Below are 56136 nucleotides of genomic sequence, written 5' to 3'. Positions count from 1 at the left end.
AGCGCACCCCAAGTTCGCGGGCGATCTGCTTCACATCGATGGCGCGGCCCTTGTAGGTGAAGCTCGAATTCCGCGCGATCACGAAGAACCAGCGGTAGCGCGACAGCGCGGTGATGATGTCCTCGGTGAGGCCGTCGGCAAAGAACTCCTGCTCGGGGTCGCCCGACATGTTCACGAAGGGCAAGACGGCGATCGAGGGCTTGTCCGGCAGTCCGGGCTGCGTATCCGAGCCGGCGCGAGCCGCCCCGTCGTCGCGGCGCCACTCGACATGGCAGAGCTGCACCGGGCGGGGGATGTTCTTCAGCCGCCGCTCGCCCGCCGGCGCGAGTGGAAAATTCAGCTTGCCCTCGACCTGGTCGCGCAATGCCGCCGAGATGCAGATGCCCGCGGGTTCGGCAATCTCCTGCAATCGTGCCGCGACGTTGACGCCGTCGCCCAGAAGGTCGCCGCCATCGACCACCACGTCGCCGAGATTGAGCCCGATGCGGAACTCGACGCGCCGCTCGCGCGGGAGGTCGGCATTGCGCCGGTGCATCGCGCGCTGGATCGCGACAGCCGCGCGCACCCCCAGCACCGCGCTCGTGAACTCGGCGACAAGGCTGTCACCGGCCGACCCGAAGATGCGCCCGCTATGCTCGCCGACCAGCTCCGCGATCGTCGCGCGGCAGGTGGCGAGGGTCGCAAGCGTCCCTTCCTCGTCCTGCGACACGAGACGGCTGAAACCAGCGACATCGGCCGCGAGGATCACGGCGAGCTTGCGTTCCACGGGTCAAGCGCCCCCGGCGCGAATTGACCGATGGATCAGGGTAGTCCGGCCGGCGGGTGGCGCAAAGCCCGTTGTTAGGCCACCTCGAGCACGACCTTGTTCGCCTCGCCCCGCGACACGGCCTCGAAGCCCTGCGCGAAGTCCTCGAAGGCAAGCCGGTGCGAGATGACCGGGCTCACGTCGAGGCCGGACTCGAGCATCGCCAGCATCTTGTGCCACGTCTCGTACATCTTGCGGCCGTAGATGCCCTCGAAGGTCAGGCCCTTGAAGATCGCGGTGTTGAGGTCGATCGCCGGGCGCTTTGCAAAGAGCCCCAGCAACGCGACCTTGCCGCCGGTGATCATGGCCCCGATCATCGCGTCGAGCGCGGCCTCGGCGCCCGACATCTCGAGCCCGACATCAAAGCCTTCGCGCATGCCAAGCGCACGCATCACGTCGCGCAGATCCTCGCGGTCGGCGCGCACGCCGCGGGTCGCGCCCATCTGCTCGGCCAGCCGCAGGCGGGCGTCGTTGATGTCGGTGACGACCACGTGGTGCGCGCCGACATGCCGGCATACGGCCGCGGCCATGCAGCCGATCGGCCCGGCACCGGTTATCAGCACGTCCTCGCCCACCAGATCGAAGGCCAGCGCAGTGTGCACCGCGTTGCCCAGCGGGTCGAGGATCGCCGCGATCTCGTCGGGAATGCTGTCGGGCAGCGGGCGCAGGTTGGCTTCGGGGATCACGACCCACTCGGCGAATGCGCCCTGCCGGTTCACGCCGATGCCCTTGGTCTGGGCGCAGATATGGGCGCGCCCGGAAAGGCAGTTGCGGCAATGGCCGCAGGGGATGTGTCCCTCGCCCGACACCCGCGCGCCGATGGTCGCATTCGCGCCGGGCCCGTTCGCCTCGACGACGCCCATGTATTCGTGGCCCACGACCATCGGAACGGGCACCGTCTTGCGCGCCCAGTCGTCCCATTTCCAGATATGCATGTCGGTGCCGCAGATCGAGGCGCGTTTGACGCGGATCAGCACGTCGCCCGGGCCCGGCACCGGCTTCTCGACGTCGCGCAGGACCAGGCCCGGCGCGTCCTCGGCCTTCACGAGGGCTTTCATGCGATCACTCCCAGCCTGCGGCCGACGGCCGTGAAGCCCGCGATGGCGCGGTCGATGTCCGCGGCGCTATGGGCCGCCGACATCTGCGTGCGGATGCGCGCGAGCCCGCGCGGCACCACGGGGAACGAGAAGGCGGTGACGAAGATCCCTTCCTTCATCATCTCGGCCGCGAAATCCTGCGCGAGCCGCGCATCCCCCAGCATCACGGGGATGATGGGATGCTCGCCGGGGATAAGATCGAAGCCCGCCTTTTCCATTCCGGCGCGGAAGCGTTGGGCATTCACGGCCAGCCGCTCGCGCAGCGTCGCGTCCTCCTCGACCATGGTCAGCGCCTCGAGGGTCGCGGCGACGATGGCCGGCGGCAGGGCATTCGAGAACAGATACGGCCGCGCCCTCTGGCGCAGCATCTCGACCAGCGGGCGCGGTCCCGCGATATAGCCCCCCGCGGCGCCGCCCAGCGCCTTGCCGAAGGTGCCCGAGAGAAGCTGCACCCGCTCGCGCACGCCCCAGTGATCGGGCGTTCCGGCGCCATGGGGGCCGACGAAGCCCACGGCGTGGCTGTCATCGACCATCACCATCGCGCCGTGCTTCTCGGCGAGATCGCAGATCGCGGGAAGGTTGGCGATGATCCCGTCCATCGAGAACACGCCATCGGTGACGATCAACCTGTGCCGCGCATCGGCGGCCTCGACCAGCCGGGCCTCGAGCTCGGCCATGTCATTGTTCGCATAGCGCAGGCGGCGCGCCTTGCACAGCCGCACGCCATCGATGATCGAGGCATGGTTGAGCGCGTCCGAGATGATCGCGTCCTCGGGCCCCAGAAGCGCTTCGAAGACGCCCGCATTGGCGTCGAAGCACGACGCGAACAGGATCGCGTCCTCGGTGCCCAGGAACCCCGCCAGCCGTTTCTCGAGCCGGTGATGCAGGTCCTGGGTGCCGCAGATGAACCGCACCGAGGCCATGCCCAGACCGTGGCTGTCGATCGCGGCCTTGGCGGCGGCCTTCAGCCGCGGATGATCGGCCAACCCGAGATAGTTGTTGGCGCAGAAATTGAGGTAGTCGGCATCGCCCACGCGCACATGTGACGACTGGGCCGAGACGATCTCGCGCTCGCGCTTTGTCAGCCCCTCCGCCTCGATGCGGCCGAGGGCTTCCGAAGTGTGTGTTATGAGGTCATCAGGCATCGCTTTCCCCTATATCGTATGACTTCCAATATAGCGCACAATTGCGGCTGTCTAGCCGATTCCCGACCCGCTCTGCCCACTCATGTCGACGACTAGAAGGGCGCGCGCCGCGCCGTCTCCGGGATTGCGGATCGCGTGTGGTCGGTCAGCACGATAGCGCAAGGTGTCGCCTGTCTCGGCCCGCATGACGACGCCTCCCGCCTCGACCTCGAGACAGCCGGTCAGGCAGGTCAGGTGCTCGACCGTGCCCGCGAGGTGAGGCTGCGAGACCTGGGCGCCACCGGGCTCGGCGGTGAAATCGTACCACTCGATCGCCAATGCAGTATGCAGCGGGTTGAGCGCGCGCAACCGGCATTTTCCGTCAGCGCTCCCCATGCTCGGGGTCGCATAGCCCGGCGTGCACACGATCGCGCTCTCGACCGCACGGCTCCCTTCGACGCTGGCAAGGTCGATCCCCAGTGCCCGCGTGATGTTCCAGACGGTGGTGAAGGTCGGGTTCACGGCGCCGCGCTCGATCTGGCTCAGCATGCTCTTCGACACGCCGCAAAGCGCGGAAAGCCCCTCGAGCGTCAATCCCTGCCGCTTGCGTGCGCGGCGCACCAGTTCCGCCAGCGCGGGGGGCGGCGTAAGGTCGTTTGGCATCTATCGGCCTCCATATCCCGAACGAAGTGCAGTATATTGGAAAAATGGCCGCAGGCAATCACGGGAGTCCGGCGCCCAGCATCCAGTCGCGAACCCTCAGAGCGGTGCTGTCGGCCTCGGAGCGCGCGGGCCACACGACGTGAAAGCCCGCACCCGTCGCCAGGCTATGGCGCGAGACGCAGACGAGGAGCCCCGCGCGCAGCATCGGCTCGACAAGGTGGCGCCAGCCCAGCGCGATCCCCTGCCCCGCAAGCACCGCCTGCACCACCAGCACGTAGTCGTTGATCAGGAGCCCGCTGGAGCGCGACGGAGGCGCCACCCCGATTCCTCGGAACCAGTCGTCCCAGTCCGGGCACGGGCGGAAGGGTTCCTCGAGATGGATCAGCCGGTGCCGCGCGATCTCGGCGTCGCTGGGTGGCGTGCCGTGCGCGTCCAGATAGGCGGGGGCGGCGATGGCCACGATCTCCTCCTCGGCCAGCAGCGCGCTCTCGCATCCGGGCCAGTCGCCGGGCTGGCCGCCTCGCAGTGCCAGCGGCAGGCGCTCGGCAAGGATGTCGAGATCACGGTCCGAGGTCTGGATCCGCAGATCGACGCCCGGCATTGCCTCGCGAAACCGCGGCAGGCGCGGCAGCATCCAGAAGCTGGCGAAGGCCGTCGACGCCGAGAGCGTCACATGCCGGTCGGTGCCGAGTGCCGCCAGTTCCGCGATCCCCTTGCGGATATGGCCAAGCCCCAGCGCTACGTCCGCATGCAGCCGCCGCCCGGCCTCGGTCAGCGCCACGGCGCGATGGCGGCGGGTGAAGAGCGGCACGCCGTGATGTTCCTCGAGGGCGCGCACCGCAAGGCTGACAGCGGCCTGGGTCATGCCAAGCTCGGCCGCCGCACGGGTGAAGCTCAGATGCCGCGCCGCCGCCTCGAAGACGACGAGCGGGCGCGCGACAGGCAGGATCTGGCGCAGCGGTTGCATAAGCCGAGCTTATCTGACGTCCGAGAATTTTCCAGCGTCACGGCAGGCCGCACGCGACGTAGGCTGGCCCGATGACTGGAGCGGAGAACCCACGCCGCAACGTGAGGACTGCGCCCGACCGGAGACCGAGAGATGACCCCCACGCCCGACACCGCAGAACGATCTGGCCGCGGCGCCTCGGCCCGCGCCCGCCGGCGCGACAGCCGCGCCGCGGGGCCGGCCGGGCCGGCCTACATCACCCGCGCGATCCCGACCTACGACGTCGCGCCCGAGGAATCGCTGGTGATGATCGAGGACACGGCCGCGCGGATCCTCGAGGAGGTCGGAATCGAGTTCCGGGGCGGCGACGCCCCCGCGATCGAGCACTGGCGCGCCGCCGGCGCCGAGGTCTCGGGCGAGCGCATCCGCTTCCCCCGCGGCCTGGTCGCCGAGGTGCTGAAGACGGCGCCCCGCGAGTTCACGCAACACGCCCGCAACCCGGCCCGGTCCGTGGTGATCGGCGGGCGCAACACGGTGATGGCCCCGTCTTATGGCTCGCCGTTCGTGATGGATGCCGACCGCGGCCGGCGCTACGGCACCATCGAGGATTTCCGGAACTTCGTGAAGCTCGCCTATTCTTCGCCCTGGCTGCACCACTCCGGCGGCACGGTCTGCGAACCGACCGACGTGCCGGTGAACAAGCGGCACCTCGACATGGTGCTGGCGCATCTGACGCTGTCGGACCGCGCCTTCCTCGGCTCGGTCACGGCCGAGGAGCGGGTCGTGGACTCGGTCGAGATGGCCCGGATCGTCTTCGGCGCGGCGTTCGCCGAGCAGAACTGCGTGGTGATGGGCAACTTCAACGTCAACTCGCCGCTGGTCTGGGACGCGACCATGACCACCGGGATCCGCGCCTATGCCCGAGCGAACCAGGGGACGGTGATCGTGCCCTTCATCCTGGGCGGCGCGATGGGGCCGGTGACGATGGCCGGCGCGATCGCCCAAGCCCATGCCGAGACGCTGGTGGGCTGCGCGCTCACCCAGCTCGAGCGGCCGGGTGCGCCGACGATCTACGGCAACTTCCTGTCCTCGATGTCGCTGCGCTCGGGCTCGCCGACCTTCGGGACGCCCGAGCCCGCCATCGGATCGATGATCGTGGGGCAGCTGGCGCGCCGCGCGGGGCTGCCGCTGCGCTGCGCGGGCAACTTCTCGAACTCGAAGCTGCCGGACGCGCAGGCGATGGGCGAGAGCGTGATGTCGATGCTCTCGGCCATCCATTGCGGTGCGAATTTCCTGTTGCACTCGGCCGGCTTCCTCGATGGACTGCTGTCGATGTCCTACGAGAAGTTCATCCTCGACGCCGACTTGTGCGGGGCGCTGCACAGCTACATGGCCGGCGTGGTGGTGAACGAGGACACCCTGGCCATGGACGCCTTCCAAGAGGTCGAGCCCGGCGGGCATTTCCTGGGATGCGACCACACGATGCGCCACTATCAGACCGCCTTCTGGGACAGCCAGACCGCCGACAACGAACCCTGGGAGACCTGGTCCGAGAACGGATCGGAAGACGCGATGACCCGCGCGAACCGTCGCTGGAAGCAGGTGCTGGCCGAGTACGAGGCGCCGCCGATGGACGAGGCGATCCGCGAGGCGCTGGAGGACTTCGTGGCCAGACGCAAGTCGGAAATGCCCGATGCCTGGTACTGACCGGACGGCGATGCACAGCGCAGCCACGGCCGCGTTGCGCCGTCTTTCACGCGTGAAATCTTCGCAAGATACTGAAATCGATAAACTTTCAGAGTCATCCGCGTTTCGCGACCAACCGGCCGCGTGAGCGAAAGAGGCAGACCCACGATGCGTGACGACCCCCTTCTGAGCCCCTACCAGCTGCGTCACCTGACGCTGCGCAACCGCATCATGTCGACGGCGCACGAGCCCGCCTATTCCGAGGACGGGATGCCGAAGGACCGATACCGGCTCTACCACGTCGAGAAGGCGAAGGGGGGCATCGCGCTCACGATGACCGCGGGCTCGGCCGTGGTGTCGCCCGACAGCCCGCAGGCCTTCGGCAACCTGCACGCCTATGACGACGCGATCGTGGGCTGGCTGAAGCGCCTTGCGGACGACTGCCACGCGCACGGCTCGGCGGTGATGATCCAGATCACGCATCTGGGCCGGCGCACGGGCTGGAACAAGGGCGACTGGCTGCCGGTGCTGGCCCCCTCGCCGGTCCGCGAACCCGCTCACCGCGCCTTCCCCAAGGAGGCCGAGCACTGGGACATCGACCGCATCGTCGCGGATTATGCCGACGCGGCCGAGCGGATGAAGGAAGCCGGGCTCGATGGCATCGAGCTGGAGGCCTATGGCCACCTGATGGACGGCTTCTGGTCGCCTGCCACCAACCAGCGCGAGGACGAATACGGCGGCGGCCTGGCGAACCGCCTGCGCTTTACCGACCGGGTGCTCGAGGCCATCCGCGACCGTGTCGGGCCCGATTTCCTGGTGGGCGTGCGCATGGTGGCGGACGAGGACTGGGACAAGGGCCTGAGCCGCGAGGAAGGCGTCGAGATCGCCCGGCGCATCGTGGCCACCGGACGGGTCGATTTCCTCAACCTGATCCGGGGCCATATCGAGACCGACGCGGCGCTGTCGAACGTCATCCCGATTCAGGGCATGCGCTCGGCGCCGCATCTCGATTTCGCGGGCGAGGTGCGCGCTGCGGTCAAGTTCCCGGTCTTCCACGCCGCGCGCATCCCCGACGTGGCCACCGCGCGCCACGCCATCGCCGAGGGCAAGCTCGACATGGTCGGCATGACACGGGCGCACATCGCCGATCCGCACATCGCGCGCAAGGTGGCCGCCGGGCTCGAGCACCGGATCCGGCCCTGCGTCGGAGCGACCTACTGCCTCGACCGCATCTACGAGGGTGGCGAGGCGCTGTGCATCCACAACGCCGCAACCGGCCGCGAGGAGACGATGCCCCACGAGATCGCGAAGGCCGAGGCCTCGCGGCGCGTGATCGTGGTGGGCGCCGGCCCGGCGGGGTTGGAGGCCGCGCGCGTCGCAGGCGAACGCGGGCACAAGGTGACGCTGATCGAGGCCGCGTCGCAGGCCGGCGGACAGATCCGGCTCGCCGCCAAGAACCCTCGGCGCTCCGAGCTGATCGGCATCGTCGACTGGCGGCTGGAGGAACTGGAGCGGCTGGGCGTCGAGACGCGCTTCAACACCTTCGGCGACGCGGACGAGATCATGGCCGAGGCGCCGGACGTGGTGATCCTGGCAACCGGGGGCCTGCCCAACACCGCCTGCGTCGAGTTCGGCGAGGAGCTGGTGACCTCGTCCTGGGACATCCTGTCGGGCGAGGCGAAGCCCGGGGCCGAGGTCCTGGTCTATGACGACAATGGCGGGCATCCGGGCATGTCGGCGGCCGAGATCGCCGCGCGGGCGGGCGCCGCGGTCGAGGTTGTCAGCCCCGAGCGTTTCTTTGCGCCCGAGATGGGCGGCCTCAACCACGTCCCATATGCGCGCGTCTTTGCCGAGAAGGGCGTGCGCGTGACCATCAACAGCCGCGTGAAGGGCGTCGCGCGCGAGGGCAACAAGCTGAAGGTGACGCTGGGGTCGGACTATGCCGACACCACCGACACGCGGCTGGTGGACCAGGTGGTGGTCGAGCACGGCACCCTGCCGGACTCCGAGCTTTACGAGGCGCTGAAGCCCCATTCGGTGAATGGCGGCGCGATCGACTATGCCGCGCTGATCGCCGGGCGCCCGCAGACGCTGGCGACCAATGCGGACGGGCGCTTCCGGCTGATCCGGATCGGCGACGCCGTGGCCTCGCGCAACATCCATGCCGCCATCTATGACGGGCTGAGATACGCGAAGGACCTGTGAATGACCGCCTTTCCGCGCCTGATGTCGCCCGTTAGCCTGCGCGGGCATACCCTTAGGAACAGGATCGTTTTCGGCGCACATACCGCAAACATGGCGGTCGAGGGCCTGCCGACCGAGCGCCACGCCGCCTATTACCGCGAGCGTGCCATCGGCGGCGCAGCGATGGTGGTGGTCGAGCCGATGCCCGTGCATCCGGCCGCGGTGCTCACGCGGGGCAACTTCCGGCATACATCGGACGAGGTGGTTCCGCATTTCCGCCGCGTGACCGAGGCGATCAAGGACCACGGCGCCGTCGCGATCCAGCAGCTCTACCACGTCGGCCAGCACGGGGATTCCGACAACTCCTACCACCCGCACTGGTCGCCCTCGGGGATGCCGTCCTACCACGACTCGGACGGCAGCCACGCCATGACCGAGGCCGAGATCGAGGAGACGATCGACGGCTTCGTGCAGGCGGCGCGGCGCTGCCGCGAGGCGGGCTTCGACGGGGTCGAGGTCTGGGCGGCTTATCACGGGCTGGTCGACCAGTTCTGGACGCCCTGGTCGAACCGGCGCGACGACAAGTGGGGCGGTAGCCTCGAAAACCGCACAAGGTTCTCGCGCGAAATCATTCAGCGCATTCGAAAAACCTGTGGCGACAACTTCGTCATCGGCCTGGCCGTCAACGACGAGCTGGACTTCGAGGTCGCCCTGAGCCGCGAGAGCATCGCCGAGATCGTCGAGCGCCACGACCGCGAAGCGATGGTGGACTACGTGACCTGCGGGACCGGCAGCTATTTCGACTTCTACAAGCTGATGCCGACCTTCCTTTACGGCGAGAAGCTGGGGACGCCGCTGGCCGCCACGCTGAAAGGGGTGGTGAAGCATGCCCTCGTCACCGCCGAGAGCCATATCCGCACCCCGCAGAACGGCGAGGACGTGCTCAGGGCGGACGAGGCCGATCTCGTCTCGATCGTGCGCGGGCAGATCGCCGACCCGCACCTGGCAACCAAGGCCGCCGAAGGCCGTCCCGAGGACGTGCGCGGCTGCCTGTCGTGCAACCAGATGTGCTGGGGCCGGCGCTCGCGCGACTACTGGATCTCGTGCGTGGTGAACCCCTCGGTCGGCCGCGAGTGGGAATGGGGCGGCGACCGGTTCACCCCCGCCGAACGTCCGAGACGCGTGCTGGTGGTGGGCGGCGGTGTCGCGGGGCTCGAGGCCACGCGGGTCGCGGCCGAGCGCGGGCACCGCGTGGTTCTGGCCGAGGCCGCCGATCGGCTGGGCGGGCAGTTCCGCCTGGCCGGGCTGCAGCCGCGGCGCGCGCAGATCCTCGACCTGATCGAGTGGTATGAGCGCCAGCTCACCCGGCTGCAGGTCGAGCTGCGGCTCAACACCTATGTCGAGGCCGATGACATAGAGGGGTTTTCACCCGATGTGGTGATCGTGGCCACGGGCGCCCTGCCCGACGGCGACGGCTTCCAGAAGGCGATGCCGCATCTCGCCCGCCTGCCGGGGATCGAACGCGGCCGGGTCTGGTCGGCCGAGGACGTGATGGGCAGGGTCGCGCGGCCCGGCAAGCGCGTGATCGTGCTGGACGAGGGCGGCAACTGGCGCGGCGCCGGCACGGCCTGGCACCTGGCCGAGGCCGGGCACGAGGTCACCATCGTCACCCCCGACCCGCTGGTCGGCAAGGAACTGCAGCGCACCGCCGCCGACTATCCGCTGCGCCAGCGACTGGCCAGGCTTGGGGTCCGCTTCGTCTGCGAAAGCGGCATCCTCGAATGGGCCGCGGCCGGCGCGCGGGTCGCGAGCTTCCTGACCGGCGAGGCGCAGCTGATCGAGGCGGACGACCTGGTGATGGCGGTGCCGAACCGGGCCGAGGACGGGCTCTACCGCGCGCTCGACGGGCGCGGCATCGAGTTGCGGCTGATCGGCGACGCGGCAGCGCCCCGGCAAGCCCCCTACGCGATTCATGACGGGCGCAAAGCGGCATTGGAGATCTGAGATGAGCGAGACACTGAGCCTGGACGCGGCACGCGCGCTGCTGACCCGCGCGGCGATCGGCGCCGGCGCGCGCGAAACGGTCGCGCGCTCGATCGCCAACGCAGCGGTGGCGGCCGAGGCCGAGGGGCTGCCGACGGTCGGGGTCTCGCACTTCCTCGATTATCTCTCGAGCCTCGAAGCCGGGCGGATCGACGGACAGGCCGAGCCCGACATCAGCCGCGCCTCGCCTGTCGTGCTGCGCTCGGACGCGGGCGGCGGGGTGGCCCATCTGGGCTTCGACCGCGTCTTCGAGGAACTGATCGAGGTCGCGCGCTCGTTCGGCGTGGCGGTGTTCGCGCAGAAGGCGGCCTATACCTGCGGGCAACTGGGCTATTTCGCCAATCGCCTGGCCGAGCGGGGGCTGGTGGCGCTGGCTGCGACCAACGGGCCCGCGCTGCTGGCGGCCTCGGGCACCACGGCCTCGGTGTTCTGCACCAACCCGATCGCGCTGGCGGCGCCGCGTGGTGACGGCACGCTGCTGATCGACCAGTCGTCGAGCCAGACCGCTTTCGTGAACATCCGCCGCGCCGCCGAGGCGGGCGAGCCGATCCCCGAGGGCTGGGCGCTCGACGCCGAAGGCAACCCGACCACAGATCCTGTCGCGGCGATGGCCGGGGCGCTGCTGCCCTATGGCGGCGCGCGCGGTGGCAACATGGCGCTGATGGTCGAGCTGCTTGCGGCGGGGCTGACGGGGGCAAACTGGTCTCTCGACGCGCCCTCGATCATCGAGGGCAACGCCAGCCCGATGACGGGGCTGCTGGTCGTCGCCATCGCGCCCGAGGCAACGGGCGGCGCGGGGATGGCACAGCGCCTCGATGCGTGGGCCGCGCGGGTCGAGGCGATGGGCGGGCATATCCCGGGCCAGCGCCGGCAGGCGGTGCTGGCGAAGGCCGAGGCCGAGGGCATCACCATCGGCGCGGAGGTGCTGGAGCGCATCCGCAGCTATACGGCCGAGAGCACCTGAAAGCGCTGCGGCGCCCCGGCGCCGTGCTCAGACGCCCAGCCAGCGGTCGGTGACAGCGGCCGTGAGCCCGGCCGGTGCGCCGGTCCAGACATCCTCGCCCTTCTCGAGGATCACGCAGCGGTCGGCCAGCGCGCGCAGCTCGTGCAGGCTCTTGTCGACGATCAGGATCGCCTGCCCCTCGGCCTTGAGGGCGGCGACCGCGCGCCAGATCTCGGCCCGCACGACGGGGGCGAGCCCCTCGGTCGCCTCGTCGAGGATGAGGAGGCGCGGATTGGTGATCAGCGCGCGCCCGATCGCCAGCATCTGCTGCTCGCCGCCCGAGAGGGTGGCGGCGCGTTGAGCGGCGCGCTCGGCAAGGCGCGGGAACAACGCGCTGACGCGCGCCATGTCCCACGGCCCCGGCCGCGCGGCCGCCATCAGGTTCTCGGCCACCGTGAGGGTAGCGAAGCAGCGGCGGCCCTCCGGCACCAGCCCCAGCCCGAGGCGCGCGACGCGGTGCGGCGCAAGGCCCGCGAGATCGCGGCCCTCGAAGCTCACGCGCCCGTCGCGCGGCGGGGTAAGCCGGCAGATCGCGCGGATGGTGGTGGACTTGCCCATGCCGTTGCGGCCCATCAGCGCCACGACCTCGCCCGCACCCACGGCGAGCGAGACGCCGAAGAGCGCCTGGGCCGCGCCGTAGAAGGCGGTAATGCGCTCGACCGCCAGCATCACGCCTCCTCGCCCAGATAGGCTTCGCGCACCTCGCGCGAGGCGCGGATCTCGTCGGGCGTGCCGGTCAGGATCACCCGGCCATAGACCAGCACACTGATGCGGTCGGCCAGCCGGAAGACGGCGTCCATGTCGTGCTCGACCAGCAGGATCGGCGCCTCGTGCCGCAGGCCGTCGAGCAGCGCGGTCAGCCGCGCCGTCCCGTCGGCGCCGAGCCCCGCCATCGGCTCGTCGAGCAGAAAGACGCGCGGCGCGAGCGCGAGCGCGCAGGCCATTTCGGCAAGGCGCCGCTCGCCATGGCTGAGCTCGGCCACCGGGATGTCGGCGCGCGCCTCGAGCCCCACGCGGGCAAGCGCGGCTTCGGCGGCCGCCGCCAGCCTGGAATCGCGCGAGGCCGAACCCCAGAGCCGGTAGGTCCCCCCTGCCCGGCCCTGCGCCGCGAGGCGCACGTTGACCCGGGCCGAGACCTCCATCGCCAGCGACGAGACCTGGAAGCTGCGGGCAAGCCCCGCCCGCGCCCGCGCCGCGACCGAAAGGCCGGTGATCTGGCGCCCGCCCAGCCAGACCTCGCCCGCATCGGGCACGACGCTGCCCGCGATCTGGCCGATCAGCGTGGACTTGCCGGCACCGTTGGGTCCGATCAGCGCGTGGATCTCGCCCGGCCTGAGATCGAGCGAGACGTCGTCGGTGGCCTTGAGCGCGCCGAAGGATTTCGACAGGCCGCGCAGCGCAAGGATCGGCTCAGCCATGCCGCGCCCTCCCCGCAAGCATGCCGATCAGCCCGCCCCGCGCGAACAGCACGACCCCGAGCAGCACGAGCCCGAGGAACAGCTGCCAGCGGTCGGTCAGCCCGCCGAGCCAGGTCTCGAACGCCACGAACAGCATCGCGCCCGCCAGCGGCCCGCAAAGCCGCCCGACGCCGCCCAGGATCACCAGCACCATGATCTCGCCCGAGCGGTGCCAGCTAAGCATCGAAGGCCCGGTAAAGCCGTTGAGATCGGCGAACAGCGCCCCCGCCAGCGCCACGATCATGCCCGAGAGCACGAACCCCGCAAGCCGCACCGGGTATGGCGAGATGCCCGAGGCGGCAAGCCGCGCCTCGTTCATCCGCGCCATTGCCAGCGCCTGCCCGAAGCGCGATCGCGAGACCTGCCAGACCAGCGCCACGCCCGCGAGCAGGCAGGCGAAGGCGAGGGCGAAGAACTGCATCGCGTCGCCGGTATCCAGCCCCGGGAACTGGTTGCGCAGGTAGATCGGCAGCCCGTCCTCGCCGCCATAGGCCTTCCACGAGACGCCGAGGTAGTAGACCATCTGGGCGAAGGCGAGCGTGATCATGATGAAGTGCACGCCCTGGGTGCGCAGCGACACCGCGCCGATCGCCGCCGCGGCCAGCCCCGCCGCCGCGATCCCGGCAAGCCAGATCAGCGGCATCTGGTCGGTGCCTTCGACCGTCAGCGGCCAGCCGAGGACCGGCGTGCCGGCAAACACGTGGTGCGCCGCGATCCCCGCGGCATAGCCGCCAATGCCGAAGAAAGCCGCGTGGCCCAGGCTGACCATGCCGCCCACCCCCAGCGCCAGGTTCAGCCCGATCCCGGCGAGCGCGAGGATCGTGGCCTTGGTCACGAGGGTGACGAAATAGGTCTCGCCCGCCGCCTGCGCGCCAAGCGCGACGAGAGGCAGGAGCGCGATCAGCGCGAGATTGACCAGCCCCTCACGCATCGGCGGGGAACAGGCCCTTGGGCTTGAGCGCGAGGATCAGCGCCATCACCAGGTAGATCAGCATCGAGGCGAGGGCGGAGCCTGTCGCCGTCGCCTCGGCCGGCGGCATGAAGAGCCCGAACCCCGCCGGAAGGAAGACCCGGCCCATGGTGTCGATCACGCCCACCAGCACCGCGCCCGCCAGTGCCCCGCGGATCGAGCCGATGCCCCCGATCACGATCACGACGAAGGCGAGGATCAGGACGGGCTCGCCCATCCCGACCTGGACCGACTGCAGCGCGCCCACCAGCGCGCCGGCAAGCCCCGCAAGCCCCGCGCCCAGCGCGAAGACCAGCGTGTAGAGTCTGCGGATATCCACGCCCAGCGCCGCGATCATCTCGCGATCGGCCTCGCCCGCCCGGATCTGCATGCCGATGCGCGTGCGGTTGATGAGCCACCAAAGGCCGCCCGCCAGCCCCAGCCCGATGGCGATGATCGCCAGCCGGTAGAGCGGATACTCGGCACCGCCCGGCAGGGCGAGCGTGCCCGACAGCGCCGGCGGGATGTCGAGCCAGAGCGGCCGGTCGCCAAACACCAGCCGCGCGCCCTCCGAGAATATCAGGATCAGCGCGAAAGTCGCCAGCACCTGGTCGAGATGATCGCGCGCATAGAGCCGCCGGATCACCGACACCTCGACCAGCGCGCCCACCGCCGCCGCGGCCAGCGCGCCCGCCAAGAGGCCGGCCCAGAACGATCCAGTCCAGCCCGCAACGGTGGCGCAGACGAAGGCGCCCGTCATGTAGAGCGAGCCATGCGCGAGGTTGATCAGGCCCATGACGCCGAAGACCAGCGTCAGCCCCGCCGCCATCAGGAACAGCGTGAGGCCCAGCTGCACGCCGTTCAGAAGCTGTTCGAGGAAGAGCGCGAGGGTCATGCGCCGCGCATAGCGCGGCGCGGACCAAGTGTCGAGAGCGGCGGGCGAATTCAGCCGTTGCGGTAGGTGTAGGCATAGCCGTTGAGTGCCGGCGCCCCGCCCAGATGCGCGTAGAGCACCTTCGAGCCCGCCGGGATCGTACCCTTGGCGACCAGGTCGATCAGGCCCTGCATGGATTTGCCCTCGTAGACCGGGTCGGTGATCATCGCCTCGGTCCGCGCGGCGAGGCGGATGGCCTCGTTGGTCTCGCGGCTGGGCACGCCATAGGCGGGATAGGCGTAGTCCGGGATGATAACGATGTCGTTGTCGGTGATCGCGTCCTTGAGGCCGATCAGCGAGGCGGTGTTGCGCGCGATCGAAGCGACCTGCGCGCGGCACTGCTCGGGCGTGCCCGAGGCATCGATGCCGATCACGCGGCTCGCCCGCCCGTCGGGCTTGAAGCCCACGATCATCCCCGCCTGGGTCGAGCCGGTCACGACGCAGACGATGATGTAGTCGAAGCGCAGGCCCATCTCGGCCTCCTGCGCGCGGACCTCCTCGGCGAAGCGGACATAACCGAGCCCGCCCAGCGGGTGGACCGAGGCGCCGGCGGGGATGCCGTAGGGCTTGCCGCCCGCGTCGCGCACCGACTGGATCGCGTCCTCCCAACTGCGGCGGATGCCGATGTCGAAGCCGTCCTCGACGATGCGGCTCTCGGCCCCCATCAGGCGCGTCAGCAGGATGTTGCCGACACGGTCGTAGACGGCGTCCTCGTGCGGAACCCAGGCCTCCTGCACCACGACGCATTTCATGCCGATCTTGGCGGCGGTCGCCGCGACCATCCGGGTGTGGTTCGACTGCACGCCGCCGATCGAGACCAGCGTGTCGGCGCCCTGGGCGATCGCGTCGGGGACGATGTATTCGAGCTTCCTGAGCTTGTTACCGCCAAGCGCGAGGCCCGAGTTGCAGTCGTCGCGCTTGGCGTAGATCTCGACTTTTCCGCCCAGCGCCTCCGAGAGTCGCCCGAGCCGTTCGATCGGCGTGGGGTGAGGGAAAGTCAGGGGGTATCGCTCGAATTTCTTAAGCATGGGATGCGCCTCCTCGCGCGGATCGGAGCCTGTGTTCCGGCGACGAGGCTAGCGGAGAGGGGCTGATAGGTGCTTCGAAACTTTATGGATATAGGCGTATGGATCGGTGAAGTTATGCGATGTATATGACTGTTTCTCTCGTTGATTAGGTCTGTAATGAACGATTCCACCACAGCAGCGTTGGACCGAATCGACCTCAGGCTGCTGCGGCTGCTGCAGGCCGACGGTCGGCTCTCGAACGCCGATCTCGCGCGGCGGGTGAACCTGAGCCCCGCGACCTGCCATCGCCGGGTGCAGCGCCTGTTCGACGAGGGGCTGATCGAGGGCGTGCATGCCCGCGTCGCGCCCGAGCCGGTGAACCGCGCGGCGCTGGTGATCGTCGGCGTGGTGCTCGACCGCTCGACGCCCGAGAGCTTCGCGGCCTTCGAGGCGGCGGTGTCCGGGCTCGGCTTCATCCTCGATTGCCACCTGGTCGCCGGTGACTTCGACTACTTCCTGAAGATCAGGGTGCGCGACATGGCCGATTTCAACCGGCTGCACGGAACCGAGCTGATCGCCCTGCCCGGCGTGCGCCAGACGCGCACCTTCTTCGTGATGAAGGAAGTCGTGGACAACGCGCCCCTGCAGTTCTGAGGGGGTCGCCCCGCCGGGCTCAGCCGGACGGAACTCCGGCCTCGCGCAGCGCGTCGAGATCCCGCGCAAGCCGTTCCTGGTCGCGGCGGAACTGCGTCCGGCTCCAGGCCTCGACGGTGAAGCCCGGCCGGGCGTCCAGTAACCGCCGCGCGCAGGCGCGGGCCTCCTCGGCCCGCCCGCTCTGCTGGTGGATGATCACCAGGTCGACGAGGCCGAAACCCGGGCTCCTGGCCTCGTATTGCTCGAAGGCCGCGATCGCCTCCTCGATGCGCCCGGCATGGTGGCAGGCATTGCCAAGCTGGCCGAAATAGACGGGCGGATGATGCGGGCTGAGCGACATCGCGCGGCGGCTGAGGGCGATCGCCTCGTCGGGAAAGCCGCATGGCGTCAGCACGAAGCTTGCCACGTCGGCCGTGTCGGCCGAGCCCGGGGCGAGCGCGACGGCCCGGCGCGCAGCGGTCACCGCTTCGTCGAACCTCCCCTCGAAGAGCCCCGCGAGCGACAGCGCCATGTGCGCGTCGGCATTCTTCTGGTCGAGATCAAGCGCGCGCTCGGCATAGGCCCGCGCCTTGCCGAGGGCGACGGGGCGCTCCTCCCACCAGCCGAAGCGGGCATCGAGCGCGTGCATGAAGCCCAGCATCGCGTTGAGCGCGGCCGAGTCGGGGTCGAGCGCGAGCGCACGCTCCCAGTACTCTCGCGCCGGTCCCATGCCCTCCCGCGTCACGGCGCTGCGCAGGTGCGCGAGCCCCTTCGCCCAGAGCGTCCAGGCCGCGACGTTCGAGGTCGTGACATAACGCAGCCGGGCCTGCTCGCCGTCGGTCAGGCACACCTGCATCTCGGTGGCGACGACCAGGGTGATCTCGTCCTGGATCGCGAAGATGTCGTCCATCGTCCGGTCGTAGCGCTCGGCCCAGAGCGTGCTGCCGTCGGCCGCGTCGACAAGCTGGGCCGAGATGCGCAAGCGGTTCCCGCTCTTGCGCACGCTGCCATGCAGGACATGGCGCACACCCAGCTCGCGCGCGGCGTCGCGCGGATCGAGCTGCCGGTCGCGCAGCGCGAAGCTCGACGCCCGCGCGACCACCCGCAGGCCGTCGAGCTTGGACAGCATGGTGATGATGTCCTCGGTGAGGCCGTCGCAGAAGATCGCCTGGTCGGGGTCGGCACCGACCGGCTCGAAGGGCAGCACCGCGATCGAGGGCTTGTCGGCGCCGATCGCGGGGCCGCGCCCGGCGCCGTCCGCAGCGAGTGACCCGGCATCGTCGTCCGGAAGCCATCTGAAGACACGGACGGGCCGCGCGATGTTCTTGAGCCGCTGCACCCCGCCATCGCGCCAGCGGATGTCGCGGTTCTCGCCCAGCAGGCGATGCGCGTCCTCTGCCAGCGCGATGCCCCCCGGCTCGGCGATCGCCTCGAGCCGCGCGGCAATGTTCACGCCATCGCCCAGAAGGTCCTCGCCGTCGCGCACCACGTCGCCGACGTTGACGCCGACGCGAAACCTGAGCGCCCCGCCCGCGGCGACCCGGTCGGCCATGGCACGTTGCAGGCACAGGGCGAAGCGCACGGCGCCCACCCCGCTTGGAAACTCGATGAGCAGGCTGTCGCCCGCAGTGTTCGCGACGCGCCCGCCATGATCGGCCAGAAGCGGCGCGACCACGTCGCGGCGAACGGCACGCAACGCGGCAAGCGTGCCTTCCTCGTCCGTCCCGACAAGGCGCGAATAGCCCACCACGTCCGCGGCGACGATGGCGGCGAGGCTACGCTGGAAACGTTCGGACATGAGCGAGACTATACCGGCCCGCGGTCACGGCCGGTAGCGCACGGCCGCGCCGCCACGCGACGCGGCCGTGCGGGTGTCCGGCGCATCGGGCCGGGCACCCGTTCCCTGATGGCCGCTTACATCTTGCACTCGGCCGCGTAGGCATCGGCGTGGTCCTCGAGCGCGATGCCGACCAGCTTGTTCGTCGGCTTGCCCTCGGGACCCGCCACCACCTCGCGGACATAGATGTCCTGGATCGGGTGGTGGTTGGGGCCGAACTTGAAATCGCCACGCACCGAGGTGAACTCGGCCGCCTCGAGCGCCGCGCGGAAGGCGTCCTTGTCGCCGGGCGCGGCCTTGTCGAGCGCCGAGAGGATCAGGTTCGCCGTGTCGAAGCCCTGGCTGGCATAGAGCGTGGGCGTGCGGCCGAACTCGGCGCGGAAGCTCTCGACGAAGGCCTTGTTGGCGTCGTTGTCGAGATCATAGGCCCACTGCGAGGTGTTCTTGACCCCGATCGCCGCATCGCCCAGCGCCTGGACGATGATCTCGTCGAACGAGAAGGCGGGGCCGAAGACCGGGATGCCGACATTGGCGGCGGCGTACTGCTTCATGAAGGCGATGCCCATGCCGCCCGGCAGGAAGAAGAACACGGAATCGGCGCCGCTGGCGCGGATCTGCGCGATCTCGGCGGCGTAGTCGGTCTGGCCAAGCTGGGTGTAGATCTCGCCCGCCAGCCCCTCCTCGCCGTAGAAACGCTTGAAGCCGTTCAGCGCATCGGTCCCGGCCGGGTAGTTCGGCGCGAGGATGAAAGGCTTCTGCAGGCCGGCCTGCTTCATGTAGCCGCCCATCGCCTCGTGCAGGTTGTCGTTCTGCCAGGCGACGTTGAAGTAGTTGGGATTGCACAGCTTGCCCGCCAGCGCGCTGGGGCCGGCATTCGGGCTGATGTAGAACACGTCACGCACCGCGCCTGGCACCACCGCCATCGCGAGGTTCGAGAAGATGATGCCGGTCAGGATGTCGACCTTCTCGGACTGGATCAGCTCGTCGGACAGGCTCTTGGCGACATCCGGCTTGTTGGCGTCGTCGCGCACGATCAGCTCGACATCCGAGCGACCCGACTGTTTCAGCGCCAGCTCGAAGCCGTCGCGCACGTCGATGCCGAGATGCGAGCCGCCGCCCGACAGCGTGGTGATCATGCCGATCCTGGTCTCGGCCGATGCCGAGGCCGAGATCAGCGCCATGGCCGCGACCCCGGCCGTCAGAAGCTTCTTCATGTGCGTGCGCCCTCCCGTTCCACTACGCCGGCGCCGTTCGGCGGCGCCCGTCGCCGATCTTCATGCCACGGGATTTGCAGGACGGCCACACCCGTTTTGCGGGCCGGCACCGAGGGGCGAGGCCGCGGGGCAACGCGCGCGTGGGAGCGGCGCGGCGTGCGTGCGACCCCACCCAGTCGCCCGGCGGCGGACGCGCGTGTCCCAGAAATGGCGTGAAGGACGCCACGGGCCGCGCTAGCGTGGCGCACATTCCGTGCCCCGGGGGTTTATTGTGCCGATGTTCCTGACCCTGCCCTGCGCCCGTTCCGCGGCGCCCTCATGCTGAGCCAGCGTCACCGCGTCGTCCTCGCGCTTGGCAGCGCACAGACGCTGGCCTGGGGATCGACCTTCTACCTGCCCGCGATCCTTGCCGGGCCGATGGCGCGCGATCTTGGCGTGTCGACCGGGCTGGTGTTCGGCGCCTTCTCGGGCGCGCTGGTGATCTCGGCACTGCTTGGGCCGCGGGCCGGGCGGCGGATCGACCGCTTCGGCGGGCGCGGGGTGCTGGCGGCCTCGAACCTGGTATTCGCGGCAGGATTGGCGCTGCTGGGAGCGGCGCCGCAGCCGGCGGTGATGGTGGTGGGCTGGCTGGTCCTGGGCATCGGCATGTCGATGGGACTGTATGAATCCGCCTTTGCCGCGCTTGCCCAGGCCTATGGTCGGAAGGCCCGCGGGGCCATCACCGGGATCACGCTGCTGGCGGGCTTGGCGAGCACGATCTGCTGGCCGGTGTCGGCCTGGCTGGAGGCAGAGATCGGCTGGCGCGGCGCCTGCTTTGTCTGGGCCGCGATGCAGCTTGTCGTCGGGCTCCCGCTCAACCTTCTGTGCCTGCCGCGCGGCGCCACGGAGGCGGCCGCGGCGGCACCGGATGCGACGGTCCTGGCGGCAGCCGTTCCCGGCACCGGGCCCGGCGCGCCTGCACCCGCGCCCGCGCCGGCACCGGTTGCCAGGTCCGAACCACATCCGAGGCTGATGCTTCTGCTCGGCTTCGTCTTTGCCATCACCTGGTTCGTCAGCACTGCCATGGCGGCGCATCTGCCCCAGCTGCTGCAGGCATCGGGGGTAACCCCGGTCGCGGCCATCGCGGCCGCGGCGCTGGTGGGCCCGGCACAGGTGGCCGGGCGAGTGCTGGAGTTCGGCGTCCTGCAGCGGTTCAGCCCACTCTTATCGGCGCGACTCGCCACGCTGGGTCACCCGCTGGCGGCGCTGGGCCTGATCAGCCTTGGCGCGCCCTTCGCCGCGGGCTTCGCGCTGCTGCACGGGGCCGGCAACGGCATCCTGACGATCGCCAAGGGCACGTTGCCCCTCGCCATCTTCGGGCCGTCGGGATACGGGCACCGGCAAGGCGTGCTGACGGTGCCGGCGCGCTTCGCACAGGCGGCCGCACCCTTCGTCTTCGCGCTGCTGATCGAGCGGATCGGCACCGGCGTGCTGGCGGTCTCGGCCGGGCTGGGGCTCGCGGCCCTTCTGTGCCTGCTGGCGATCCCCGCCTCGGCCATCACGGCGGGGGACGAGGACTGAGCCCGCCCGCGCGGGCCCAGTCGGCAAAGAAAACGGGAGGGGCCAAGCCACCCCTCCCAGTCAGATATCAGGTCCGTCAGTACTTGTTATCTGCCCGACCGGTTCTCGCCTGCGGCCTGATTCCATTCCTTGACTGACGAGGGGGCAGCGGGCGGAGGCGAGGGACCAGCCCCCGCCCGCGCCCCTCGTCAACTCACGAGCATCCCGAGGTCGCGCCGCAGGTGTTGCACTTCATGCAGGTGCCGTTGCGCACCAGCGTGAAGTTGCCGCAATCGCCGCAGGCGTCGCCCTCGTAGCCCTTCATCTTGGCTTCCGTTCGCCGGTCCATCACCGCCGTCGCGACCGCGCCGATGGCCGTGGCGGTGGCGCTCGAGGCGCCGAAGGTCTCGACCGCCACGCCGGCCGTCGCCGCCGGGACGCCCGCCATGGCAGCGGGCGCGGCGCCGCCGTTCACCACCACGAACTGGTGGCCCGACGGGACCCGGTTGCGCAGGTAACCGGTCGAGGCGACCTGGCGCACCAACTCGATGGCCGGCTGGGCCACCTCGCGATCAGCCTCGCGGAAGTTGCGCTTGCCTTCCTCCTCGCCGCGGCCGAGCTCGTCGAAGCGCGCGCCCTCGGGCTGAACATGGGCGAGGTCGGTGCGGTCGAGATAGCTGACCGCCAGCTCGCGGAAGATGTAGTCGAGGATCGAGGTCGCGTTCTTGATCGAGTCGTTGCCCGACACGATCCCCGCGGGCTCGAAGCGGGTGAAGGTGAAGGCCTCGACGAACTCCTCGAGCGGCACGCCATACTGCAGGCCCACCGACACGGCGATGGCGAAGTTGTTCATCATCGCGCGGAAGGCGGCGCCCTCCTTGTGCATGTCGATGAAGATCTCGCCGAGCCGGCCATCCTCGAACTCGCCGGTCCGCAGGTAGACCTTGTGGCCGCCGACCATGGCCTTCTGGGTGTAGCCCCGGCGGCGGTCAGGCAGCTTGTGGCGCTGGCCGCGGTTCTGGATCTCCTTGACGATCACCTTCTCGACGATCTTCTCCGCCAGGATCTGGGCGCGCTCGGCGGGAGCCGCTTCGATCAGTTCCTCCTCGGTGTCCTCGTCGATGAGGCTGGCCGAGAGCGGCTGGCTGAGCTTGGAGCCGTCGCGGTAGAGCGCGTTGGCCTTCACGCCCAGGCGCCAGGACAGCAGGTAGGCGTCCTTGCAGTCCTCGATCGAGGCGTCGTTGGGCATGTTGATGGTCTTCGAGATCGCGCCCGAGATGAACGGCTGCGCCGCGGCCATCATCCGGATGTGGCTCTCGACCGACAGATACCGCTTGCCGATCTTGCCGCAGGGGTTGGCGCAGTCGAAGACGGCGAGGTGCTCGGGCGCGAGCCCCGGCGCGCCCTCGAGCGTCATCGTCCCGCAGACATAGGTGTTCGCGGCCTCGATCTCGCGGGCGGTGAAGCCGAGGTGGCGGAGCAGGTCGAAGCCAGGGTCGCCCAGCTTTTCCTTCTCGATACCAAGCGCTTCCTCGCAGAACTTCGCGCCCAGCGTCCACTGGTTGAACACGAAGCGGATGTCGAAGGCCGAGGCGAGGGCGTCCTCGACGCGCTGGATCTCGTCCGGGCCGAAGCCGTGGTGGATCAGCTTCTCGTGGTCGATGCCGGGCGCGCCCGAGAGCGTGCCGTGACCGACCGCGTAGGCGATGATCTGCTCGACCGTCTCGTCGTCATAGCCGAGCCGGGACAGCGCCTTGGGAACCGCGCGGTTGATGATCTTGAAGTAGCCGCCGCCGGCCAGCTTCTTGAACTTCACCAGGGCGAAGTCGGGCTCGATGCCGGTGGTGTCGCAGTCCATCACCAGGCCGATCGTGCCGGTGGGCGCGATCACGCTGGACTGGGCGTTGCGGAAGCCGTGCTGGGTGCCAAGCTCGAGCGCCGCGTCCCACGAGGCCCGGGCGCGCGCCACCAGACGCGCGTCCGGGCAGTTGGCCGCATCAAGCGGCACAGGGAGGGTGCGCAACGCTTCGTACCCGGCCGTCTCGGAATGCGCGGCGCGCCGGTGGTTCCGGATCACGCGCAGCATGTGTTCGGCATTGTCGGCGTAGCCCGGGAAGGCGCCCAGCTCGGCCGCCATCTCGGCCGAGGTGGCATAGGCCACGCCGGTCAGGATCGCGGTCAGCGCGCCGCAGATCGCGCGGCCCTGATCCGAGTCGTAGCCATGGCCAAGCGTCATCAGCAGCCCGCCGATATTGGCGTAGCCGAGGCCGAGCGTGCGATACTCGTAGGACAGCTGCGCGATCTCCTTGGAGGGGAACTGCGCCATCGTCACCGAGATCTCGAGCGTCACGGTCCACAGCCGCGTCGCGTGCTCGTAGTCCTCGACCCGGAAGCCGTCCTCGCCCAGGAACTGGAGCAGGTTCAGCGACGCCAGGTTGCAGGCCGTGTCATCGAGGAACATGTACTCCGAGCACGGGTTCGAGGCGCGGATCGGCCCCGAGGCCGGGCAGGTGTGCCAGTCGTTGATCGTGTCGTGGTACTGGATGCCGGGATCGGCGCAGGCCCAGGCGGCGTGGCCGATCTTCTCCCACAGCTCGCGGGCCTTGACGGTCCGGGCGACCTTGCCGTCGGTACGGCGGAAGAGCTCCCAGTCGGCATCCTTCGCCACCGCGTCGAGAAAGGCGTCGGTCACGCGCACCGAGTTGTTCGAGTTCTGCCCCGAGACGGTGAGATAGGCCTCCGAGTCCCAGTCGGTGTCGTAGGTGGGGAACTCGATCGAGGTGAAGCCCTGCTCGGCATACTGCAGCACGCGCCGGACATAGTTCTCGGGGATCATCGCCTTGCGGGCGTCCTTGATCGCCGCCTTGAGGCCGGGATTGGCCTTGGGGTCGAAGGCATCGGCCTCGGCGCCGTCCCAGTCGCGGATCGCCGCGAAGATGGCGTTGAGCTTCTGCTCGTGCAGCTTCGAGCCGGCGACCAGCGAGGCGACCTTCTGCTCCTCCTTCACCTTCCAGTCGATGAAGGCCTCGATGTCGGGGTGATCCATGTCGCAGATCACCATCTTGGCGGCGCGGCGCGTGGTGCCGCCCGACTTGATCGCGCCCGCGGCACGGTCGCCGATCTTGAGGAACGACATCAGGCCCGACGACTTACCCCCGCCACCCAGCCGCTCGTTCTCGCCCCGCAGGTAGCTGAAGTTGGTGCCGGTGCCCGAGCCGTACTTGAACAGCCGCGCCTCGCGGGTCCACAGGTCCATGATGCCGCCCTCGTTCACGAGGTCGTCGGCGACCGACTGGATGAAGCAGGCATGCGGCTGGGGGTGCTCGTAGGCCGAGTCGGACTTGACCAGCTTGCCGGTCTGGAAATCGACGTAGTAGTGGCCCTGGCTGGGGCCGTCGATGCCATAAGCCCAGTGCAGGCCGGTGTTGAACCACTGCGGGCTGTTCGGCGCGGCCATCTGCTTGGCCAGCATGTAGCGCATCTCGTCGAAATAGGCCTGCGCGTCCTCCTCGGTCGAGAAGTAGCCGCCCTTCCAGCCCCAGTAGGTCCAGGCGCCGGCGAGCCGGTCGAAGACCTGGCGCGCCGAGGTCTCGCCGCCGTAGCGCTCGTCCTCGGGCAGTTCCGCCAGCGCCTTCTCGTCCGGGACCGAGCGCCACAGGAACGAGGGCACGCCCTTCTCCTTGGAAGGCTTCAGGGCGCGCGCGACGCCAGCCTTGCGGAAATACTTCTGCGCCAGCACGTCGGCGGCGACCTGGCTCCAGGCCGCGGGCACGTCGAACGCCTCGAGCTTGAACACGGTCGAACCGTCCGGGTTCCGGATCTCGGACGACGCCTGGCGGAACGCAATTGCGTCATAGGGTGACTTGCCGGCTTCGGTGAACTTACGCTCGATCTTCATTTCCCACTCCCCCGCCTGCGACGGCGACTCTTGTTCTGTCCGGCGGATGACCTCCACCGGTTGCCGGATCGCGTTGAACGCCGGCTACACCTGACTAGTTTGCTTGTGAGGCTTGCGCTGAGCCGCCCCCGGATGCCGCGCCCAACACCACATGTTGTGGTTCCGCGCCCGACAACGTCCACTTTTATGAAGGTTCAGAGTCGGGTCAATCGCGTTTTTTCGTCCTAACCCCAGATTTTGTGGGTTGACGAAAACTATACACCACGCATGGTGTGAACGAATAAGGAACACGCGCGGTTCGGCACGCCTTCTTCCCTGGCATCGTGACCTGAGGGACACAAGATCCGGACCCATGACGGCCCGTGCCCCCCGGTGGGCGGCATCCGCGCACTTGACCGCCCCGCACGCCATACGCATTGTCCCGCCGCATTCGGGCGCCGGGCGCAAGGCGCGGCGCGAAGGACATCTGACGGCCCCGGCACCGGGCCTGTCTCAGCTGCACGAGGACCACGCGTGGACATCAAGGCGATGAAGGCGGCCGAGCCGCGGCTCTTTGGTATGGCGACGGCGCTGCGCGTCCTGGCCATCGATGCGGTCGAGACCGCGAATTCGGGCCATCCGGGCATGCCGATGGGCATGGCCGACGTCGCGACGGTGCTGTTCGATCGGCATCTTCGATTCGATCCCAAGGCCCCCGACTGGGCCGACCGCGACCGTTTCGTGCTGTCGGCGGGGCATGGCTCGATGCTGCTCTACGGGCTCCTGCACCTCACCGGCTATCCCGGGATGACGCTCAACGAGGTGAAGAACTTCCGCCAGCTGGGCTCGAAGACCGCCGGGCACCCGGAATACGGCCATGCCGCGGGCATCGAGACCACGACTGGCCCGCTTGGACAGGGGCTTGCCAACGCTGTGGGCATGGCCATGGCCGAGGAATCGCTGCGCGCGCGGTTTGGCAAGAAGGTGATCGACCACCGCACCTGGGTCATCGCGGGCGATGGCTGCCTGATGGAGGGCATCAGCCAGGAGGCGATCTCGCTGGCCGGGCGCCAGCAGCTTTCGCGACTGATCGTGCTGTGGGACGACAACGGCATCTCGATCGACGGCAAGCTGGACCTGTCGGACCGCACCGACCAGCTGGCGCGGTTCAAGGCCTCGGGCTGGGAGGTCAAGGCGATCGACGGGCATGACTACGCCCAGATCGACGCGGCAATGGCATGGGCCAAGGGCAACAAGCGCCCCACCCTGATCGCCTGCCGCACGCATATCGGCTTCGGCGCGCCGACCAAGCAGGACAGCGCCAAGGCGCACGGATCGCCGCTGGGCGCCAAGGAGATCGAGAGCGTTCGCGCCGCCTATGGCTGGAGCCACGGACCCTTCGAGGTTCCGGAAGCGATTCGCGCCGACTGGGCACAGGCCGCCGCGCGCGGCGCCGAGGCCCGCGCCGCCTGGGAAGGCGCCCGCGCCGGGCTGAGCCCGGCGAGGCAGAAGGAACTCGACCGCGTGATGAGCGGCGAGGCGCCGGCCAAGCTGGGCCGCACGATCAACGCGCTGAAGAAGCAGATCGTGGCCGATGCACCCAAGGTCGCCACGCGCAAGGCCTCCGAGATGGCGCTGGCCGCGATCAACCCGGCGATGCCCGAGACGATCGGCGGCTCGGCCGATCTCACCGGCTCGAACAACACCCTGACCGACGGGCTGGGCATGTTCGACGAGACCGACCGCAAGGGCCGCTACGTCTATTATGGCATCCGCGAGCACGGCATGGCGGCGGCGATGAACGGCATGGCGCTGCATGGCGGCGTGGTGCCCTATGGCGGCACCTTCCTTGTCTTCTCGGACTATGCGCGTCCGGCGATGCGCCTCTCGGCGCTGATGGGCAAGCGCGTGGTCTATGTCATGACCCACGACTCGATCGGCCTGGGCGAGGACGGGCCGACGCACCAGCCGGTCGAGCACCTGGCGGCGCTGCGCGCGATCCCCAACATGCAGGTCTTCCGCCCGGCCGACGCGGTCGAGACCGCCGAGGCATGGGAGATCGCGCTGACGACGCAGGACGCGCCGTCGGTGCTCGCACTTACGCGGCAGAACCTGCCCACGGTGCGCGGCAAGCACAGCACCAAGAACCTGACCGCGCAGGGCGCCTATGTGCTGGCCGAGGCCGACCACCGGCGCCAAGTGATTCTGATGGCGACCGGCTCGGAGGTCGAGATCGCGCTGGCGGCGCGTGAACTGCTCGAGCAGGAGGGGATCGGCGCGCGCGTCGTCTCGGCCCCGTGCTTCGAGCTTTTCGCCGCGCAGCCCGAGGCATACCGCAAGCGCGTGCTGCCCGCGGGCCCCGTGCGCGTGGGCGTCGAGGCCGCGGTTCAGCAGGGCTGGGACCGCTGGCTGTCGGGCGAACGCGGGCGCGATGCCAAGGCGGCCTTCGTCGGGATGGAGAGCTTCGGTGCCTCGGCACCGTATGACAAGCTCTACCAGCACTTCGGAATCACCGCTGAAGCCGTTGCTGAAAAGGCTAAATCTCTTCTTTGATGATTGACGGGCGCCGTCGCTGGACCGTGACGGCGCCCGATCCTTCGCGGGACTTTGACGCGCGGCTCGCGCGTCGCCGCGGACCGGAGCGCCGGGCGCGCTCGCTCGCACTCACCCCGGATGAACGTCAGGCCCGCGAAGGCGCGGCGCGCGTCATATCGCGTCACGCACAGGCGCGCAGATTGATTCCCCTGTCAGGGCAGGTATAAGCGCGGCGAAATCATTTCCGCGCGCGCTTTTCCTCGCGCGCTTCCAGCCAGGGGAGAACGACATGGCGGTCAAGGTCGCGATCAACGGTTTCGGACGGATCGGGCGCAACGTGCTGCGCGCGATCGTCGAGTCGGGCCGCACCGATATCCAGGTGGTGGCGATCAACGATCTCGGTCCGGTCGAGACCAACGCGCATCTGATGCGATATGACTCGGTGCATGGCCGCTTCCCCGGCGAGGTCAAGGTCGACGGCGACACCATCGACGTGGGCCGCGGCCCGATCCGCGTCACCGCGATCCGCAACCCCGAGGAACTGCCCTGGGGCGACGTCGACATCGCGATGGAGTGCACCGGCATCTTCGCCGACAAGGCCAAGGCCTCGGCGCATCTCAAGAACGGCTCGAAGCGCGTGCTGGTCTCGGCCCCGGCCTCGGGCGCGGACAAGACCATCGTCTACGGCGTCAACCAAGACGCGCTGACTGCCGAGGACATGGTGGTCTCGAACGCGTCGTGCACCACGAACTGCCTCGCGCCCGTCGCCTATGTGCTGAACAAGGCGATCGGCATCGACAAGGGCTTCATGACCACGATCCACAGCTACACGGGCGACCAGCCGACGCTCGACACCATGCACAAGGATCTCTACCGCGCCCGCGCGGCGGCGATGTCGATGATCCCGACCTCGACCGGTGCGGCCAAGGCGGTGGGCCTGGTCATGCCGGAGCTCAACGGCAAGCTCGACGGCGTCGCGATCCGCGTGCCGACGCCGAACGTCTCGGTCGTCGACTTCAAGTTCGTGGCGTCGAGGAAGACCTCGGTCGAGGAGATCAACGCCGCGATCGAGGCCGCTGCCGGGCAGAAGCTGAAAGGCATTCTCGGCTTCACGACCGAGCCGCTCGTCTCGATCGACTTCAACCACGACAGCCACTCGTCGGTCTTCCACATGGACCAGACCAAGGTCATGGACGGCACGCTGTGCCGCATCCTGACCTGGTACGACAACGAGTGGGGCTTCTCGAACCGGATGAGCGACACCGCGGTCGCGATGGCCGCCAAGATCTGAAGCCGAGATGGGTGCCCACGCCCACCCGCATGATCACCACGGCGACGGCCGCAGGCTTGCGCTTGCGGCCGGCCTGACCGGGGGCTTCATGCTGGTCGAGGCGGTCACGGGCTGGCTTTCGGGCTCGCTCGCGCTCTTGGCGGATGCCGGGCACATGCTCACCGATTTCGCGTCGCTGGTGCTTGCCTGGGCGGCAGCGCGTGTCTCGCGTAGGCCCGCGGACTGGCAGCTGACCTTCGGCTTCGACCGCTTCTCGGTCCTTGCAGCCTTTCTCAACGGCATCGCCCTCTTCTTGATCGCGGGCGTCATCCTGTGGGAGGCGGTCGACCGGCTGCTGGCGCCCGTGCCGGTCATGGGCGTGCCCATGATCATCGTCGCGATCCTGGGCCTTGGCGTGAATATCATCGCCTTCCGGCTGCTGCATGGCGGAAGCGGCGGGCTGAACATCCGCAGCGCGATGCTGCATGTTGCGGGCGACATCCTCGGCTCGGTCGGGGCGATCGTCGCGGCGGGCGTGATCATCGCCACCGGCTGGACACCGGCCGACCCGATCCTGTCGGTGGTGGTCGCCTGCCTGATCCTGGGCGCCGGCTGGCGGGTGGTGCGGGACAGCGGGCGCATCCTGCTGGAAGCGGTGCCGCAGGGGGTCGACCTGGCGGCGATCGCCCAGGACCTGTCCCGCGACGAGAAGATCAGCCGCATCCATCACCTGCACGCCTGGGCGATCAGCGAGGACCGGCCGATGATCACGCTGCATGCCGAGATCGCCGAGGGCGCCGACTCGGGGCGCGTGCGCGACGCGATCAGGAAACGGCTGGCCGAGACGCATGGCTTCGTCCATGCGACCATCGAGATCGAGCGGGCGGGCGGCGCGCACCCTGCCCCGCACTGCTGTTGAAGGAGCTGACCGGATGAGCTTTCGCACCCTCGACGACCTCGACCTCAAGGGCAAGCGTGTCCTGATCCGCGTCGACATCAACGTGCCGATGCAGAACGGCCGCGTGACCGACGACACCCGCATCCGCGCAGTGATCCCGACGATCAAGGACGTCATCAGAAAGGGTGGCCTTCCGATCCTCCTGGCACATTTCGGCCGCCCCAAGGGCAAGCCGGTGCCCGAGATGTCGCTGGGCCATGTCATCGACGCGCTGACCGCCGCGCTGGGCAGCGACGGCCCCATGGTGAAGTTCGCGCCCGACTGCGTCGGCTCGCCCGCCGAGCACGCGGCCTACCGGCTTCAGCCCAACCAGGTGCTGCTGCTCGAGAACACCCGCTTCCACGCCGGCGAGGAAGCCAATGACCCCGAGTTCGCCCGGCAACTGGCCCAGGTCGGCGACGTCTATGTCAACGACGCCTTCTCGGCCGCGCACCGCGCGCATGCCTCGACCGAGGGGATCGCGCACCTCCTGCCCTCGGCCGCCGGGCGGCTGATGGAGGCCGAGCTGCGCGCGCTGGAGAAGGCGCTTTCCAGGCCCGAGCGCCCGGTGATCGCGGTGGTGGGCGGGGCCAAGGTCTCGACCAAGCTCGACCTCCTGGGCAACCTGATCGCCCGGGTCGACCAGATCGTCATCGGTGGCGGCATGGCGAACACCTTCCTGGCCGCGCAGGGCAAGCCGGTGGGCAAGTCATTGTGCGAGCATGATCTCGCGACGACCGCGCGGGACATCATGGCGAAGGCGTCGGCGGCGGGATGCGAGATCGTCCTGCCGCGCGACGTGGTGGTGGCACGCGAGTTCCGGGCGGGCGCGCCGTCGGAGGTCGTGCCGGCCGATGCCTGCCCCGAGGACGCGATGATCCTCGACGCGGGCCCCGAGGCGGTGCGCGACATCGTCGGCCGGTTCGAGAACGCCAAGACCGTGGTCTGGAACGGCCCGCTCGGCGCTTTCGAGATCGAGCCCTTCAACCGCGCGACCGACGAGGCGGCGGCGGCGGCGGCGCGGCTGACGCAGGAGGGCCGGCTCCTGTCGGTAGCCGGCGGCGGCGACACGGTCGCCGCGCTCAACAATTCCGGCGCCGCTGCGAAATTCTCCTATGTCTCGACCGCCGGAGGGGCTTTCCTTGAATGGCTCGAGGGCAAGACCCTGCCCGGCGTCGCGGCGCTGTCGAATTGATCCCGGGCGCACAGGCGCGCCCACCCCATCCCGCAGGGCTGGAAGAGCCCGCATCGCGAAGAGAGGAACCCCATGAAGGCGACCCGCACAGTTCAGAAGATCCTGGCCAACTACGAGGGCGAGAACCCCGGCGTGAAGGCGAACCTGTGCCGCATGCTGATGAACGGCAAGCTGGGCGGCACCGGAAAGATGATCATCCTGCCCGTCGACCAGGGCTTCGAGCACGGCCCGGCGCGCAGCTTCGCGCCGAACCCGGCGGCCTATGATCCGCATTACCACTACCAGCTGGCGATCGACGCGGGGCTGAACGCCTATGCCGCGCCGCTGGGCATGATCGAGGCGGGGGCGGACACCTTCGCCGGCCAGATCCCGACGATCCTGAAGGTCAACTCGGCCAACTCGCTGATGTCGGAGACCGCGGGCAAGAACCAGGCGGTCACGGCATCGGTGTCGGACGCGCTGCGCCTGGGCTGCTCGGCCATCGGCTTCACGGTGTATCCCGGCTCGGACATGGCGCTCGACATGTTCGAGGAGATCCGCGAAATGCGCGAGGAGGCCGCCGCCGCGGGCATCGCCACCGTGATCTGGTCGTATCCGCGCGGCGAGGCGATCTCGAAGGACGGCGAGACGGCGATCGACATCGCCGCCTATGCCGCGCAGATCGCGGCGCTGCTGGGCGCGCATGTCATCAAGATCAAGCTCTCGACCGACCATCTCGAGCTTGGCGAGGCCAAGAAGGTCTACGAGAAGGAGAAGATCGACGTCGCGACGCAGGCCAAGCGCGTCGCCCACTGCATGCAGGCGGCCTTCAACGGCCGACGCATCGTCGTCTTCTCGGGCGGCGCGAAGAAGGGCGAGAGCTCGGTCTACGACGACGCCCGCGCGATCCGCGACGGCGGGGGCAACGGCTCGATCATCGGTCGCAACACCTTCCAGCGCCCGCGCGAGGACGCGATCGCGATGCTCAACACGCTGATCGACATCTACAAGGGCAAGGCCTGATCCTCGCCCTCGGCCAATCGCAGGGCCCCGGCGGCGACGCCGGGGCCTTTTTCTTCCGGTGGCCTGAATTCCCTTGCGAGCCATCGGCCCGCGACTAGGCTGACGCCATGACGACCGCCCCGGACCTCATCCGCACGCTCGAACTCCAGCGCCATCCCGAGGGCGGCTGGTATCGCGAGACCTGGCGCGCCGAGGCGGCCGAGGGCGAGCGCGCCGCCGGCACGGCGATCTACTACCTGCTGGAAGCGGGCGAGGTCAGCCACTGGCATCGCGTCGACGCCGCCGAGATCTGGCACTGGTACGCCGGCGCGCCGCTATCCCTGACCGTGTCGGCGAACGGCCATGACGCCGAGGCGACGATCCTCGGGCCCGAATTCGCGACCGGCCAGCGCCCGCAGCGCATCGTGCCGCAGGGTTGGTGGCAAACCGCCTGCTCGCTGGGCGCCTGGACCCTGGTGGGCTGCACGGTCTCACCCGGCTTCGAGTTCGGCGGCTTCGAGCTGGCGCCGCCCGACTGGCGCCCGACACCGCGCACGGCGGGGTAAACTCGGGTCTCGCACTCGTGATCGGGGCGGTCATGCGGGGTGCTCGGATCGGCCCTATGATCGACGCGGATTTCAGAAGCGCCGGACCGGATCAGCCCCCCATGTACGCACCGAGCACCCGCTGCCCCATCGGATTCTGCCTGACCGACCAAGAGGGGGGCTTCGCCTTCGCGCCGCCCCGCACCGTCTTTTCGACCCGAGACCGGCCGCTTGGCATGCGCGCCGTGCAGAACTGCCCGGCCGTGAACAGCATGGAGCGCCAGCTGGTCGAACTGCCCGCGCCAATCGGACTGCGGCTGAAGATGACCAAGGGCCCGCAGGGCGGCTTCGGGCTCCAGGTGGTCGAGCAAGGCACCTTCGTGCAGCCCGACAAGCTCAAGGACATGCTGGTGGTCGAGCCGCCTGCGCGCTGGCGGCATCCGCGCAAGCCGGTGATCCAGCTTCGGCTGCCCTTCTTCCTGGTGACCGACGAGCCCTGCACGGTGTCGCAGCTGCCGCCCTTCCTGGGGCCGTCGATCCGGCGCTGGCCAGGCACCGTAGTCGCCGGTCGCTGGCCGCTGACGCTCTGGCCGCAGAACCTGAGCTGGGCCTTCGAGTGGGAGGACCCGGGGCAGGAACTCGTGATCAAACAGGGCGAGCCGCTCTGCCTGTTCCTCTTCGAGTTCGACCGGCCCGAGAAGCGACCCGAGATGATCGAGGCGGCACTGACGCCCGAACTCGAGGAATACCGACAGGGGATGCAGGGCCTGCACCACATCACCGACAAGATCGAGCAGGTCTGGGAGATGGCCCGCATGCGCCGCCCCCAGCGCCTGCTGGTCCCGCTCGACGAGGTCGAGAATGCCTGATCCCGTCCGCGTCCCCGTGGGCTGGCGCAATTCCTCGCCGCAGGCCGCGCTCGCCTTCTTCCCACCCGAGCCGGTGGGCCGGGAGGCCGCAGGAAGCGCGCCGGGACTGGTGGCGGCGGGGCTTGAGGACCGGCTGGTGCGGCTGCGCGCGCCCTTCGATCTGAGGCTGCGCCTGTCGCATCCCAAAGCGCAGCCGCCACAGCTTGGCCGCGTCCCGCGCGACAGCAGCCTCAGCGAGGAAGGGTTCCGCGCGCTGGTCACGCCGATCAAGCCCTCGGCCCAGCGCGACGCGACGACGCTGGCGGTGCAGCTCGCGCTCAACCTCTTCTTCGTCTGTGACGAGGAATGCACGATCCAGCTGATGCCGCCCTTCCTGAGCGAGAACTACCGCCACTGGCCGGGGCCGATCGTCTGCGGACGCTTTCCGCTGAAGAGCTGGCCGCGCCCGCTCAACGCCGTGCTGGAGTGGCAGGACCGCGACCGCGACTGGGTGATCCGCCGCGGCGACGACCTTGCCTATGTCATGTTCAGCTTCGACGATCCCGCCAAGCTGCCGGCGCTGAGCGAGGCCGCGCTGACGCCGGCGCTCAGGCGTCACGTCGCACAGGTTGACAATGTGAGTTCCTTCGGCAGGAATGTCGGCCCGATGTTCGCCGAGGCCGAGCGCCGCCGTCCCGCCCGTCTAATGGTCCCGAAGCGCATCGGCTGTCCCAACTGACCAAGCCTCGCGCCGAAGACCAGGACACCATGACCCAGGAACCAGAGGCCGCGCGCCTCTACATCGTCACCCCCGCCGCCTTCGACCCCGACACTCATGTCGCCGAGCTGCAGGCGATGCTGTCGACCGGCGCCGTCGCGTGCCTGCGCCTCGATCTCGGCGAAGGGCCGGACGAGGCCGCGTGGATCCGCGCGGCCAATCACCTTCTGCCGCCCTGCCACGAGGCGGACGTGCCGCTGGTGATTGCCGAGCATCATCGCCTGGTCGGCGCGCTCGGGCTCGACGGCGTTCATATCGGCCGCAGCCGGGCGCCGATCCGGGACCTGCGCAAGACGCTGGGGCGCGATGCGATCATCGGCGCCTTCGGCGGCGCCGAGCGCCACCGCGCGATGTCACTGGCCGAGGCGGGCGCGGACTACGTCTCGCTGGGACCGGTGCGCGTCCAGGGCGCGCTGGGCGACGGAGCCGCGGCGGACGACGCGCTGTTCCAGTGGTGGTCCGAGATGATCGAGACGCCCGTCGTCGCCGAGGGCGGCGTCACGCTCGACGACGCGCGGCGGCTGGCGGCGATCACGGACTTCGTCGTCCCCGACCCCACGCTGGTCTGGGGTCAGCCCGACCCGGCCGCCGCGGTGTCGGCCTTCGCCGAGGCGCTGCGCTGAACTGAACCGGCAAGACAACGCGGCGGCCGCTGGCCGCCGCTTGCGGCAGGTTCGGATCAGACGTTGAGCAACAGGTGCTCGCGCTCCCACGGGCTGATCACCCGCATGAACTCCTCGTACTCGTGCTCCTTCACGGCGGCGTAGAGGTCCGAGAACCCCTTGCCCAGCGCGTCGCGCAGCGGATCGCAGCGCTTGAACTGCTCGACCGCATCAAGCAGGCCATAGGGCAATTCGCGCGGCCGCTCGTAGCTGTCCGAGCGCACCTCGTCGCGCGGCTCGACGCCCTGGATCATCCCCAGGAGCCCCGCGGCGAGCGTGCCGGCGATCGCGAGATAGGGGTTCGCGTCGGCGCCCACGACCCGGTTCTCGACGCGCCGCGCGGCCGGCGGCGAGATCGGAACCCGCAGGCCCGTCGTGCGGTTGTCGCGCCCCCAGTCGAGGTTGATCGGCGCGGTGATGCCCGGGACGAGGCGGCGGTACGAGTTCACGTAAGGCGCCATCAGGCAGCAGGCCGCCTTGAGGTAGGCCTGCTGCCCGCCGATGAAGTGGCGAAACGCGTCCGAGGGTGCGCCCTCCGGGGTCGAGAACAGGTTCTCGCCCGTCGCCTTCACCACCACGCTCTGGTGGATGTGCATGGCCGAGCCGGGCTGCTCCTCCATCGGCTTGGCCATGAAGGTGGCGTAGCAGCCACAGCGTAGCGCCGCCTCGCGGATCAGGCGCTTGAACAGGAACACCTGGTCGGCCAGTTCCAGCGGATCGCCGTGGCGCAGGTTGACCTCGAGCTGGGCTGCACCCGCTTCCTGGATGATGGTGTCGATCTCGAGCCCCAGCGCCTCGGCGTAATCGTAGATGTGCTCGATCACGGTGTCGTACTCGTCGACCGCCGAGATCGAGTAGGCCTGGCTCTTCTGCGCCCGGCGCCCCGAGCGGCCGAGCGGCGGCTCGAGCGGATAGTCCGGGTCGGTGTTCGGCTTGGTCAGGTAGAACTCGATCTCCGGCGCCACGATCGGCTGCCAGCCCTGCGCCTCGTATTGGCCGATCACCCGGCGCAGCACCGAGCGCGGCGCGAAATCCGCAAGGTTCCCCTCGCGGTCCGACACGTCATGGATCACCTGAACCGAGCGGTCATTGGCCCAGGGGACGGCACGCATGGTGCCGTAGTCGGGCTTGAGCATCAGGTCGGCATCGGTGTCGTAGCCGGTGAAGTTCGCGATATCCGGATAGCCGCCAGTAATCGTCAGGAAGAAAAGCGAGGTCGGCAGGAAGGTCGGATTGTCGCGAATGAATTTCGAGCTGGGCATGACCTTGCCGCGCCCGATGCCGGCAAAGTCGGGCGTCACGCACTCGACCTCCTCGACTGCGTGATTGCGCAGCCAGGCGCCGAGCTCGACGGGGTCGGTCATGTCGGAGGGGGGGGACACCGCGAGGCTGATCTCGGGGTGCGTGGGGCCCCGCCGCGGAAGCTGCGACGAGAAGGAGCTGTCGCTCATGGAGAACCTGTCAGGTTGTGAAAACTAGGGCAGCTTAGCACCGCCCCCCCGTAGGCTGGCAACCCCGCACCGTCGCGCCGCTCTGAACGCTGCCGGGGCGGCACCGAAGCACCCCGCCTGCCCTGGCGATGGCTAGTGGCCCGGCGGTGCCGGAACCGTCCGCCCCGTGGCGTGCCCCTCGGCGACTGCGCGCCCGGCGTGATCCGCCAGCAGCTTGCGATCGCCGAACGCGGTCGGGCGGACGGGCTCGTGGAAGATCACCTCGACCAGACCGTGCCGCGAACGCGCCAGAACCTGCCAGATATGCGCCTCGAAATTCATGTCGCCCCACCAGCCATAGAAGCTTGGCGGCACGCGATCCCGCGGGTCGGGGAAATAGCGGATCGTCACCGGCTGGACCCAAAGCTCGGCACCATGGCCGTCGAGAAAGAATACCGAGAAGAGCGAGCTCTTGAACGGCAGGACCCGGAGCCCGTCGGTCGAGGTGCCCTCGGGGAAGAAGGCCAGCAGTTGGCTCGCAGCGATGCGCTCGCGCAGGATCTCTTCCTGCCGCTTGGCATGGCTGCGGCGGCGCTCGATGAAGACGGTTCCGGTGACGCGCGTGATGAAGCCCACGACGGGCCAGTCCCTGACCTCGGACTTCGCCACGAAATAGACCAGCGTCACGGCCCGAAGCGCGAGGATGTCGATCCAGGACGAGTGGTTGGCGACAAGAGCCCCGGCACCGACCGGCCGTCCCTCGACCCGCAGGCCAAGCCCCGTCAGCCAAAGGCCCGCCCGGGCCCAGCATTGCGCCAGCAGGAAGTGGAAGGTCACCCGGCGTCCGAAGGCTCCGCGCAGCGCGCGACCGACCAGGAACATCCCCAGGATCACCGCCGTCGTGAGGATGAAAGCCGTGAGCCGCACCGCGCCGCGCAGCTTCTGCGCCGTTCCGAGCGGCGGCAGGTGATCGGGCTCTGCTCCCCTCCAGGTGCTCGACATTCGACCGCTCCGGCCTGCGCCCGCTCAGTCCGCGGCGGTCGCCGTGCTGTCAGGCTTCTTCGCCTGCGTGTAGAAGGTGCGATAGCGCTCGACCATCCGCGCGGTATCCATGATCAGGCAGACGTCGATCGTGTTGAAGTCCCAGTCGATATAGGCGCCCTCGCCAACGAAGCCGCCAAGCCGGATATAGGCCTTGATCAGCGCCGGGATCTGCCTGAGCGCCTCCATCCGGTTGACCTGGTCCTCCGGCAGGATGTCCATCGACGTGAACTGGTCGGCGACCGCCCGCACGCGGAGGTCTTCGGGCGCGAGGTGGTTGTGGTGCAGGTAGCTCAGCGCCTGGGCGATCGCCGAGGTGTCGGTGCCATGGAAACTCGCCACCCCGAACAGGATCGAGACGTCATGCTCGGCGACGTAGTGCCCGAGCCCGGTCCAGAGCAGATGCATCCCCGTGCCGCCGCGATAGCCCGCGTCGACGCAGGAGCGCCCCAGTTCGAGCGTCTCGCTTGGATAGTCCAGCAGAAGGCCCAGTTCGTATTCCTGCGCGCCGTAAAAGCCGATCCCGGCACGCGCGACCGAGCTGCGCATGACGCGATAGACCCCGACAACGCCGCGTTCGAGATCGGCATCCGGGCATTCGCGGTCGATGAGCAGGAGGTGATCGAAATAGGGATCGAAACGGTCGCGCTCGCGCCGCTCGGCGGCGTCCTCAGGCGAGGCCGTCGCGCCCATTTCCTCGACGAAGACACGGTATCTGAGGCGCTGAGCCGCCGCCACGTCCTCGGCGCAGTCCGCCAGTCGAACGACGAAGCGGCCGGCATCGACATACATCAGCGGTGATCTCCCAGACCTTCCGAGCTTCTTGCCGGCGGCGCCTGTCACCAGCGCCTTCCGGTTGGCGGACACTATGGGCAATGCCGATCCCGCGCAACCGTCACGCAAGCAACCCGCACGACCACCTTGTGAAAGCCGTTTTAACGAAACCTTCACACATTATCGGCGACGCTGGTCAGAAGCGGTCGGGCTCGACAAGGTCGAGGGGAAGCTCTGCACCCTGAAGCACAACCTTCCCCTGATTCTCGAAATTGACGGTCACGCGCTCGCCGATGATCGATTGCACCTGGCCGATACCCCAGTCGGGCTCGCCGGTATGGCGCACCAGAGCGCCGACCTCTATGAACGGGTTCACCATGCGGTCTCATCTAGACCATCTCGCCGGCATCCGCCACGGCGCGGGACAGGGTGGTCGCAGACGCCGGCCGATGCGGAGGAACGATGACACAGGATGACCTTGCCGGCCTGGTCGCGGTCCGCATCTGTCACGACCTTGTGAACCCGGTCGGGGCGATCGGGAATGCCGCCGACCTGATGCACGAACTCGCGGGCGCCGACACGCGCGAGGAACTCGAACTCGTGCGCCAGTCGGCGACGCGTGCCTCGGCGATGCTGCGGCTCTTGCGCCTCGCTTTCGGGGCGCCCGCCGATGGCACGGGCGGCATGTCGCGGAGCGAATTGCATGACGTGGTGATGGAAGGCCTTGGCAGCCGGCATGTCGAAATGCGCTGGAGCGGCCTCGAAGGCCCGGCGGTCGGCCTCCCGGCCGCACGATGCATGGCACTGATGGCGCTTTGCGGTCGGTCCCTGCTGGGCATGCGCGGCCGGATCACGGTGACGATGGCCTTCGACGGCGCATGGCCCACTGGCCTCGCGGCCGAGGGCGAGAGCGCGACACTGGATGCGGACGCGCGGGCCTGGCTGTCGGGCGAGCCGACCCATCGCCTTCCCGAGCCCCGGCGGGTCGAGCTTGCCTTGCTGCCGGGCGCCCTCGCCGCCGCCGGCGCCCGGCTCGTCAGCCGAAGCGCGCCGGGCTCGGTTCTCCTGACGGCGCTGCCCGCCTGACCACGACGGCCGGGCGCGGGGGTCAGAGCGTGCCGAAACCGTCGCGATAGCGCTGGATTCGCCGGCGATAGACAGCCGCCGCCTCGCGCAGTCCCTGGACCGCCGCCTCATCGAGGCTTCGCGCCACCCGGCCCGGCTGCCCGAGAACCATGGAATAGTCGGGGATCTCCTTGCCCTCGGTCACCAGCGCGTTGGCGCCGATCAGGCAGCCGCGGCCGATCCGCGCCCCGTTGAGCACGACCGCGCCCATGCCGACCAGCGAGCCGTCACCGACCGTGCAGCCATGCAGGATCGCGTTGTGCCCGACCGTGACCTCGGCCCCGATGGTCAGCGGGAAGCCGGGGTCGGTGTGGCACACCGCGCCGTCCTGCACGTTCGATCCCTCGCCCAGCACGATCGGCTCATTGTCGCCGCGCATCACGGCGTTGAACCAGACGCTCGATCCTTCGTGCAGGGTGATCTGCCCGATCAGTCGGGCCCCCGGCGCGATGTAGACTTCGCCCGAGGCGGGAAGGATCGGGCTGTGGCCGTCAAGCGAGTAAAGGGTCATCCAAACAGGTCCTCGAACTCTCGATTGAGCGATTCGACATGGCCGATGAGGCCCCTCTGACGCTGGCGCCGCAAGCGCTCGGCAGCAACGATTGTCTCAACTTGGGAGTAGCACGCGTCGAGGTCGTCATTGACCAGAACATAGTCATATTCGGCCCAGTGGCTGATCTCGGCCTGCGACTTTTCCATGCGGCGCGCGATCACCGCGTCATCGTCCTGACCGCGATGCCGCAGGCGCCGCTCCAATTCGGCGATGGAGGGCGGGAGGATGAACACGCTCACGACCGCGAAACCCAGTGCCGAGTCGCGCAGCTGCTGGGTGCCTTGCCAGTCGACGTCGAACAGCACGTCGCGCCCCTGCCCGATCGCGGCTTCGACCGGCGCGCGCGGCGTGCCGTAGTGGTGATCGAAGACGCGCGCATGCTCGAGCATCTCGCCCGCACCGGCCATCTCGCGAAATCGCGTAACGTCAACGAAATGGTAATCTTTTCCGTCCACCTCGCCCGGCCGCATCGGCCGGGTCGTTGCCGAAACCGACAGCACGAATGCGGCGTCCCCGGCCAGCAGCCGGCGCGAGAGCGTGGACTTCCCCGCCCCCGACGGCGAGGAAAGAACGAACAGGAGTCCCTGGCGCTCGGGCTCGGGGGATGGGGGCATCACAGGTCTCGCTCGCTGTCGGACGGGGATCAGGCAGGCGCCGCGTGGCGAGGGGCACCCCCGTATCCGCGGCGGCGCGGAGATTGCGCGGCGGCGGCGCCGGGGTCAACACCTGCCCGCCGCTGGCCGCGATTCACAAGCCGTCACAGCGCTCCAACTGAGACCGGATCGGGCCTTTGCAACGGGATCGACCTGTCTTGTTTTGAGACGACCGCGCCGCTTGGACTCGTGGTTGCGAAAGGGTAAAGTCGTCGTGAGGGTGGTGTGATTAGTTTTTCGGACAGCCAAAAGCGGTTGCGTAGTTTCATGGGATATCTGATCCGAAACATGTCCTCGATGTTGCATCCAGAGATCCGTGCCCTTGAGGCGTACTGGCAAGATCTCCGGGCAGGTCGGGCATGTCCATTTCGAGCCGAAGTAGATCCGAGGGATATTCCCTCGAAAATCGGCAACCTGTTCATCCTCGAGGACCTCGGGATGGGCAACATGCGTTTCCGGATTTCCGGGACCGCACTCGCTGATGCTTTCGGTATGGAACTCCGCGGGATGCCCGTTGGTTCCATCATGGATCTGGCGGCGCGCCAGAGCCTGACCGAACTTCTGCGCGAAACGCTGGCCGAGCCGGGCGTAGGCCATGCCCGCCTGCGCCGGGCCGACGGGCGCAAGGAGGCGTGGGAAATCCTATTGTTGCCGCTCCGCAGCGACAACGGCCGGGTTGACCGCGTGATTGGCGCGCTTCACTGCCTCGAGGACACGATGGTGCGCGTCGGCGATCCGCCGCTGCGGTTCACGATCGACGCGATGGCAATCACGCCGGTCGAAGTGACGGTCGAGGCCTGCGAGAGCACAGCCTATGGTGGCGGGTTTGCCGACGTGTCGGCGAGCTTCCATCACCCCGGGCCCCTGAGCCCCCGCGGGCCGCGCAAGCCCGGCCTGGTGGCGATCACCGGCGGGCGTCACGACGACCTGCCGCCGGATGCACCGCGCCGTCCGCCCCCGCGGTTGAGGCTGGTCTCGGACCGCTGATGCCGCCTGAGACCGCGCGCGACCGCGCGGCGCTCACCCCTGAGCCGCGGCCGAAACGAACCCCGCGAGATCACCGTACCCGGTAACGCGTTTCTCGAATGCGAGGCCGAGCCGATCGGCGGCAGCCCTGGCGCGGGTTTCGAGCGCCGGGTCCTCGGTCTGCGCCAGGAAAACCACGCGGTCGTAATTTCCGAAGTAGAGGTCCCGCAGCTCGGGATGGCGGTCCAGCCCCATGCCACGCCACACCAGCGCGTCGAACTGGCGCGCGAGAAAGTCGGTCAGGTAGAAGGCGCCGACTTCATCCTCGGACCGTTCGGCAAAGGCGTCGTTGCCATCGAAGAAGCTGTAGCAGTGCGGCCCCTCGATCCGGCTGACGCCCTCCTCCTCGCAGACGCGGTCGAGCAACCCACCGGTGCCGCAGTCAGCGTAGACGACGTGGATGCCGGTGTAGCCCTGCTTGCGCGCGCGCTGGATCCGGCCACGGACGGCCTCGGGAATCAGCGCCGGCCGGTTGTGCAGCTTCGCGGGCAGGCAGGCGAGATCGATGTGCGACCAGCCGTTGAGGCGTGTAAGCGCGAGAATCTCGCGCGCCAGCGCACCGCAGGCAATCAGCAGCACGCGCCCCCTGCTCCGCAGTTCGAGGCCCGTCTCGGTCAGGGTGTCATCGTCTGGCAATGAGCTTGTCATCGGCCAGTCCCCGCTGCCAAGGAAGAACGCCCTCGCGCGCGGCGAGGGCGACGACACAGGGGCTCGCGGCCGGCCTCAGCCCGCCGCGGCTGCCTGGTTGTGCTTGCGCGACATGAAGCTCTTGGCCGTCTCGACGGCCACGGCGGCATCGCGGCAATAGGCGTCTGCACCGATCGCCTTGCCGAACTCCTCGTTCAGCGGCGCACCACCCACCAGCACGACGTAGTCGTCGCGGATGCCCTTTTCCTTCATCGTGTCGATCACGACCTTCATGTAGGGCATCGTGGTGGTCAGCAGCGCCGACATGCCGAGGATATCGGGCTTGTGGGTTTCGATCGCCTCGAGATAGTTCTCGACCGGGTTGTTGATGCCAAGGTCGTAGACCTCGAAACCGGCGCCTTCCATCATCATCGACACGAGGTTCTTGCCGATATCGTGGATGTCGCCCTTGACCGTTCCGATCACCATCGTCCCCAGACGCGGGGCGCCGGTCTCGGCCAGCAGGGGCTTCAGAACGCCCATGCCCGCCTTCATGGCATTCGCGGCGAGGAGCACCTCGGGAACGAACAGGATCCCGTCGCGGAAGTCGATGCCGACGATGCGCATACCTTCGACGAGCGCCTTGGTCAGGACGTCGTAGGGCACCCAGCCACGCTCGAGCAGGATGTTCACGCTCTCGACGATCTCGTCCTTGAGGCCGTCATAGAGATCGTCATGCATCTGCTGGACAAGTTCCTCGTCGTCCAACTCGCTCAGGATGATGTCGTCTTCCTCGGCCAAGGCTCGGTCTCCCAGGAATGGTTTTCGCACGCCCGCGCGTGCCCCTCGTCGGGTTATGCGCGATAACGTCATCGCGTCGCTCAAAGAAAACCGTCATTCGCCGGTGACAAACCGACAGAGTTGCCACGACCGTGGCCCAAGGGCCGCAGTTCCGTGGCCGCGGAAGCGCGCCGGCGGCGGCCCGCGTCAGCCTCGGCGGCGGCGGCGACGGCCTTCGCCGCCGGCCTCGTCTCCGGCCTCGGTCCCGTCGCTGGCCGAGGAGAAATCGCCCAGTTTCGCGCGGATCTCGTCAAGGCTCGGCCGGGCTCCGGCCGCGTGGCCCTCGAGCGCTGCGCGCATGGCGCGCAGATGCTCGGGCTTCGTGCCGCAGCAGCCACCGATCAGCCGTGCACCGGCGTCGCGGGCGAGACAGGCGTAATCCGCCATCAGCTCCGGCGTGCCGTCGTAATGGATGTGGCCGTCGACGTATTTCGGAATGCCGGCATTGGCCTTGGCGATCACCAGGGCATCGGGCGAGGCATCCGTGATCCCCAGCACCGTGCGCAAGAGATCCGACGCGCCCGTGCCGCAGTTCGCACCAATGGCGATCGGGCGCTGCGCGAGACCCGGCGCGATCTCGGCATAATGCCGACTGGTAAGCCCCATCATGGTCCGCCCGGCAGTGTCGAAGCTGAGCGTCGCACACAGCGGCGCCTGCTGCTTCGCCGCTGCCTCGGCAAGCGCGCGGAGTTCCTCCTCCGAGGAAATCGTCTCGCCCCAGATGACATCCGCGCCGCCCGCGATCAGGCCCGCGATCTGCTCCTCGAAAGCGGCGACCGCGTCGGCGTGGCTGAGGGAGCCCACGGGCTCGAGGATCTCGCCCGTCGGCCCGACCGAGCCCGCCACGATCACCTTACGGCCAGCCTCGTCCGCGACCTCGCGCGCCAGTTCTGCGGCACGCTTGTTCAGTTCGAAGACGCGATCTTCGGCATGGTGCAGCTTCAGCCGGTAGCGCGAGCCCCCGAACGAGTTGGTAAGGATCACGTCCGAGCCCGCCTCGACAAAGCTCCGGTGCAGCGCCCTGATCTTCTCGGGCTGGTCGACGTTCCAAAGCTCGGGCGCATCGCCCGACATCAGGCCCATCTCGAAGAGGTTGGTTCCCGTGGCGCCGTCGAGCAGCAGCCAGTCGCGTTGGGCAAGAAGATCGACAAGTGCGTTGGTCATCGTCGTCGGGCCTCACAGGCGCGTGATTCGGTGGAACGCGACTATAACGTCGCGCCGCCCTCTCCCAAGGGCAAGGTTTGGATTGGGCGATGGGCCGGACCGCTCAGGCGGCCGCGCGGGTCAGGTCGCCGATGCGCTGCACCATCGCCTTGAGACCATTCGAACGCTGCGCCGAAAGATGCGCCTCGAGCCCCAATCGCGACAGTTCGCCCAGCGCATCCACATTTGCGGCCTCGCGCAGCGGGAGCCCGGAATAGAGGGCGTGGAGAACCGCGATCAGCCCGCGCACGATCATGGCATCCGAATCGCCGCGAAAATCGAGACGCGCGACACCGTCCTCGCCCTCGGTGACCGAGGGAACGAGCCACACCTGGCTCGCGCATCCCTCGACCTTGTGGGCCGGGATCTTCAGCGCGTCGTCGAGTGGCTGCATCTCGCGGCCCAGCTCGATGACGTAGCGATACCTGTCCTCCCAATCGTCGAAAAGCTCGAAATTCTCGACAATTTCCTCGAAACGGGGTTGGGCGGTCATGGGACGTCTCCGTGGCTCAGGCTTTCATCTAGCGACGCGATGCCGATGCGTCCAGTGCGCCCCGGCCAAAGATGGGCATGCGACGTTGCGGGAATTCCCTTTCCCCGCGACGCCACTTATGGTCCTTCGCGATGTCGTGCTCACTCTGGAGGCAAGATCCGCAATGCGTCTGCGTCGATCCCCGTTAATCCTTCCGGCGCTGGTCCTGGCCGCGCTGCTTGGCGGATGCAGCCTGTTCGGCGGCGACGACGAGAGCGAGGCCGAGGCCGCCGCGATCGCCGCGCGCCAGCCCGAACCGATGCAGGCCCTGCGCAAGATCGAGATCGGGCGGACGCGCGACGGGTATGCGATCACGGCATACGGCACGGCGCCGACCACGGGATATGGCGCGCCAAGCCTTCGCCCGCGCCGCGACGGGCAGCCGGGACCCGACGGGTATATCGACTTCGATTTCGTCGCGGTGCCGCCGGATCCGGCGCTCAACATGCCGCAGGGCACGCTGACTGCGCGCGAGATCCGGGCGGATGCACAGCTGATCGCTTCGCGGATGCGCGGCGTGACCGGCTTCCGGGTGCACACGCTGTCGAATTCGGGACAGGTCGACTTCTGATCCGGCGGCGCGGCACCGCGCCCGGTCTCAGCCGAACTCGAACACCTCAACGCCACCCGGTCGGGCGACGAGCCCAAGCTCGCCCGCCACCAGGCGCAGCGCGTCCTCGCCGAACACCTCGCGCCGCCAGCCGCGCAGCAGCGGAAGGTCGGGATCGTCCTCGCCGGCCAGCGCGTCGAGATCCGAGGTCGAGGCAATCAGCTTGGCCGCAATGCCCAGCGCATCGGCACGCGCCTTCAGGAAGACGCGCAGCAGGTCCGCAACCGCGGCCGACCCTTCGCGCCGCCGAGGCGGCGGCGGCAGTGTCGGACGCTGATCCGGCGGACAGGACATCCCCTCGGCCACGGCGGCGATGATGCCGGCCGCGAAGTCTGGCTTGCGGGCCTCGCGCTGGATCAGCCGCAGCTTGCCCAGATCTTCCGGCGAGCGGGGGCGCGCGACCGCGATCTCGAGAAGCGCGTCGTCCTTCATCAGCCGCTGGCGCGGAACGTCGCGGGTCTGCGCCTCGCGCTCGCGCCAGGCTGCGAGCGCAGCCACGATGGCCAGGAACGCCGGGCTGTTCGACCGCGCCTTGATGCGTTTCCACGCATCCTCGGGGCGCGTGATGTAGGTCTCGGGATCGGTGAGGATCGCCATTTCCTCGGCCACCCAGTGCGCCCTGCCCGAACGATCGAGCCGATGCGACAGGGACTCGTAGATCGTGCGCAGATGCGTCACATCACCCAGCGCGTAGGCAAGCTGCTTCTCGCTGAGCGGTCGGCGCGACCAGTCGGTGAAACGCGAGGACTTGTCGAGCTCGGCCTTGGCGACGCGGCGCACCAGCGTCTCGTAGCCAACCTGCTCGCCGAAGCCCAGCACCATGGCCGCCACCTGGCTGTCGAACATCGGCCTGGGGATGACCCTGCCCAGGTGGTGGAAGATCTCGACGTCCTGGCGCGCCGCGTGGAACACCTTCACCACGCGCTCATCGGCCAGAAGCTCGAACAGCGGGTCGAGCGCGAGGCCATTGGCCTGCGGATCGACGATCGCCGCTACCTCCGGCTCGCCATCGGCGGCGGGGGCGGCAAGCTGCACCAGGCAGAGCTGCGACCAGAAGGTGCGCTCGCGCATAAACTCGGTGTCGACGGTCACATATGGGCCGCGCGCGCAGCGGGCGCAGAGCGCGGCAAGCTCGTCTGTCGTTGTAATCTGCTGCATGGGCGGGATGATTAACGTCCTGCGTTGGTGCTGTCGCGGGTTTCTTTTTCGATGGTTAGCGTCATCTGCAGCAGCGAAGGTCCTTTGGGGCAATTTCGTCACAAATTGCAAGGTGTCGATCCCGCCGGAACCCGCGACGGAGCGCCGCGTTGAGAACGTTACAGGTGCGTGGTCTGCCGCTGGTGGCAGGCACCGATGGGCCTGAGTAACATACCGCCGCAAAGCGTGGCCGTGCCGGGGGCGCGGTCATCTCGCGTGCACCCCAGTTGGAGAGGGAGCTTCCCCAAAATGAGAAAGACGGTGATTGTTCTGACCTGCTGCACGACGATGCTGGCCAGCTGCGCCGAGACCGTTCAGCAGAACCCGCGTACGGCGACCGGCGCTCTGGGCGGTGCTTTGGCGGGCGCGGCCCTTGGCACGCTGGTCGGAGGCAATGACTACCGGAACGCGCTGGTCGGCGCGGGTATCGGCCTGCTCGCCGGTGCCGCGGTCGGCCAGTTCCTGGATCAGCAGCAGCGCGACCTCGAGCGCGAGCTCGCCGGGACCGGCGCCGACGTCTACCAGCAGGGCGACGCGCTGTATGTCCGGCTGCCCGAGAACGTGACCTTCCAGACCGGCTCGGCGGTGCTCCAGCCGGGCTTCTACCCGATCATCTCGGACGTGGCGCAGACGCTGCAGCAATATCCGCAGAGCTACGTCGAAGTGATCGGGCATACCGACTCGACCGGCTCGGAAAGCTTCAACCTGCAGCTCTCCGAGCGCCGCGCGAACACCGTCGCGACCGAGTTGCGCGCGCGCGGGATCACGCCGACGCGCGTGACGTCCTTTGGCGTCGGCGAGAGCCAGCCGATCGCCTCGAACGCCACGCCGGAGGGCCGCGCCCAGAACCGCCGCGTCGAGATCCGGATCGTTCCGGTCACCCAGCAGGGCTGAGGGACGCTCAAGCCAACAATCGACGGGGCGCCCACCGGGTGCCCCGTTTTCTTTGGCGCGGACTTCTTGCGCAAACGACACGCAAAGTGACCGGTCCCGCCGCCCGGCGCGCGTGATGCGCCTTGAAGCAACGCGCCGAGCGGGACATACCGGGCGCCATGAGCGAGGCAATCACCACCGCGGCCGCCGGCGCGGCCCCACTGACGCCAGCGCGCAAGCTGCGTCTGTGGGCCGAGTTCCTGGCCCTGTTCGTCGGCACGCCCGTGCTGATGGTCGCCTTCTTCGGCCAGTATCCCCTGTTTCCGCTGCTTTTCGCCCTGGCCGCGATGTCGGCACTGCTGTTGGCCGTGACGCCGGGCTTCCGGTTCCGCGAGCTGATCGAGGGGCCCGTGCTTTACGAGTGGCGCCTGATCCTCGGTTTCGTGGTGATGGTCGCGCTTGCCTGCACGACCGTCGCGCTCGTGCTGGTGCCCGAGCGTTTTCTCGAACTGCCGCGCCAGCGCCCCGAGCTGTGGCTTTTGATCATGGTGGCCTATCCGATCGCCTCGGTCGTGCCGCAGGAACTGATCTACCGGCCGCTGTTCTTCCGGCGCTACGGCCGCCTGTTTCCCAATGTCGGCACCGCGGTCGTTGCCAACGCCGCGGCTTTCGGGCTTGGGCACCTCTTCTTCCTCAACTGGGTCACGATCTCGATGACCGCGGTGGGCGGGGCGGTGATGGCCTGGGCCTATATGCGTCACCGCTCGTTCCTGCTCGCCTGCGTGCTGCATGCGGTCGCGGGGCAGATCGTCTTCACCACCGGGCTGGGTATCTTCTTCTATCACGGCGCGATCATGCGCTGAGGCCGGGCGCGACCGCCCGCGCCCCTTGACAGTCAGGCCCGGAACGCGGTCTATCGCGCCCCGACGCCCTGCCCGCTCGCCACCCCGGAGGACGACCAGAATGCATGCCTATCGCAGCCATACCTGCGCCGCGCTGAACAAGGCGCATGTCGGTGAGGATGTCCGCCTCTCGGGCTGGGTGCACCGGGTGCGCGACCACGGGGGCATCCTGTTCATCGACCTGCGCGACCATTACGGGATCACGCAGGTGCTGGCCGACCCGGACAGCCCGGCCTTTGCCGAGGTCGAGAAGGTGCGCTCGGAATGGGTCATCCGCATCGACGGCGTGGTGAAGGCGCGCGACCCCGAGCTGGTCAACCCCAAGCTCCCGACCGGCGAGATCGAGGTCTTCGTCCGCGACATCGAGGTCCTGGGCGCCGCCGAGGAACTGCCGCTGCCGGTCTTCGGCGAGGTCGACTACCCCGAGGAGACGCGGCTGCGCTACCGCTTCCTCGACCTGCGGCGCGAGAAGCTTCACCAGAACATCATGCTGCGCGCGGGCGTGATCGCCTCGATCCGCCGGCGCATGGTCGAGCAGGGCTTCACCGAGTTCCAGACCCCGATCCTGACGGCGTCGAGCCCCGAGGGCGCGCGCGACTTCCTGGTGCCCTCGCGCCTGCATCCGGGCAAGTTCTACGCCCTGCCCCAGGCTCCGCAGCAGTTCAAGCAGCTGGTGATGGTCGCGGGCTTCGACCGCTACTTCCAGATCGCGCCGTGCTTCCGCGACGAGGATCCGCGTGCCGACCGCAGCCCCGGCGAGTTCTACCAGCTCGACATGGAAATGAGCTTCGTCGAGCAGGAGGACGTCTTCCAGGCGATCGAGCCGGTGATGCGCGGCCTCTTCGAGGAATTCGGCGGCGGCCGCCCCGTCACGCAGGAGTTCCCGCGCATTCCTTACGCCGAGGCGATGCTGAAATACGGCTCGGACAAGCCCGACCTGCGCAACCCGATCGAGATGCAGATCGTCTCCGAGCATTTCGCCGGATCGGGCTTCAAGATCTTCGCGCAGATGCTTGAAAAGGAAGGCAACGAGGTCCGCGCGATCCCGGCGCCCAAGGGTGGAAGCCGTGCCTTTTGCGACCGCATGAACTCCTGGGCGCAGAAGGAAGGCCTGCCGGGGATGGGCTACATCTTCTGGCGCGAGGAAGGCGGTGCGGTCGTGGGCGCTGGCCCGCTGGCCAAGAACATCGGCGAGGAGCGCACCGAGGCGATCCGAACGCAGCTCGGCCTCGGCGCGGGCGACGCGGCCTTCTTCCTCGCCGGAAAGCCGTCCTCGTTCATCGATGTTGCGGGCAAGGCGCGGAACGTGATCTGGGCCGAGACGCAGCCGAACGACGACTGGAAGCACGAGTTCCGCTTCTGCTGGATCGTCGACTTCCCGATGTACGAGTGGGACGAGGAGACGAAGACCCTCGACTTCTCGCACAACCCCTTCTCGATGCCGCAGGGCGGGCTCGAGGCGCTGGAGAAGCTCGATCCCCTCGATGTCAGGGGCTACCAGTACGACATCGTCTGCAACGGCGTAGAGCTCAGCTCGGGCGCGATCCGGAACCACAAGCCCGAGATCATGTACAAGGCCTTCGAGATCGTCGGCCACGACAAGGCGTTCGTGGACAGCCATTTCGGCGGCATGATCAACGCCTTCAAGTACGGCGCGCCCCCGCATGGTGGCATCGCGCCGGGCATCGACCGGATCGTCATGCTGCTGGCCGACGCCGAGAACATCCGCGAGGTCATCATGTTCCCGATGAACCAGCGGGCCGAGGACCTGATGATGGGCGCGCCCTCCGAGGTGACCGCCCAGCAGCTGCGCGAGCTCGGCCTGCGCCTGATGCCGCGCGAGTGACCGGCGCTGCGGCGCGCGCCATGGCGCGCCCGCTTCTTCCGTCCCCCGGGCGACGGCCGGGGTTTCCGCTTCAGCGGGGCTGGACCTTGCTCGGCATCGCGCCATAGTGGCGAGGTCCGAATCCAGAGGTGCCACCCGATGTCCTCTCCTTCTCCCCAGACGACCAGCGCGCCGCTCAGCGGCTGGACGCCGCCCCGTGCCCCCGGGCGCCAGACGATGACCGGACGCCTGGTGCGGATCGAGCCGCTGATGGTGGACCACGCGGCGGCGCTTCACGCGGCCAACAGCTCGGTCGAGAACTGGGCCTACCTGCCCTATGGCCCCTACCCCAGCCTCGCCGCCTACGAGGACTGGGTCAGCGAGGTCAGCCGCCATTCCGACCCCCTGTTCTTCGCCATCGTCGACCCGTCCGAGGGACCGGTCGGCGTCGCCAGCTACCTGCGTATCGCGCCGGCGTCCGGCTCGATCGAGGTGGGGCATATCAATTTCTCGCCCCGCCTCCAGGGTCGGCCGGCGGCGACCGAGACGATGTACCTGATGATGCGCTGGGCCTTCGAGGCCGGTTACCGGCGCTACGAGTGGAAATGCGACTCGCGCAACGCTCCCTCGCGCCGCGCCGCGCAGCGCCTGGGCCTGTCCTACGAGGGCATCTTCCGCCAGGCCACCATCTCCAAGGGGCGCAACCGCGACACCGCGTGGTACGCGGCCATCGACGCCGAGTGGCCCGCGCTGAAAGCCGCGTTCGAGACCTGGCTCGACCCCGCGAATTTCGACGCCGAGGGCCGCCAGCGCCAACGCCTCTCGGACCTGACCCGACCGATCCTCGTCGCCACCGGATGACCGCAGATACCATGACCGAGCCCACGCCGCTGCACGCACGCCCCGACGTGCTGGACTTCCTTCTGACCCGGCGCTCGCGCCCGGCGAAGACGCTGGGCGACGAGGGCCCGGACCGCAAGGAGCTGACGACGCTGCTCCGCGCCGCCGCGCGCTGTCCCGATCACGGCAAGCTCGAACCCTGGCGCTTCGTGGTGATCTCGGGCGATGCGCGGCGCCGGGTCGCCGACGCCGCCCGCGAGCGCGGTATGGCACTCGGCCTCGAACCGCAGACGGTCGACAAGGCCGCGGCCGCCTTCACGCAGGGCGCCGTGATCGTGGCGGTTCTGGCCTCGCCGAAACCCTCGGACAAGATCCCGGGATGGGAGCAGGAGATGTCCGCAGGCGCGGTCTGCCTGTCGCTGGTGAACGCCGCGCTCGCCGCCGGATGGGGAGCGAACTGGCTGACCGGGCCGCTGGCGCGCGATGCCGGCTTCCTCGCGGGCGCTCTGGGCGCGCAGCCGGGCGAGACGGTCGCGGGCTTCGTCCATATCGGGCGCGAAACCGTCGTTCCCACCGACCGCCCCCGCCCCGATGTCGAGGCGATCATCACATGGCTCTGATCAGCGATTTCCTCAAGGCGCTGGCGCAGATGGGCGACCGGCGTTTTCTCGGCGTCCTGGCCACGTCGCTCGCGCTGACCATTGCGCTCCTCATCGCCTTTGCGGCGGGCGCGGGATGGATCGCAGGCTTCCTCCCGGCCACGATCGACCTGCCACTTGCCGGCGAGGTCAGCCTGCCGGTCGCGGGGCTGCAGGGGCTGGCGGTCGGCGCGGTGCTCTTGGGGTCGACCTTCCTGATGGTCCCGGTGGCCGCAGCCTTCGTGAACCTGTTTCTCGAGCGCATCGCCGACGCGGTCGAGCGCAAGTATTATCCCGAGGTCGCCGACACGCCCGGCACAGGCCTTCTCGCGAGCATGCTGTCGGCGCTGAAGTTCACGGCGGTGGTGATCGGGGTCAACCTCGTGGGGCTTGTGGTCTATCTGCTGGCGGGGCCACTGGCGCCATTCGTCTTCATCGCGGTGAACGGCTATCTGCTTGGCCGCGAGTATTTCCAGCTGGTCGCCGAGCGGCACCTCGCGCCGCGCGAGGCCGAGGCGCTCAGGCGCCGCAACTGGTTGAGCGCGTGGGTCGCGGGGACGCTGATGACCGTGCCGCTGATGATCCCCGTTCTGAACCTGATCATTCCGGTGCTCGGGGTCGCGACCTTCACCCACCAGGTGCATCGCGCCCGCGCCCGGGGCTGAGCGCGAAGCGGGAGGCACGCCGAGCGCCGAGTGACGGATCGGGGTGACGGATCGGGGTGACGGATCGGACCCCGCGCGCAGCCGGGCCCTACGTGGCTCGCGCCGCGCTCAGTAGCGTCCCGGCGGCTCCATCCAGGTCAGGTCATCCAGCGTGATCACGTCGTACTCGATCACCCAGTAGAGCAGCCCAAACAGGATCGCGGCGACCACCGTCGTGATGATCGCCTTCTTGCGCAGCTTGGCGTCGACCGGCGCGCTTTCGGGGGTGCCGGGGACGACTTTGCCGGCCTCGCGCTGGCTGACCTGCCACAGCGGATTGACCATGTAGAAGACCAGCGCCCAGATGATGGCGTAGAAGACGAGCCCCGAGGTGAATGACATCTCAGACCTGCTCGAGCTCGACCAGGGTGCCGGTGAAGTCCTTGGGGTGCAGGAACAGCACCGGCTTGCCATGCGCGCCGATCTTCGGCTCGCCCGATCCCAGCACGCGCGCGCCCGTCGCCTGCAGCCGGTCGCGGGCCGCGAGGATATCCTCGACCTCGTAGCAGATGTGATGGATGCCGCCCGAGGGGTTCTTCTCGAGAAAGCCCTTGATCGGCGAGTTCTCGCCGAGCGGGTAGAGCAGTTCGATCTTGGTGTTGGGCAGTTCGATGAAGACGACGGTCACACCGTGGTCGGGCTCGTCCTGCGGCGCCCCCACCTTCGCGCCCAGGGTGTCGCGATACTGCGCCGCCGCCGCGTCGAGGTCGGGAACCGCGATAGCTACGTGGTTGAGCCTGCCGATCATCTTGCCTCTCCGTCAGATCCGGAACCCGTGCGCCGTGAGGTAAGGCGGTGCGGCCCGGCAGGCAAGCTTCGATGCCGGGCCGCGACACCATGATGCGCGCCGGCGTCAGCTCTCGAAGCGCGTCTCGCCTCGGCGGTGGACGTCGATCGGCAACTCGAAATGCACGGGCTGGTGCGCGCGCTGCGCGCAGTGCTGGCGCGGGCAAAGGCGGCAGTTGATGCCGATCGGGGTGAAGAGGTTCGGGTCGCCCAGCTGATAGGACGAGGCGTAGGAGATCTTGGCCGCGTGCTCGATCGCACAGCCCAGCGTCACGGCCAGCCGGTTGTCCTGCGTCTGGCGCGCGAGCACCGGCCGGTCGACGGTCCGGTTTATGGTGAAGTAGCGCGAGCCGTCCGGCATCTCGACGAATTGCGGGATCACCCGGCCCGGGGTCCTGAACGAGACATGGATGTCGAGGCGCGGACACGCGCCCCCGTATTGCGCCAGGTGGAACGCGGTCGCGTTGAAGCGCTTGGTGACATTTCCCGCCTTGTCGATGCGCATGAAGAAGAAGGGCACGCCCGCCCTGCCCTCGCGGCCCAGCGTCGTGAGCCGGTGGCAGACCTGCTCGAAACTGACACCGAACCGCGCCGCGATCTGGTCGATGTCATAGCCCGATCGCTCGGCCTCGCGCAGCACGCGGTCATAGGGCATCAGCACCGCTGCGGCGAAATAGTTCGCAAGCTCGACCCGGCAGCGCGCCTGCTCGCGCGCGCCCGCGATCCCCGCCTCGGCGATGAGCCGGTCCATCGCCTCGCGATGCTCGATCAGCCCCAGCATGTGGGTGAGCTGGAACACCCTGTTGGGATAGTCGAGGCCCTGGCTGAGCAGGATCCGCCGCTCGGTCTCGTCGTAGTAGCGCAGCGCGTTGGGCATCGCCGCGACGGGCACGACCTGCGCGGTAATGCCATGCTCACGGTCGAGGCGGCGCTTGAGGTGGATGTAGATCTCGTCCGGCTCGACTTCGTCACCCTCGCGGAAGGCGTCGGCCGCATCCTCGAGCGCGTCGAAGTGGTTCCGGTGCTGGCGGAACAGGTCGTGCACCACGCTCTCGGGATTTGCGCCAAGCAGTCGGCGCGCAGTGTCCTTGTCGCCCTCGGTGACCGCCAGCAGCCGCTCGGTCAGCTGGCGGTAGCTCTTGTGGAGCGTGATCAGAGACTGCGCGAGGCGCGGCGCGTGATCGAGCGCGGCCCGAAGCTCCTCGATGTCCGGCCGGCTCTTCGAGAACAGCGGATCCTGCACCACATTGCGCAGGTCGGCCAGATGGGTCGGCCCGTCATCCTTGACGATGTCGCGCCAGTCGACGCCGTAGATCTCGGAGAGCTTCATGAGAACCCGCACCGAGACCGAGCGCTGGTTGTTCTCGAGCAGGTTCACATAGGCCGAACTCAAGCCCAGCGCGCGTGCCATCTCGGCCTGGGTCTGCCGATGCTCGCGCCTCAGTTGCCTGAGTCGCGGCCCGACGAAGTTCTTCTGGGTCTTCATCGCCTGCCCTGCTCGCATCCGCCCGTTCCGGCCGCGCTGGCGCAAATCCGCGCCGGAACGGCCCCCTCGAAGGGCGATCTCTTCCAATGTGTGGAAGCCTCATTACAAGATTTACATTTGTCAAGTTTGTAAGCAACATTTGCAACGCAACAACCCTGTTTCGCTGGGATCACCGCGCCCGCGTTGCTATCTGGGATACCAGCATAGCGCGGTCGAGAACCGCGGCGCCAAGATCAACGACAGATATGGGAAGCCAGGGGAAACGCCATGAAGACCGGGTTCACGCATCTCTTCATTCCGGGGCCGACGAACATCCCCGAGGATGTGCGGCAGTCGATGAACGTGCCCATGCAGGACATGCGGGCGCCGGACTTCGGCGACCTGACCAAGCCGCTGTTCGCGGGACTCAAGCGCGTCTTCAAGACCAAGACGGGCCGCGTCTTCATGTACCCCTCCTCAGGGACCGGCGCCTGGGAGGCGGCGATCACCAACACGCTCAACCCGGGCGACAAGGTGTTGATGAGCCGCTTCGGCCAGTTCAGCCACCTCTGGGTCGACATGGCCGAGCGGCTCGGCCTCGACGTCCACGTGATCGAGTGCGAATGGGGCACCGGCGTCCCGCTCGAGGAATATGCGAAGGTCCTCGAGGCCGACAAGGCGCACAAGATCAAGGCCGTCTTTGCCACCCAGAACGAGACCGCGACGGGCGTGTCCTCGGACATTGCCGGCGTTCGCCGCGTGCTTGATGCGGCGGGGCATCCGGCGATGCTGTTCGTCGACGGCGTCTCGTCGATCGGCTCGATCGATTTCCGGATGGACGAGTGGGGCGTGGACCTCGCAGTCGCGGGTTCGCAGAAGGGCTTCATGCTGCCCGCGGGCCTGTCGATGCTCGGCGTCTCGCAACGCGCGCTCGAAGACTCGAAGACCGCGACGATGAAGCGCTGCTACTTCGACTTCGTCGACATGATGAAGGTCAACGACGACGGCTATTTCCCCTACACGCCGCCGACGCAGCTCTTCCACGGCCTCAAGACCTCGCTGGCCCGGATCGAGCGCGAGGGGCTCGAGAACGTCTTCGCCCGCCATTACCGGCTGGCAGAGGGCGTGCGCCGCGCGGTCAGCGCCTGGGGCCTGCGCCTCTGCGCGGCCGAGCCGAAATGGCATTCGGACACGGTGTCCGCCATCGTCGTCCCCGAGTCGATCGACGCGCGCGAGGTGATCAGCGCGGGCTACCGGAACTACAACATCTCGTTCGGCACCGGCCTGTCGAAGGTGATGGGCAAGGTCTTCCGCATCGGCCATCTCGGCGACCTGAACGAGGGCATGTGCCTGACGGCGCTGTCGCTGGCCGAGATGTCGCTGCGCGACGCCGGATACGAGGTCGAGCTCGGCTCGGGCGTGGCGGCGGCGCAGGGCTGGTACCGCGAGTCACACGAAGCCGCCCAGCTGCGCCAGGCGGCCGAGTAACGCTCTCCCAGGCGGCGCCGCGTCAAGTCCCCGACCGGCGCCTTACCCTAAACCCCGGGCTCGTCCCGGGGTTCTTTTTTGGGGAATTCCCGCCTCCGCGGCAGCATGCTGCCCACGCCGCGACACGGATCAACATTTCGTGTCGGCGCGGCGACCCACTCGAAGCCTTGCCCCCGGACGTCCGCTCCATTACCTCCCGCCAGGTTCGCGGAACATCAATGGAGTTTTCCGGATGTCGATCCCGCAGGAGGGTGG

General features: G+C 68.6%; 52 protein-coding genes (1 of these 52 only partly in view). 25 read left to right on the top strand and 27 right to left on the bottom strand.

Annotated elements, in window-relative coordinates:
• The 5 genes from H0I76_RS19635 to H0I76_RS00240 all read right to left on the bottom strand — a co-directional run.
• Positions 1 to 766, bottom strand: partial view of an adenylate/guanylate cyclase domain-containing protein gene (locus H0I76_RS19635; RefSeq protein WP_200605549.1) — the start only. It extends 1028 nt beyond the left edge of the window; the window shows 766 of its 1794 coding nt (coding positions 1-766); the start codon lies at positions 764 to 766; the stop codon falls past the left edge of the window.
• A 74-nt stretch (positions 767 to 840) separates the two neighbouring features.
• Positions 841 to 1863, bottom strand: a complete 1023-nt coding sequence (gene tdh / locus H0I76_RS00255) for an L-threonine 3-dehydrogenase (RefSeq protein ID WP_200605548.1) — start codon at positions 1861 to 1863, stop codon at positions 841 to 843.
• A complete protein-coding gene (locus H0I76_RS00250; RefSeq protein WP_200605547.1) occupies positions 1860 to 3047 on the bottom strand; it encodes a glycine C-acetyltransferase in 1188 nt (395 codons plus the stop codon). The genes tdh and H0I76_RS00250 overlap by 4 nt, the downstream gene beginning before the upstream one ends.
• Before the next feature lie 51 nt (positions 3048 to 3098).
• Positions 3099 to 3689 carry a helix-turn-helix domain-containing protein gene (locus tag H0I76_RS00245; protein ID WP_200605546.1) on the bottom strand — a complete coding sequence of 197 codons (591 nt, stop codon included), beginning with the start codon at positions 3687 to 3689 and terminating at the stop codon, positions 3099 to 3101.
• Between the two features lie 58 nt (positions 3690 to 3747).
• Positions 3748 to 4656: a LysR substrate-binding domain-containing protein gene (locus H0I76_RS00240; protein ID WP_200605545.1), complete on the bottom strand. Its 909-nt coding sequence runs from the start codon at positions 4654 to 4656 to the stop codon at positions 3748 to 3750.
• Between the two features lie 132 nt (positions 4657 to 4788).
• On the opposite strand from H0I76_RS00240, the gene H0I76_RS00235 reads away from it, so the two are divergent.
• The 4 genes from H0I76_RS00235 (at position 4789) to H0I76_RS00220 (ending at position 11512) form a co-directional block, all read left to right on the top strand.
• Positions 4789 to 6342 (top strand): trimethylamine methyltransferase family protein, encoded by a 1554-nt coding sequence (locus H0I76_RS00235; protein ID WP_200605544.1) that lies wholly within the window; start codon positions 4789 to 4791, stop codon positions 6340 to 6342.
• A 147-nt stretch (positions 6343 to 6489) separates the two neighbouring features.
• Complete coding sequence (locus H0I76_RS00230; protein ID WP_200605543.1) at positions 6490 to 8526, top strand: NADH:flavin oxidoreductase; 2037 nt, start codon at positions 6490 to 6492, stop codon at positions 8524 to 8526.
• Complete coding sequence (locus H0I76_RS00225; RefSeq protein WP_200605541.1) at positions 8527 to 10509, top strand: oxidoreductase; 1983 nt, start codon at positions 8527 to 8529, stop codon at positions 10507 to 10509.
• Position 10510: 1 nt separating this feature from the next.
• On the top strand, positions 10511 to 11512 hold the full coding sequence (locus H0I76_RS00220) for an Ldh family oxidoreductase (protein WP_200605539.1): 1002 nt from the start codon (positions 10511 to 10513) through the stop codon (positions 11510 to 11512).
• 27 nt (positions 11513 to 11539) lie between these two features.
• Here H0I76_RS00220 and H0I76_RS00215 read toward each other — a convergent pair whose 3' ends face one another.
• From H0I76_RS00215 to H0I76_RS00195, 5 genes are read right to left on the bottom strand one after another with little or no spacing between them, the layout of a single operon-like run.
• On the bottom strand, positions 11540 to 12220 hold the full coding sequence (locus H0I76_RS00215; RefSeq protein WP_200605537.1) for an ABC transporter ATP-binding protein: 681 nt from the start codon (positions 12218 to 12220) through the stop codon (positions 11540 to 11542).
• On the bottom strand, positions 12220 to 12969 hold the full coding sequence (locus H0I76_RS00210; RefSeq protein ID WP_200605535.1) for an ABC transporter ATP-binding protein: 750 nt from the start codon (positions 12967 to 12969) through the stop codon (positions 12220 to 12222). The genes H0I76_RS00215 and H0I76_RS00210 overlap by 1 nt, the downstream gene beginning before the upstream one ends.
• Positions 12962 to 13939: a branched-chain amino acid ABC transporter permease gene (locus tag H0I76_RS00205; RefSeq protein WP_200605533.1), complete on the bottom strand. Its 978-nt coding sequence runs from the start codon at positions 13937 to 13939 to the stop codon at positions 12962 to 12964. Before H0I76_RS00205 ends, H0I76_RS00210 begins: the two co-directional genes overlap by 8 nt.
• Complete coding sequence (locus tag H0I76_RS00200) at positions 13932 to 14852, bottom strand: branched-chain amino acid ABC transporter permease (protein WP_200605531.1); 921 nt, start codon at positions 14850 to 14852, stop codon at positions 13932 to 13934. The genes H0I76_RS00205 and H0I76_RS00200 overlap by 8 nt, the downstream gene beginning before the upstream one ends.
• Before the next feature lie 50 nt (positions 14853 to 14902).
• Positions 14903 to 15919: a 1-aminocyclopropane-1-carboxylate deaminase gene (locus tag H0I76_RS00195; RefSeq protein ID WP_200605529.1), complete on the bottom strand. Its 1017-nt coding sequence runs from the start codon at positions 15917 to 15919 to the stop codon at positions 14903 to 14905.
• Positions 15920 to 16075: 156 nt separating this feature from the next.
• Here H0I76_RS00195 and H0I76_RS00190 point away from each other — a divergent pair, with 156 nt between their 5' ends.
• Positions 16076 to 16552 carry a winged helix-turn-helix transcriptional regulator gene (locus H0I76_RS00190; protein WP_200605528.1) on the top strand — a complete coding sequence of 159 codons (477 nt, stop codon included), beginning with the start codon at positions 16076 to 16078 and terminating at the stop codon, positions 16550 to 16552.
• Positions 16553 to 16571: 19 nt separating this feature from the next.
• On the opposite strand, the gene H0I76_RS00185 is transcribed toward H0I76_RS00190, so the two are convergent.
• Together H0I76_RS00185 and H0I76_RS00180 are read right to left on the bottom strand one after the other, a co-directional pair.
• Positions 16572 to 18329, bottom strand: coding sequence for an adenylate/guanylate cyclase domain-containing protein (locus tag H0I76_RS00185; protein WP_200605527.1), 1758 nt, complete (start codon positions 18327 to 18329; stop codon positions 16572 to 16574).
• A gap of 116 nt (positions 18330 to 18445) precedes the next feature.
• Entirely contained in the window at positions 18446 to 19582 is a 1137-nt protein-coding gene (locus H0I76_RS00180) for an ABC transporter substrate-binding protein (RefSeq protein ID WP_200605526.1), read from the bottom strand.
• A 318-nt stretch (positions 19583 to 19900) separates the two neighbouring features.
• Between H0I76_RS00180 and H0I76_RS00175 the strand changes: the two genes are divergently transcribed.
• Entirely contained in the window at positions 19901 to 21142 is a 1242-nt protein-coding gene (locus H0I76_RS00175) for an MFS transporter (RefSeq protein ID WP_200605525.1), read from the top strand.
• A gap of 193 nt (positions 21143 to 21335) precedes the next feature.
• Here the strand turns inward: H0I76_RS00175 and H0I76_RS00170 are convergent, their stop codons facing one another.
• On the bottom strand, positions 21336 to 25019 hold the full coding sequence (locus tag H0I76_RS00170; protein ID WP_200605524.1) for a vitamin B12-dependent ribonucleotide reductase: 3684 nt from the start codon (positions 25017 to 25019) through the stop codon (positions 21336 to 21338).
• A 513-nt stretch (positions 25020 to 25532) separates the two neighbouring features.
• On the opposite strand from H0I76_RS00170, the gene tkt reads away from it, so the two are divergent.
• From tkt to H0I76_RS00125, 9 genes are all read left to right on the top strand, one after another.
• Positions 25533 to 27551 (top strand): transketolase, encoded by a 2019-nt coding sequence (gene tkt / locus H0I76_RS00165; RefSeq protein ID WP_200605523.1) that lies wholly within the window; start codon positions 25533 to 25535, stop codon positions 27549 to 27551.
• A 271-nt stretch (positions 27552 to 27822) separates the two neighbouring features.
• A complete protein-coding gene (gap, locus tag H0I76_RS00160) occupies positions 27823 to 28824 on the top strand; it encodes a type I glyceraldehyde-3-phosphate dehydrogenase (RefSeq protein ID WP_200605522.1) in 1002 nt (333 codons plus the stop codon).
• A 7-nt stretch (positions 28825 to 28831) separates the two neighbouring features.
• A complete protein-coding gene (locus H0I76_RS00155) occupies positions 28832 to 29722 on the top strand; it encodes a cation diffusion facilitator family transporter (RefSeq protein WP_200605520.1) in 891 nt (296 codons plus the stop codon).
• A gap of 13 nt (positions 29723 to 29735) precedes the next feature.
• Positions 29736 to 30935, top strand: a complete 1200-nt coding sequence (locus H0I76_RS00150) for a phosphoglycerate kinase (RefSeq protein WP_200605518.1) — start codon at positions 29736 to 29738, stop codon at positions 30933 to 30935.
• 72 nt (positions 30936 to 31007) lie between these two features.
• Positions 31008 to 31937 carry a class I fructose-bisphosphate aldolase gene (locus H0I76_RS00145; RefSeq protein WP_200605516.1) on the top strand — a complete coding sequence of 310 codons (930 nt, stop codon included), beginning with the start codon at positions 31008 to 31010 and terminating at the stop codon, positions 31935 to 31937.
• A 107-nt stretch (positions 31938 to 32044) separates the two neighbouring features.
• Positions 32045 to 32482 (top strand): cupin domain-containing protein, encoded by a 438-nt coding sequence (locus H0I76_RS00140; protein WP_200605514.1) that lies wholly within the window; start codon positions 32045 to 32047, stop codon positions 32480 to 32482.
• A 101-nt stretch (positions 32483 to 32583) separates the two neighbouring features.
• On the top strand, positions 32584 to 33330 hold the full coding sequence (locus H0I76_RS00135; protein WP_200605513.1) for a hypothetical protein: 747 nt from the start codon (positions 32584 to 32586) through the stop codon (positions 33328 to 33330).
• On the top strand, positions 33323 to 34048 hold the full coding sequence (locus H0I76_RS00130; protein ID WP_200605512.1) for a hypothetical protein: 726 nt from the start codon (positions 33323 to 33325) through the stop codon (positions 34046 to 34048). The genes H0I76_RS00135 and H0I76_RS00130 overlap by 8 nt, the downstream gene beginning before the upstream one ends.
• Positions 34049 to 34077: 29 nt before the next feature.
• A complete protein-coding gene (locus H0I76_RS00125; RefSeq protein ID WP_200605509.1) occupies positions 34078 to 34710 on the top strand; it encodes a thiamine phosphate synthase in 633 nt (210 codons plus the stop codon).
• A gap of 56 nt (positions 34711 to 34766) precedes the next feature.
• Here H0I76_RS00125 and H0I76_RS00120 read toward each other — a convergent pair whose 3' ends face one another.
• From H0I76_RS00120 to H0I76_RS00105, 4 genes are all read right to left on the bottom strand, one after another.
• Positions 34767 to 36113, bottom strand: a complete 1347-nt coding sequence (locus tag H0I76_RS00120) for a glutamine synthetase family protein (protein WP_200607729.1) — start codon at positions 36111 to 36113, stop codon at positions 34767 to 34769.
• 219 nt (positions 36114 to 36332) lie between these two features.
• The gene (locus tag H0I76_RS00115; RefSeq protein ID WP_200605508.1) at positions 36333 to 37181 is read right to left on the bottom strand and encodes a lysophospholipid acyltransferase family protein; all 849 of its coding nucleotides are present in this window, start codon (positions 37179 to 37181) and stop codon (positions 36333 to 36335) included.
• A gap of 24 nt (positions 37182 to 37205) precedes the next feature.
• Complete coding sequence (locus H0I76_RS00110) at positions 37206 to 38012, bottom strand: GNAT family N-acetyltransferase (protein WP_200605507.1); 807 nt, start codon at positions 38010 to 38012, stop codon at positions 37206 to 37208.
• A gap of 178 nt (positions 38013 to 38190) precedes the next feature.
• Positions 38191 to 38370: a DUF3553 domain-containing protein gene (locus H0I76_RS00105; RefSeq protein WP_200605506.1), complete on the bottom strand. Its 180-nt coding sequence runs from the start codon at positions 38368 to 38370 to the stop codon at positions 38191 to 38193.
• Between the two features lie 86 nt (positions 38371 to 38456).
• Here H0I76_RS00105 and H0I76_RS00100 point away from each other — a divergent pair, with 86 nt between their 5' ends.
• Positions 38457 to 39080, top strand: coding sequence for a histidine phosphotransferase family protein (locus H0I76_RS00100; RefSeq protein ID WP_200605505.1), 624 nt, complete (start codon positions 38457 to 38459; stop codon positions 39078 to 39080).
• Positions 39081 to 39102: 22 nt separating this feature from the next.
• Here the strand turns inward: H0I76_RS00100 and H0I76_RS00095 are convergent, their stop codons facing one another.
• Together H0I76_RS00095 and gmk are read right to left on the bottom strand one after the other, a co-directional pair.
• Entirely contained in the window at positions 39103 to 39630 is a 528-nt protein-coding gene (locus H0I76_RS00095) for a gamma carbonic anhydrase family protein (RefSeq protein ID WP_200605504.1), read from the bottom strand.
• Positions 39627 to 40286, bottom strand: a complete 660-nt coding sequence (gene gmk, locus H0I76_RS00090; protein ID WP_200605503.1) for a guanylate kinase — start codon at positions 40284 to 40286, stop codon at positions 39627 to 39629. Before gmk ends, H0I76_RS00095 begins: the two co-directional genes overlap by 4 nt.
• 327 nt (positions 40287 to 40613) lie before the next feature.
• On the opposite strand from gmk, the gene H0I76_RS00085 reads away from it, so the two are divergent.
• Positions 40614 to 41312, top strand: a complete 699-nt coding sequence (locus H0I76_RS00085) for a PAS domain-containing protein (RefSeq protein ID WP_200605501.1) — start codon at positions 40614 to 40616, stop codon at positions 41310 to 41312.
• Between the two features lie 33 nt (positions 41313 to 41345).
• On the opposite strand, the gene H0I76_RS00080 is transcribed toward H0I76_RS00085, so the two are convergent.
• The 4 genes from H0I76_RS00080 to H0I76_RS00065 all read right to left on the bottom strand — a co-directional run bounded on the left by H0I76_RS00080 (position 41346) and on the right by H0I76_RS00065 (position 44514).
• Complete coding sequence (locus H0I76_RS00080) at positions 41346 to 41999, bottom strand: DUF1638 domain-containing protein (protein ID WP_200605499.1); 654 nt, start codon at positions 41997 to 41999, stop codon at positions 41346 to 41348.
• 75 nt (positions 42000 to 42074) lie between these two features.
• Positions 42075 to 42779 carry a corrinoid protein gene (locus tag H0I76_RS00075; RefSeq protein WP_200605498.1) on the bottom strand — a complete coding sequence of 235 codons (705 nt, stop codon included), beginning with the start codon at positions 42777 to 42779 and terminating at the stop codon, positions 42075 to 42077.
• A 186-nt stretch (positions 42780 to 42965) separates the two neighbouring features.
• Positions 42966 to 43982, bottom strand: a complete 1017-nt coding sequence (bmt, locus tag H0I76_RS00070) for a betaine--homocysteine S-methyltransferase (protein WP_200605496.1) — start codon at positions 43980 to 43982, stop codon at positions 42966 to 42968.
• Between the two features lie 103 nt (positions 43983 to 44085).
• On the bottom strand, positions 44086 to 44514 hold the full coding sequence (locus tag H0I76_RS00065; protein WP_200605494.1) for a SufE family protein: 429 nt from the start codon (positions 44512 to 44514) through the stop codon (positions 44086 to 44088).
• A gap of 163 nt (positions 44515 to 44677) precedes the next feature.
• On the opposite strand from H0I76_RS00065, the gene H0I76_RS00060 reads away from it, so the two are divergent.
• Entirely contained in the window at positions 44678 to 45124 is a 447-nt protein-coding gene (locus H0I76_RS00060) for a hypothetical protein (protein ID WP_200605492.1), read from the top strand.
• A gap of 27 nt (positions 45125 to 45151) precedes the next feature.
• Here the strand turns inward: H0I76_RS00060 and rnd are convergent, their stop codons facing one another.
• Entirely contained in the window at positions 45152 to 46321 is a 1170-nt protein-coding gene (gene rnd, locus H0I76_RS00055; RefSeq protein ID WP_200605490.1) for a ribonuclease D, read from the bottom strand.
• A 288-nt stretch (positions 46322 to 46609) separates the two neighbouring features.
• Here rnd and H0I76_RS00050 point away from each other — a divergent pair, with 288 nt between their 5' ends.
• The 6 genes from H0I76_RS00050 (at position 46610) to H0I76_RS00025 (ending at position 52103) form a co-directional block, all read left to right on the top strand.
• Positions 46610 to 47254 (top strand): OmpA family protein, encoded by a 645-nt coding sequence (locus H0I76_RS00050; protein WP_200605488.1) that lies wholly within the window; start codon positions 46610 to 46612, stop codon positions 47252 to 47254.
• A 158-nt stretch (positions 47255 to 47412) separates the two neighbouring features.
• A complete protein-coding gene (locus H0I76_RS00045; protein WP_200605486.1) occupies positions 47413 to 48096 on the top strand; it encodes a CPBP family intramembrane glutamic endopeptidase in 684 nt (227 codons plus the stop codon).
• 100 nt (positions 48097 to 48196) lie between these two features.
• Positions 48197 to 49981: an aspartate--tRNA ligase gene (gene aspS, locus H0I76_RS00040; protein WP_200605484.1), complete on the top strand. Its 1785-nt coding sequence runs from the start codon at positions 48197 to 48199 to the stop codon at positions 49979 to 49981.
• A 216-nt stretch (positions 49982 to 50197) separates the two neighbouring features.
• The gene (locus H0I76_RS00035) at positions 50198 to 50821 is read left to right on the top strand and encodes a GNAT family N-acetyltransferase (RefSeq protein ID WP_234455026.1); all 624 of its coding nucleotides are present in this window, start codon (positions 50198 to 50200) and stop codon (positions 50819 to 50821) included.
• Positions 50822 to 50832: 11 nt separating this feature from the next.
• A complete protein-coding gene (locus H0I76_RS00030; RefSeq protein ID WP_200605480.1) occupies positions 50833 to 51420 on the top strand; it encodes a nitroreductase family protein in 588 nt (195 codons plus the stop codon).
• A complete protein-coding gene (locus H0I76_RS00025; RefSeq protein WP_200605478.1) occupies positions 51411 to 52103 on the top strand; it encodes an EI24 domain-containing protein in 693 nt (230 codons plus the stop codon). Before H0I76_RS00030 ends, H0I76_RS00025 begins: the two co-directional genes overlap by 10 nt.
• A 108-nt stretch (positions 52104 to 52211) precedes the next feature.
• On the opposite strand, the gene H0I76_RS00020 is transcribed toward H0I76_RS00025, so the two are convergent.
• From H0I76_RS00020 to H0I76_RS00010, 3 genes are all read right to left on the bottom strand, one after another.
• Positions 52212 to 52484, bottom strand: a complete 273-nt coding sequence (locus H0I76_RS00020) for a DUF1467 family protein (protein WP_200605477.1) — start codon at positions 52482 to 52484, stop codon at positions 52212 to 52214.
• A gap of 1 nt (position 52485) precedes the next feature.
• On the bottom strand, positions 52486 to 52890 hold the full coding sequence (mce, locus tag H0I76_RS00015; protein ID WP_200605474.1) for a methylmalonyl-CoA epimerase: 405 nt from the start codon (positions 52888 to 52890) through the stop codon (positions 52486 to 52488).
• Positions 52891 to 52995: 105 nt separating this feature from the next.
• Complete coding sequence (locus tag H0I76_RS00010; RefSeq protein ID WP_200605472.1) at positions 52996 to 54414, bottom strand: helix-turn-helix domain-containing protein; 1419 nt, start codon at positions 54412 to 54414, stop codon at positions 52996 to 52998.
• Positions 54415 to 54681: 267 nt separating this feature from the next.
• Here H0I76_RS00010 and H0I76_RS00005 point away from each other — a divergent pair, with 267 nt between their 5' ends.
• Positions 54682 to 55881, top strand: a complete 1200-nt coding sequence (locus H0I76_RS00005; protein WP_200605470.1) for an aminotransferase class V-fold PLP-dependent enzyme — start codon at positions 54682 to 54684, stop codon at positions 55879 to 55881.
• Positions 55882 to 56136: the final 255 nt, after the last annotated feature.

Origin of the sequence: Thermohalobaculum xanthum, from assembly GCF_016623495.1 — a bacterium.
Classification (GTDB): domain Bacteria; phylum Pseudomonadota; class Alphaproteobacteria; order Rhodobacterales; family Rhodobacteraceae; genus Thermohalobaculum; species Thermohalobaculum xanthum.
Note: the sequence above shows the minus strand (reverse complement) of the source record. Positions and strands in the feature narration are given on the sequence as shown.

Bases quoted from the DNA above. Each gene is read 5' to 3' on its own strand.
- tdh (WP_200605548.1), bottom strand. From the start codon at position 1,863: ATGAAAGCCCTCGTGAAGGCCGAGGACGCGCCGGGCCTGGTCCTGCGC.
- H0I76_RS00250 (WP_200605547.1), bottom strand. From the start codon at position 3,047: ATGCCTGATGACCTCATAACACACACTTCGGAAGCCCTCGGCCGCATC.
- H0I76_RS00245 (WP_200605546.1), bottom strand. From the start codon at position 3,689: ATGCCAAACGACCTTACGCCGCCCCCCGCGCTGGCGGAACTGGTGCGC.
- H0I76_RS00240 (WP_200605545.1), bottom strand. From the start codon at position 4,656: ATGCAACCGCTGCGCCAGATCCTGCCTGTCGCGCGCCCGCTCGTCGTC.
- H0I76_RS00235 (WP_200605544.1), top strand. From the start codon at position 4,789: ATGACCCCCACGCCCGACACCGCAGAACGATCTGGCCGCGGCGCCTCG.
- H0I76_RS00230 (WP_200605543.1), top strand. From the start codon at position 6,490: ATGCGTGACGACCCCCTTCTGAGCCCCTACCAGCTGCGTCACCTGACG.
- H0I76_RS00225 (WP_200605541.1), top strand. From the start codon at position 8,527: ATGACCGCCTTTCCGCGCCTGATGTCGCCCGTTAGCCTGCGCGGGCAT.
- H0I76_RS00220 (WP_200605539.1), top strand. From the start codon at position 10,511: ATGAGCGAGACACTGAGCCTGGACGCGGCACGCGCGCTGCTGACCCGC.
- H0I76_RS00215 (WP_200605537.1), bottom strand. From the start codon at position 12,220: ATGCTGGCGGTCGAGCGCATTACCGCCTTCTACGGCGCGGCCCAGGCG.
- H0I76_RS00210 (WP_200605535.1), bottom strand. From the start codon at position 12,969: ATGGCTGAGCCGATCCTTGCGCTGCGCGGCCTGTCGAAATCCTTCGGC.
- H0I76_RS00205 (WP_200605533.1), bottom strand. From the start codon at position 13,939: ATGCGTGAGGGGCTGGTCAATCTCGCGCTGATCGCGCTCCTGCCTCTC.
- H0I76_RS00200 (WP_200605531.1), bottom strand. From the start codon at position 14,852: ATGACCCTCGCGCTCTTCCTCGAACAGCTTCTGAACGGCGTGCAGCTG.
- H0I76_RS00195 (WP_200605529.1), bottom strand. From the start codon at position 15,919: ATGCTTAAGAAATTCGAGCGATACCCCCTGACTTTCCCTCACCCCACG.
- H0I76_RS00190 (WP_200605528.1), top strand. From the start codon at position 16,076: ATGAACGATTCCACCACAGCAGCGTTGGACCGAATCGACCTCAGGCTG.
- H0I76_RS00185 (WP_200605527.1), bottom strand. From the start codon at position 18,329: ATGTCCGAACGTTTCCAGCGTAGCCTCGCCGCCATCGTCGCCGCGGAC.
- H0I76_RS00180 (WP_200605526.1), bottom strand. From the start codon at position 19,582: ATGAAGAAGCTTCTGACGGCCGGGGTCGCGGCCATGGCGCTGATCTCG.
- H0I76_RS00175 (WP_200605525.1), top strand. From the start codon at position 19,901: ATGCTGAGCCAGCGTCACCGCGTCGTCCTCGCGCTTGGCAGCGCACAG.
- H0I76_RS00170 (WP_200605524.1), bottom strand. From the start codon at position 25,019: ATGAAGATCGAGCGTAAGTTCACCGAAGCCGGCAAGTCACCCTATGAC.
- gap (WP_200605522.1), top strand. From the start codon at position 27,823: ATGGCGGTCAAGGTCGCGATCAACGGTTTCGGACGGATCGGGCGCAAC.
- H0I76_RS00155 (WP_200605520.1), top strand. From the start codon at position 28,832: ATGGGTGCCCACGCCCACCCGCATGATCACCACGGCGACGGCCGCAGG.
- H0I76_RS00150 (WP_200605518.1), top strand. From the start codon at position 29,736: ATGAGCTTTCGCACCCTCGACGACCTCGACCTCAAGGGCAAGCGTGTC.
- H0I76_RS00145 (WP_200605516.1), top strand. From the start codon at position 31,008: ATGAAGGCGACCCGCACAGTTCAGAAGATCCTGGCCAACTACGAGGGC.
- H0I76_RS00140 (WP_200605514.1), top strand. From the start codon at position 32,045: ATGACGACCGCCCCGGACCTCATCCGCACGCTCGAACTCCAGCGCCAT.
- H0I76_RS00135 (WP_200605513.1), top strand. From the start codon at position 32,584: ATGTACGCACCGAGCACCCGCTGCCCCATCGGATTCTGCCTGACCGAC.
- H0I76_RS00130 (WP_200605512.1), top strand. From the start codon at position 33,323: ATGCCTGATCCCGTCCGCGTCCCCGTGGGCTGGCGCAATTCCTCGCCG.
- H0I76_RS00125 (WP_200605509.1), top strand. From the start codon at position 34,078: ATGACCCAGGAACCAGAGGCCGCGCGCCTCTACATCGTCACCCCCGCC.
- H0I76_RS00120 (WP_200607729.1), bottom strand. From the start codon at position 36,113: ATGACCGACCCCGTCGAGCTCGGCGCCTGGCTGCGCAATCACGCAGTC.
- H0I76_RS00115 (WP_200605508.1), bottom strand. From the start codon at position 37,181: ATGTCGAGCACCTGGAGGGGAGCAGAGCCCGATCACCTGCCGCCGCTC.
- H0I76_RS00110 (WP_200605507.1), bottom strand. From the start codon at position 38,012: ATGTATGTCGATGCCGGCCGCTTCGTCGTTCGACTGGCGGACTGCGCC.
- H0I76_RS00100 (WP_200605505.1), top strand. From the start codon at position 38,457: ATGACACAGGATGACCTTGCCGGCCTGGTCGCGGTCCGCATCTGTCAC.
- H0I76_RS00095 (WP_200605504.1), bottom strand. From the start codon at position 39,630: ATGACCCTTTACTCGCTTGACGGCCACAGCCCGATCCTTCCCGCCTCG.
- gmk (WP_200605503.1), bottom strand. From the start codon at position 40,286: ATGCCCCCATCCCCCGAGCCCGAGCGCCAGGGACTCCTGTTCGTTCTT.
- H0I76_RS00085 (WP_200605501.1), top strand. From the start codon at position 40,614: ATGTCCTCGATGTTGCATCCAGAGATCCGTGCCCTTGAGGCGTACTGG.
- H0I76_RS00080 (WP_200605499.1), bottom strand. From the start codon at position 41,999: ATGACAAGCTCATTGCCAGACGATGACACCCTGACCGAGACGGGCCTC.
- bmt (WP_200605496.1), bottom strand. From the start codon at position 43,982: ATGACCAACGCACTTGTCGATCTTCTTGCCCAACGCGACTGGCTGCTG.
- H0I76_RS00065 (WP_200605494.1), bottom strand. From the start codon at position 44,514: ATGACCGCCCAACCCCGTTTCGAGGAAATTGTCGAGAATTTCGAGCTT.
- H0I76_RS00060 (WP_200605492.1), top strand. From the start codon at position 44,678: ATGCGTCTGCGTCGATCCCCGTTAATCCTTCCGGCGCTGGTCCTGGCC.
- rnd (WP_200605490.1), bottom strand. From the start codon at position 46,321: ATGCAGCAGATTACAACGACAGACGAGCTTGCCGCGCTCTGCGCCCGC.
- H0I76_RS00050 (WP_200605488.1), top strand. From the start codon at position 46,610: ATGAGAAAGACGGTGATTGTTCTGACCTGCTGCACGACGATGCTGGCC.
- H0I76_RS00045 (WP_200605486.1), top strand. From the start codon at position 47,413: ATGAGCGAGGCAATCACCACCGCGGCCGCCGGCGCGGCCCCACTGACG.
- aspS (WP_200605484.1), top strand. From the start codon at position 48,197: ATGCATGCCTATCGCAGCCATACCTGCGCCGCGCTGAACAAGGCGCAT.
- H0I76_RS00035 (WP_234455026.1), top strand. From the start codon at position 50,198: ATGACCGGACGCCTGGTGCGGATCGAGCCGCTGATGGTGGACCACGCG.
- H0I76_RS00030 (WP_200605480.1), top strand. From the start codon at position 50,833: ATGACCGAGCCCACGCCGCTGCACGCACGCCCCGACGTGCTGGACTTC.
- H0I76_RS00025 (WP_200605478.1), top strand. From the start codon at position 51,411: ATGGCTCTGATCAGCGATTTCCTCAAGGCGCTGGCGCAGATGGGCGAC.
- H0I76_RS00020 (WP_200605477.1), bottom strand. From the start codon at position 52,484: ATGTCATTCACCTCGGGGCTCGTCTTCTACGCCATCATCTGGGCGCTG.
- mce (WP_200605474.1), bottom strand. From the start codon at position 52,890: ATGATCGGCAGGCTCAACCACGTAGCTATCGCGGTTCCCGACCTCGAC.
- H0I76_RS00010 (WP_200605472.1), bottom strand. From the start codon at position 54,414: ATGAAGACCCAGAAGAACTTCGTCGGGCCGCGACTCAGGCAACTGAGG.
- H0I76_RS00005 (WP_200605470.1), top strand. From the start codon at position 54,682: ATGAAGACCGGGTTCACGCATCTCTTCATTCCGGGGCCGACGAACATC.